The organism is Streptomyces sp. NPDC048420 (genome assembly GCF_040651535.1).
GTDB lineage: Bacteria > Actinomycetota > Actinomycetes > Streptomycetales > Streptomycetaceae > Streptomyces.
The window spans coordinates 283,213-338,809 of sequence record NZ_JBEZKG010000012.1 but is presented as its reverse complement, the minus strand read 5'-3'; the positions used below and the strand labels follow the sequence as shown (position 1 = coordinate 338,809).

57 protein-coding genes and 1 pseudogene (1 of these 58 cut by a window edge) are annotated in these 55,597 nt (G+C 70.1%); 31 read left to right on the top strand and 27 right to left on the bottom strand.

Features of this window, described 5'->3' with window-relative positions:
• From AB0D34_RS24620 to AB0D34_RS24610, 3 genes are all read left to right on the top strand, one after another.
• Window positions 1–697, top strand: partial view of an ABC transporter ATP-binding protein gene (locus tag AB0D34_RS24620; protein ID WP_362664751.1) — the 3' portion only. 173 nt of this gene lie to the left of the window's left edge; only the last 697 of its 870 coding nucleotides appear in the window; its start codon lies beyond the left edge, outside the window; its stop codon occupies window positions 695–697.
• Window positions 694–2,238, top strand: coding sequence for an ABC transporter permease (locus AB0D34_RS24615; RefSeq protein ID WP_362664749.1), 1,545 nt, complete (start codon window positions 694–696; stop codon window positions 2,236–2,238). The genes AB0D34_RS24620 and AB0D34_RS24615 overlap by 4 nt, the downstream gene beginning before the upstream one ends.
• Window positions 2,239–2,455: 217 nt before the next feature.
• Window positions 2,456–3,118, top strand: coding sequence for an ABC transporter (locus AB0D34_RS24610; RefSeq protein ID WP_362664747.1), 663 nt, complete (start codon window positions 2,456–2,458; stop codon window positions 3,116–3,118).
• A gap of 18 nt (window positions 3,119–3,136) precedes the next feature.
• On the opposite strand, the gene AB0D34_RS24605 is transcribed toward AB0D34_RS24610, so the two are convergent.
• Both AB0D34_RS24605 and mshD read right to left on the bottom strand, forming a co-directional pair.
• The gene (locus tag AB0D34_RS24605) at window positions 3,137–4,150 is read right to left on the bottom strand and encodes a carbon-nitrogen hydrolase family protein (RefSeq protein WP_362664745.1); all 1,014 of its coding nucleotides are present in this window, start codon (window positions 4,148–4,150) and stop codon (window positions 3,137–3,139) included.
• Between the two features lie 220 nt (window positions 4,151–4,370).
• Window positions 4,371–5,297, bottom strand: coding sequence for a mycothiol synthase (mshD, locus tag AB0D34_RS24600; RefSeq protein ID WP_362664743.1), 927 nt, complete (start codon window positions 5,295–5,297; stop codon window positions 4,371–4,373).
• Between the two features lie 155 nt (window positions 5,298–5,452).
• Between mshD and AB0D34_RS24595 the strand changes: the two genes are divergently transcribed.
• A complete protein-coding gene (locus AB0D34_RS24595) occupies window positions 5,453–7,249 on the top strand; it encodes a bifunctional metallophosphatase/5'-nucleotidase (RefSeq protein WP_362664741.1) in 1,797 nt (598 codons plus the stop codon).
• Between the two features lie 58 nt (window positions 7,250–7,307).
• Complete coding sequence (locus AB0D34_RS24590) at window positions 7,308–8,426, top strand: DUF2993 domain-containing protein (protein ID WP_362664739.1); 1,119 nt, start codon at window positions 7,308–7,310, stop codon at window positions 8,424–8,426.
• Between the two features lie 72 nt (window positions 8,427–8,498).
• On the opposite strand, the gene AB0D34_RS24585 is transcribed toward AB0D34_RS24590, so the two are convergent.
• The 9 genes from AB0D34_RS24585 to AB0D34_RS24545 form a co-directional block, all read right to left on the bottom strand.
• A complete protein-coding gene (locus tag AB0D34_RS24585; protein ID WP_362664737.1) occupies window positions 8,499–10,259 on the bottom strand; it encodes an immunity 49 family protein in 1,761 nt (586 codons plus the stop codon).
• Window positions 10,260–10,339: 80 nt separating this feature from the next.
• Complete coding sequence (locus tag AB0D34_RS24580; RefSeq protein ID WP_362664735.1) at window positions 10,340–12,376, bottom strand: pectinesterase family protein; 2,037 nt, start codon at window positions 12,374–12,376, stop codon at window positions 10,340–10,342.
• 80 nt (window positions 12,377–12,456) lie between these two features.
• The gene (locus AB0D34_RS24575) at window positions 12,457–13,314 is read right to left on the bottom strand and encodes a hypothetical protein (RefSeq protein WP_362664733.1); all 858 of its coding nucleotides are present in this window, start codon (window positions 13,312–13,314) and stop codon (window positions 12,457–12,459) included.
• A 133-nt stretch (window positions 13,315–13,447) separates the two neighbouring features.
• Window positions 13,448–14,893: a HAMP domain-containing sensor histidine kinase gene (locus AB0D34_RS24570; protein ID WP_362664732.1), complete on the bottom strand. Its 1,446-nt coding sequence runs from the start codon at window positions 14,891–14,893 to the stop codon at window positions 13,448–13,450.
• Window positions 14,890–15,627 carry a response regulator transcription factor gene (locus AB0D34_RS24565; protein WP_362664730.1) on the bottom strand — a complete coding sequence of 246 codons (738 nt, stop codon included), beginning with the start codon at window positions 15,625–15,627 and terminating at the stop codon, window positions 14,890–14,892. The genes AB0D34_RS24570 and AB0D34_RS24565 overlap by 4 nt, the downstream gene beginning before the upstream one ends.
• A 99-nt stretch (window positions 15,628–15,726) precedes the next feature.
• On the bottom strand, window positions 15,727–15,912 hold the full coding sequence (locus tag AB0D34_RS24560; RefSeq protein ID WP_362664728.1) for a hypothetical protein: 186 nt from the start codon (window positions 15,910–15,912) through the stop codon (window positions 15,727–15,729).
• 29 nt (window positions 15,913–15,941) lie between these two features.
• Window positions 15,942–17,084, bottom strand: a complete 1,143-nt coding sequence (locus AB0D34_RS24555; protein WP_362664726.1) for a trypsin-like peptidase domain-containing protein — start codon at window positions 17,082–17,084, stop codon at window positions 15,942–15,944.
• Between the two features lie 143 nt (window positions 17,085–17,227).
• Complete coding sequence (locus tag AB0D34_RS24550) at window positions 17,228–18,250, bottom strand: LacI family DNA-binding transcriptional regulator (RefSeq protein ID WP_362664724.1); 1,023 nt, start codon at window positions 18,248–18,250, stop codon at window positions 17,228–17,230.
• Between the two features lie 117 nt (window positions 18,251–18,367).
• A complete protein-coding gene (locus AB0D34_RS24545) occupies window positions 18,368–19,168 on the bottom strand; it encodes a response regulator transcription factor (protein WP_362664722.1) in 801 nt (266 codons plus the stop codon).
• A 119-nt stretch (window positions 19,169–19,287) separates the two neighbouring features.
• Between AB0D34_RS24545 and AB0D34_RS24540 the strand changes: the two genes are divergently transcribed.
• Genes AB0D34_RS24540 through AB0D34_RS24530 form a run of 3 tightly spaced genes read left to right on the top strand, consistent with a single transcriptional unit; the run spans window position 19,288 to window position 21,563 of the window.
• On the top strand, window positions 19,288–20,148 hold the full coding sequence (locus AB0D34_RS24540; protein WP_362664720.1) for an alpha/beta fold hydrolase: 861 nt from the start codon (window positions 19,288–19,290) through the stop codon (window positions 20,146–20,148).
• Between the two features lie 39 nt (window positions 20,149–20,187).
• Entirely contained in the window at window positions 20,188–20,442 is a 255-nt protein-coding gene (locus AB0D34_RS24535) for a MoaD/ThiS family protein (protein ID WP_123761663.1), read from the top strand.
• A gap of 2 nt (window positions 20,443–20,444) precedes the next feature.
• Window positions 20,445–21,563, top strand: a complete 1,119-nt coding sequence (locus tag AB0D34_RS24530; protein ID WP_362664718.1) for a hypothetical protein — start codon at window positions 20,445–20,447, stop codon at window positions 21,561–21,563.
• A 142-nt stretch (window positions 21,564–21,705) separates the two neighbouring features.
• Here the strand turns inward: AB0D34_RS24530 and AB0D34_RS24525 are convergent, their stop codons facing one another.
• The 6 genes from AB0D34_RS24525 to AB0D34_RS24500 all read right to left on the bottom strand — a co-directional run bounded on the left by AB0D34_RS24525 (window position 21,706) and on the right by AB0D34_RS24500 (window position 24,851).
• Window positions 21,706–21,963, bottom strand: coding sequence for a DUF3099 domain-containing protein (locus AB0D34_RS24525; protein WP_362664716.1), 258 nt, complete (start codon window positions 21,961–21,963; stop codon window positions 21,706–21,708).
• Window positions 21,964–22,040: 77 nt separating this feature from the next.
• The gene (locus AB0D34_RS24520) at window positions 22,041–22,328 is read right to left on the bottom strand and encodes a DUF1416 domain-containing protein (protein WP_007382995.1); all 288 of its coding nucleotides are present in this window, start codon (window positions 22,326–22,328) and stop codon (window positions 22,041–22,043) included.
• Between the two features lie 59 nt (window positions 22,329–22,387).
• Window positions 22,388–23,227: a sulfurtransferase gene (locus AB0D34_RS24515; RefSeq protein ID WP_362664714.1), complete on the bottom strand. Its 840-nt coding sequence runs from the start codon at window positions 23,225–23,227 to the stop codon at window positions 22,388–22,390.
• A 117-nt stretch (window positions 23,228–23,344) separates the two neighbouring features.
• The gene (locus AB0D34_RS24510) at window positions 23,345–23,425 is read right to left on the bottom strand and encodes an Ms5788A family Cys-rich leader peptide (RefSeq protein WP_350751515.1); all 81 of its coding nucleotides are present in this window, start codon (window positions 23,423–23,425) and stop codon (window positions 23,345–23,347) included.
• A gap of 200 nt (window positions 23,426–23,625) precedes the next feature.
• Complete coding sequence (locus AB0D34_RS24505; RefSeq protein ID WP_362664712.1) at window positions 23,626–24,354, bottom strand: DUF2993 domain-containing protein; 729 nt, start codon at window positions 24,352–24,354, stop codon at window positions 23,626–23,628.
• Between the two features lie 134 nt (window positions 24,355–24,488).
• Window positions 24,489–24,851 carry a DsrE family protein gene (locus AB0D34_RS24500; protein WP_055617547.1) on the bottom strand — a complete coding sequence of 121 codons (363 nt, stop codon included), beginning with the start codon at window positions 24,849–24,851 and terminating at the stop codon, window positions 24,489–24,491.
• A gap of 169 nt (window positions 24,852–25,020) precedes the next feature.
• Between AB0D34_RS24500 and AB0D34_RS24495 the strand changes: the two genes are divergently transcribed.
• From AB0D34_RS24495 to AB0D34_RS24465, 7 genes are all read left to right on the top strand, one after another.
• Window positions 25,021–25,770 (top strand): hypothetical protein, encoded by a 750-nt coding sequence (locus AB0D34_RS24495; RefSeq protein ID WP_362664710.1) that lies wholly within the window; start codon window positions 25,021–25,023, stop codon window positions 25,768–25,770.
• The gene (locus tag AB0D34_RS24490) at window positions 25,767–26,612 is read left to right on the top strand and encodes a hypothetical protein (protein ID WP_362664708.1); all 846 of its coding nucleotides are present in this window, start codon (window positions 25,767–25,769) and stop codon (window positions 26,610–26,612) included. The genes AB0D34_RS24495 and AB0D34_RS24490 overlap by 4 nt, the downstream gene beginning before the upstream one ends.
• Before the next feature lie 470 nt (window positions 26,613–27,082).
• On the top strand, window positions 27,083–27,889 hold the full coding sequence (locus AB0D34_RS24485) for a hypothetical protein (protein WP_362664841.1): 807 nt from the start codon (window positions 27,083–27,085) through the stop codon (window positions 27,887–27,889).
• Window positions 27,890–28,113: 224 nt separating this feature from the next.
• Entirely contained in the window at window positions 28,114–28,689 is a 576-nt protein-coding gene (locus AB0D34_RS24480) for an FABP family protein (RefSeq protein ID WP_362664706.1), read from the top strand.
• Between the two features lie 28 nt (window positions 28,690–28,717).
• Complete coding sequence (locus AB0D34_RS24475) at window positions 28,718–29,170, top strand: transcriptional repressor (protein WP_362664704.1); 453 nt, start codon at window positions 28,718–28,720, stop codon at window positions 29,168–29,170.
• Between the two features lie 10 nt (window positions 29,171–29,180).
• Window positions 29,181–30,146, top strand: coding sequence for a folate-binding protein (locus tag AB0D34_RS24470; protein ID WP_362664702.1), 966 nt, complete (start codon window positions 29,181–29,183; stop codon window positions 30,144–30,146).
• A 192-nt stretch (window positions 30,147–30,338) separates the two neighbouring features.
• Entirely contained in the window at window positions 30,339–32,138 is a 1,800-nt protein-coding gene (locus tag AB0D34_RS24465) for a helix-turn-helix transcriptional regulator (RefSeq protein ID WP_362664700.1), read from the top strand.
• Window positions 32,139–32,150: 12 nt separating this feature from the next.
• On the opposite strand, the gene dtd is transcribed toward AB0D34_RS24465, so the two are convergent.
• Window positions 32,151–32,576, bottom strand: a complete 426-nt coding sequence (gene dtd / locus AB0D34_RS24460; protein WP_053846071.1) for a D-aminoacyl-tRNA deacylase — start codon at window positions 32,574–32,576, stop codon at window positions 32,151–32,153.
• 159 nt (window positions 32,577–32,735) lie between these two features.
• Here dtd and AB0D34_RS24455 point away from each other — a divergent pair, with 159 nt between their 5' ends.
• Together AB0D34_RS24455 and AB0D34_RS24450 are read left to right on the top strand one after the other, a co-directional pair.
• Window positions 32,736–33,350 carry an aerial mycelium formation protein gene (locus tag AB0D34_RS24455; protein ID WP_362664698.1) on the top strand — a complete coding sequence of 205 codons (615 nt, stop codon included), beginning with the start codon at window positions 32,736–32,738 and terminating at the stop codon, window positions 33,348–33,350.
• Between the two features lie 436 nt (window positions 33,351–33,786).
• Complete coding sequence (locus tag AB0D34_RS24450; RefSeq protein ID WP_362664696.1) at window positions 33,787–35,040, top strand: GNAT family N-acetyltransferase; 1,254 nt, start codon at window positions 33,787–33,789, stop codon at window positions 35,038–35,040.
• A gap of 208 nt (window positions 35,041–35,248) precedes the next feature.
• Here AB0D34_RS24450 and AB0D34_RS24445 read toward each other — a convergent pair whose 3' ends face one another.
• Window positions 35,249–35,434, bottom strand: coding sequence for a hypothetical protein (locus AB0D34_RS24445; RefSeq protein WP_057608742.1), 186 nt, complete (start codon window positions 35,432–35,434; stop codon window positions 35,249–35,251).
• A 185-nt stretch (window positions 35,435–35,619) separates the two neighbouring features.
• Between AB0D34_RS24445 and AB0D34_RS24440 the strand changes: the two genes are divergently transcribed.
• A complete protein-coding gene (locus tag AB0D34_RS24440; protein ID WP_362664694.1) occupies window positions 35,620–36,537 on the top strand; it encodes a winged helix-turn-helix domain-containing protein in 918 nt (305 codons plus the stop codon).
• Window positions 36,538–36,572: 35 nt separating this feature from the next.
• Here the strand turns inward: AB0D34_RS24440 and AB0D34_RS24435 are convergent, their stop codons facing one another.
• A complete protein-coding gene (locus AB0D34_RS24435) occupies window positions 36,573–36,761 on the bottom strand; it encodes a hypothetical protein (protein WP_053851924.1) in 189 nt (62 codons plus the stop codon).
• Between the two features lie 166 nt (window positions 36,762–36,927).
• On the opposite strand from AB0D34_RS24435, the gene AB0D34_RS24430 reads away from it, so the two are divergent.
• The 7 genes from AB0D34_RS24430 to AB0D34_RS24400 all read left to right on the top strand — a co-directional run bounded on the left by AB0D34_RS24430 (window position 36,928) and on the right by AB0D34_RS24400 (window position 45,713).
• Window positions 36,928–37,809, top strand: a complete 882-nt coding sequence (locus AB0D34_RS24430) for a GntR family transcriptional regulator (RefSeq protein ID WP_362664692.1) — start codon at window positions 36,928–36,930, stop codon at window positions 37,807–37,809.
• Window positions 37,758–38,537 carry an HAD family hydrolase gene (locus AB0D34_RS24425; protein WP_362664690.1) on the top strand — a complete coding sequence of 260 codons (780 nt, stop codon included), beginning with the start codon at window positions 37,758–37,760 and terminating at the stop codon, window positions 38,535–38,537. The genes AB0D34_RS24430 and AB0D34_RS24425 overlap by 52 nt, the downstream gene beginning before the upstream one ends.
• Window positions 38,538–38,745: 208 nt before the next feature.
• Complete coding sequence (locus AB0D34_RS24420; RefSeq protein ID WP_362664689.1) at window positions 38,746–39,642, top strand: GntR family transcriptional regulator; 897 nt, start codon at window positions 38,746–38,748, stop codon at window positions 39,640–39,642.
• A gap of 119 nt (window positions 39,643–39,761) precedes the next feature.
• Window positions 39,762–41,993 (top strand): aminoglycoside phosphotransferase family protein, encoded by a 2,232-nt coding sequence (locus AB0D34_RS24415; protein ID WP_362664687.1) that lies wholly within the window; start codon window positions 39,762–39,764, stop codon window positions 41,991–41,993.
• An 86-nt stretch (window positions 41,994–42,079) separates the two neighbouring features.
• Window positions 42,080–42,967, top strand: coding sequence for a hypothetical protein (locus AB0D34_RS24410; protein WP_362664685.1), 888 nt, complete (start codon window positions 42,080–42,082; stop codon window positions 42,965–42,967).
• Between the two features lie 38 nt (window positions 42,968–43,005).
• Entirely contained in the window at window positions 43,006–43,614 is a 609-nt protein-coding gene (locus AB0D34_RS24405; RefSeq protein ID WP_362664683.1) for a TetR family transcriptional regulator, read from the top strand.
• A gap of 56 nt (window positions 43,615–43,670) precedes the next feature.
• A complete protein-coding gene (locus AB0D34_RS24400; RefSeq protein WP_362664681.1) occupies window positions 43,671–45,713 on the top strand; it encodes an AAA family ATPase in 2,043 nt (680 codons plus the stop codon).
• Between the two features lie 27 nt (window positions 45,714–45,740).
• Here the strand turns inward: AB0D34_RS24400 and AB0D34_RS24395 are convergent, their stop codons facing one another.
• A complete protein-coding gene (locus AB0D34_RS24395; RefSeq protein WP_362664679.1) occupies window positions 45,741–46,586 on the bottom strand; it encodes a nitroreductase/quinone reductase family protein in 846 nt (281 codons plus the stop codon).
• A 157-nt stretch (window positions 46,587–46,743) separates the two neighbouring features.
• Here AB0D34_RS24395 and AB0D34_RS24390 point away from each other — a divergent pair, with 157 nt between their 5' ends.
• From AB0D34_RS24390 to AB0D34_RS24380, 3 genes and pseudogenes are all read left to right on the top strand, one after another.
• Complete coding sequence (locus AB0D34_RS24390) at window positions 46,744–47,367, top strand: RraA family protein (protein WP_362664677.1); 624 nt, start codon at window positions 46,744–46,746, stop codon at window positions 47,365–47,367.
• 16 nt (window positions 47,368–47,383) lie between these two features.
• Complete coding sequence (locus AB0D34_RS24385) at window positions 47,384–47,875, top strand: HAD domain-containing protein (protein WP_362664839.1); 492 nt, start codon at window positions 47,384–47,386, stop codon at window positions 47,873–47,875.
• A gap of 52 nt (window positions 47,876–47,927) precedes the next feature.
• Window positions 47,928–48,647 (top strand): annotated as a pseudogene (locus AB0D34_RS24380) (class I SAM-dependent methyltransferase); the annotation flags it as partial.
• Between the two features lie 125 nt (window positions 48,648–48,772).
• On the opposite strand, the gene AB0D34_RS24375 reads toward AB0D34_RS24380, so the two are convergent.
• The 4 genes from AB0D34_RS24375 to AB0D34_RS24360 form a co-directional block, all read right to left on the bottom strand.
• Window positions 48,773–49,288 carry a lamin tail domain-containing protein gene (locus AB0D34_RS24375; protein ID WP_362664675.1) on the bottom strand — a complete coding sequence of 172 codons (516 nt, stop codon included), beginning with the start codon at window positions 49,286–49,288 and terminating at the stop codon, window positions 48,773–48,775.
• A 439-nt stretch (window positions 49,289–49,727) separates the two neighbouring features.
• On the bottom strand, window positions 49,728–49,820 hold the full coding sequence (locus AB0D34_RS24370; protein ID WP_362664673.1) for a hypothetical protein: 93 nt from the start codon (window positions 49,818–49,820) through the stop codon (window positions 49,728–49,730).
• Between the two features lie 179 nt (window positions 49,821–49,999).
• Complete coding sequence (locus AB0D34_RS24365; protein WP_362664671.1) at window positions 50,000–50,332, bottom strand: hypothetical protein; 333 nt, start codon at window positions 50,330–50,332, stop codon at window positions 50,000–50,002.
• A 14-nt stretch (window positions 50,333–50,346) separates the two neighbouring features.
• Entirely contained in the window at window positions 50,347–50,616 is a 270-nt protein-coding gene (locus AB0D34_RS24360) for a hypothetical protein (RefSeq protein ID WP_362664669.1), read from the bottom strand.
• A 168-nt stretch (window positions 50,617–50,784) separates the two neighbouring features.
• On the opposite strand from AB0D34_RS24360, the gene AB0D34_RS24355 reads away from it, so the two are divergent.
• From AB0D34_RS24355 to AB0D34_RS24345, 3 genes are all read left to right on the top strand, one after another.
• Window positions 50,785–51,318 carry a helix-turn-helix domain-containing protein gene (locus tag AB0D34_RS24355; protein WP_362664667.1) on the top strand — a complete coding sequence of 178 codons (534 nt, stop codon included), beginning with the start codon at window positions 50,785–50,787 and terminating at the stop codon, window positions 51,316–51,318.
• A gap of 92 nt (window positions 51,319–51,410) precedes the next feature.
• Window positions 51,411–52,091 carry a hypothetical protein gene (locus AB0D34_RS24350; RefSeq protein WP_362664665.1) on the top strand — a complete coding sequence of 227 codons (681 nt, stop codon included), beginning with the start codon at window positions 51,411–51,413 and terminating at the stop codon, window positions 52,089–52,091.
• A 144-nt stretch (window positions 52,092–52,235) separates the two neighbouring features.
• Window positions 52,236–52,574, top strand: coding sequence for a DUF2516 family protein (locus AB0D34_RS24345; RefSeq protein ID WP_030318102.1), 339 nt, complete (start codon window positions 52,236–52,238; stop codon window positions 52,572–52,574).
• A gap of 59 nt (window positions 52,575–52,633) precedes the next feature.
• On the opposite strand, the gene AB0D34_RS24340 is transcribed toward AB0D34_RS24345, so the two are convergent.
• Window positions 52,634–53,935, bottom strand: a complete 1,302-nt coding sequence (locus tag AB0D34_RS24340; RefSeq protein WP_362664663.1) for a fused response regulator/phosphatase — start codon at window positions 53,933–53,935, stop codon at window positions 52,634–52,636.
• A 296-nt stretch (window positions 53,936–54,231) separates the two neighbouring features.
• Window positions 54,232–55,311 carry a C40 family peptidase gene (locus AB0D34_RS24335; protein ID WP_362664661.1) on the bottom strand — a complete coding sequence of 360 codons (1,080 nt, stop codon included), beginning with the start codon at window positions 55,309–55,311 and terminating at the stop codon, window positions 54,232–54,234.
• Window positions 55,312–55,597: the final 286 nt, after the last annotated feature.

Here is a 55,597-nt window from a genome sequence, read left to right as displayed (position 1 = left end):
CTCCTTCACCGTCCTCGGCCACGATCCCGGCAGCTCGCGCGGCCGCCAGGAGGTCAGGCGCTCGCTCGGCTATCTGCCCCAGACGCCCGGTCTCCACCCGGACTTCAGCGCCTTCGAGTTCGTCGACTACGTGGCGATCCTCAAGGAGCTCACCGACCGCACCGCACGCCATCGCGAGGTGCGCCGGGTCCTGGACGTGGTCGACCTCGGGGACGTCCGAGGCCGCCGTATCAAGAAGCTGTCCGGCGGGATGCGGCAGCGGGTCGCACTCGCCGCCGCCCTCGTCGGCGACCCCGGCTTCCTCGTCCTCGACGAGCCGACCGTCGGCCTCGACCCCGAACAGCGCATGCGGTTCAGGGAGATGATCGCCCAGGCCGGAGAGGGCCGTACCGTGCTCCTGTCCACCCACCAGACCGAGGACGTGGCGATGCTCTGCCACCGCGTCCTGGTCATGGCCCGCGGCCGCATCCTCTTCGAGGGCACCCCCGCCGAACTCACCGCCCGCGCGGCCGGCCGGGTGTGGAGCAGCACCGAACGCGCCCACGACGCGAAGGCGGGCTGGCGCACCGGCACCGGCTCCTTCCGCAACGTCGGCGACCCGCCCGAGGGCGCCGAGCTCCTCGAACCCACCCTGGAGGACGGCTACTTGCTCACCCTCGACGACACGGGTACGGGCGCGGGGGTGGCGGCGGCATGAGCCTGGCCACGGAGACGGCGGCCGAGTCCGCCGCCGTGCACGACGACGATCCACGGCGCTCGTGGGCCGCCGTGTTCGCGCTCGCCCGCTTCGAGGCACGCGACCTGCTGCGGTACATCCCGGTGCTGGCGACTCTCGTGCTGTACGTCGGGTACACCGCCTGGACGCTGTTCCACACGAAGGACGGCATGGACGCCTTCCCGGCGCTCCAGGACACCGACCGCGGCACCCAGACCGGGCCCCTGCTGTTGGGGATCGCCCTGTTCGTGTGCGTCAACCGGTGTGCGCTGCGGTCCCGTCGGCGCGGTACCGACCGGCAGTTCGACGTGCTGGTCATGGAGCCGTGGCGGCGGACGGTCGCGCATGTGCTGTCGGTCGTGCCGTACGCCGTGCTCACCGCGCTGGTCGTGCTCGGCGAGTTCACCCGGCAGGCGCTCCGGCCGGGCGCGGTGGGCCACGGCTCACCGGCCGAACTGGCCGTCGGCCCGCTGTACGTGCTGCTGTGCGGCGCGTTCGGGGTGCTGCTCGCCCGGCTGGTCCCGACGACGTTCGCGGCGCCGGTCGGCGTGATCGCCCTCGTCGTCCTCAGAGTCTTCATCTCCGTGGGCACGAACGGCGCGGAGTGGTCACGCTGGCTGTCACCGATCGTGGGCGAGGAGGGCGGCGACACGGTGCTCCCGTCGGATCTCATCGGCCGCCCCGCCGCCTGGCACGCGCTGTATCTGACGGGGCTGATCCTGCTGTTGGCGCTCTGCGCGGTGCTGGCGAGCGGCGGCCGGGTGTGGTCACTGAAGGCCGGGGCGGTGGGTGCGCTCGCGCTGACGCTGGCCGGGGCGTTGGGCCAGGCCGGGGGCGTGTCACCGGAGTTGACGGCAGCCCGCGAACAGGCCTCGGTCTCCCCGCAGAAGGACCAGTCCTGTGTGAGGCACGGCGGCTCGACGTACTGCGCCTTCCCCGAGTGGACGGGCCGCGCGGGCACCTGGGCGGGCGTCGTGGACCGCGTCCAGTCCCTGGCCGGAGGCACCGCCGCCAAGCAGCCGCTTCTCGTACGGCAGCGGATCGATGCCCGTTACGGCCTGACCGGCGACGCGGCGATCGACCCGCTCAGCACGCCGAACCAGGTGACCGTGGGCACGCGGTGGGGCGGCAACCGGGTGCCCGAGTTCGCGGTCGGCGTGGCCTATGTGCTGGTCGCCGGTGACGAGTCGAAGGGCAGCGCGCTGTGCGACGGGCGGGTGGTCACCGCGATGTGGCTGGCCCTCGGCGGTGACACCCACCCGCTGGCCGACCTCGCGAACGTCCGCATCGACGACAGCGTCACCGGCGCCGCGTCCGTCCTTTCCCCGACCGACGGGCTGTCCATGACGGCCGGACAGACCGACGTCGTACGGGAGTTGCTGGCACGCCCGCGCGGTGAGGTGACGGCCTCCGTGAAGCGGCACTGGTCCCAGCTGACCGCGTCCGGGGTCTCGACGGTCCAGGTGGCGCGGGTGCTGGGGGCCGAGGTGCCGAAGGGGGCGAAGGACTGTGAGGAGGAGTGACGGGGGTGTTGAGCGGGGGCGGGGCGCTGAGGGGGCTCGGGTGACGCGGCGGGGGTCGGAGGCTTCGGAGGCCGGGGATGAGTTGCCGGGTCGGGAGGGTCGGTCGGAGCGTGGGGGACTTTCGCGGGGTCGGGTGGGTCGGGAGACGTCGGAGTCCTGGGGGCTTCCGCAGGGGCGGTGGGGCTCGGTGGGTGAGAAGGGCCGGCGGGGGCCCGGCGTGAGCAGGGCGCTCGTGGTGGCCGTGGCGCGTACCGTGCCGTGGCGGGCCGTCGGTGCCGGGACCGTCGTAGGGCTGCTGGTCGTAGGGCTGCCACGGCTGCTGGCCGGGCCGCCCGACGCGTGGCTCGGGCTCAACCTCCTCCGGGCCGCGGCTCTTGCCTTCGCCCTGGGCCTGGCCTTCCTCCTGGACGACCCGGCCCGCAGGCTCACCACCCCGGTCGCCACCCGGCGTTGGATACGGACCGGCCTGCGGGTCGCGTTGGTCGCTCCGTTCGCCGCGCTGTGGTGGGCGACCGCGCTGGCTCTGCTGCCGAGTGAGGCACGGCCGCCGTTCGGCGCGATCGCCCTGGAGGCCACGGCGACGGCCGCCCTCGCGCTGGCCGCCGCGGCCCTGGTCGTCCGCTTCAGCGACGAACCCGAGCCCGGCCCCTCGGTGGCGGCGGCCCTGCTGACCCTCGCGGTCCTCGCCCCGACGCTGCTGCCGGCCCGCTGGGACCTCTTCGCGGCGGTGGGGAGCCCGGGCTGGGAGGCGGCCCACAAGCGGTGGGCGATGGTGCTCGGGTGCGCGGCCCTGATCTGGGCGCTGTGCGCTCCGGAGCCGGTACGGCGACGGACCATCAGGCGCAGACCTACGAGCCGCCCGGGAACATCACCCACCTGACGCGCCCGTTGCTCTGCGCTAGAAGGCCGCTGTCCGGTCCTCGCTGCGTGGGTCGCTCACCTGATGCTCCGTGTAGATGCCCGAGCGCGCCTCACGACGCCAGGGACGCCCGTACGTCACCGCGTCCGCGGCGGCCTCGGAGCTGTTGTCGAGGTTCACGACGGCCACCGACGGCGAACCGTCCGCGAGGCACCGCGCCAGCCACTCGCCGTTGGGAGCGACGATCCCGGACGGTGCGGTGGCGCTGTGCTGTGCGGGCACCGACAGGCTGACCCAGTAGCTGTTGACCGTGGCGTGCCCCTGGGCCTGGGCAGCGGTGTTGCCCGGGGTGCCGCTGGTGGAGAACAGGACGCAGTCGACATCCAGCTTCTCGTACTCGGCGAACAGCTCCGGGTAGTGGATCTCCATGCCGAGCAGACAGCCGAAGCGCACCCCGTCGACCTCGAAGGTCACCGGTGAGACGCCCGGCGAGTACATGTACGAGACCTTCGTCTTCGACAGCAGGCGCTCGTCGTAGCGCGTGACCACCTCGCCGCCGTCGGAGATGACGTAGAGGCTGTTGTGTGGACGGTTCGGGCCGGTCAGGCGGTGCACTGACGCGATCACCGTCCACAACCGCAACGCGCGGGCCAGCTCGGCGATCGCGGCCAACTCCGCTTGGAGCACCGGCCACTGGCACCGGTCCCAGTCCGCCGGGCCCACCGCGTCCGGGCCGTCGACGGACATGACGAACTTGCTGGGAAAGCAGATCGCACCTTCCGGGAAGTGCACGACCCTCGCCCCCCGAGCGCCGGCCTCGCGCATCAGGGCACGGACCTCACGCCCGCTTTCGCGCAGTGCCTCGACGTCTCGGGGATCTTCGCGTACGAGGGTCTGCGCCACGGCGAGCCGCACGCTTTTGGGGTTCCTTGCTTCCGACATGACGTCTCCAGAGGGAGTCGGAAGGAAGTGCCGGAGAGCGGAGGTGTAGGACTCACCGGTCTTGGCGGCGCGGGCGCGCACCTGGCGCTTGAAGTTCCTACGGGCTGTCATCGCGGCCTTCCACGCCCTGAGCGACAGCTCCCCAGCAACCTCGCCCGAGGCGATCGGGCTGCGACAACGACCTGAGACGCTGGTCCCTTTGCCTCCGTGGGAGACCGTGCTGGGGACGGTCGCGGGAGGTTCGGCGTAGGCCACGCAGTCGGTCATCATGCCGTCAGCCGCGGACTCCGTCAACGTCCTTGCCCCGCCCCGCCCCGCGCACAGCGCAGCGTCACGTCTCCGTGCGGTACATCAGGTCCGTCTCGTACGTAGTGAAGCCGAGCCGTTCGTACACCGACACCGCCGCCTTGTTGTCGGCGTCGACGTAGAGCATGGCCGTCGGCAGGCCCTGCGCGGCGAGGTGGCGCAGGCCGATCGTGGTGAGGGCCTTGCCGAGGCCGCCGCCCTGGGTGCCGGGGCGGACGCCGAGGACGTAGACCTCGCCGAGCTGTTCCGTCGCGTGGACCTTCGTCCAGTGGAAGCCGACCAACTCGCCCTCCCGGAAGGCCAGGAAGAAGCCCGCCGGGTCGAACCAGGGCTCGGCCTTGCGGTCGTCGAGGTCGCGCTGGGTCAGGGAGCCCTGTTCGGGGTGGTGGGCGAACGCGGCCGCGTTCACCGTGAGCCAGGCAGTGTCGTCCTCGCCGGGGACGAACGTGCGGACCGTGACGTCCGCCGGGAGCACCGGGTCGGGCAGCTCCAGGCCGGGAAGGGGGCGCCGCATCTGCCGTAGCTCACGGAAGAGGGTGAGGCCGAGGACCTGGGCGAGGTGGCGGGCGGCGCTGTGGCCGCCGTGGGCCCACACCCGCAGCCGCTTGCCGGAGGCGGCGAGCAGGGCCGAACCCAGCGCGCGGCCGTGGCCGTGGCCGCGGTGGGCGGGGTGGACGACGAGCTCCGCCGCCGGTGCCTCCACCGGGTCGGTGTCCTCCAGTTGGGCGTAGCCGACCAGTTCGGCACCGACATACAGGAGCAGATGGGACACGCCCTCGCGGGCACCGCCCCGCAGCTGCAACCGGCCCTGTTCGGACACCGCCTGCTGGCCGTCGGCCTGCGCGGCCTCGGCGAGGAGCCCGAGGACCGCCTCGGTCTGGTCCGGGGAGAGCGTCGAAAGGGTCTCGATGGAGCGGGCGATGCCGGGGCGTGCGATGTCGTCGCTGGTCATGGCTACGAGGGTAAGGGGAGGTCCGGGCAAAGCGGCGGCAAAGAAGCAACCAGGATGTAACCACGAAACCTCTGTCGCGCTACGCGCGTTGACCCTAGGCTGCGCCGGAACGGGGCCACTCCCACCACTCTCACATCCGGAACACAGGGGGGCGTATGCCAGCCATGTCCCAGCAGCAGAGGCACAGACGTATGTACCGACTCGTGGCCGCGGCCGCCGGTCTCGCCACCGTCGGAGCCCTGGCCGCCGCGCTGCCCGCCGGCGCGCACGACAGCAAGCACGGCAAGCCGCTGCCGAGCCGCTACCAGGACGTCCAGCTGCTGTCCTTCAACGACCTGCACGGCAACCTGGAGCCGCCGTCCGGTTCCTCCGGCCGCGTCACCGAGCTGCAGGCGGACGGGACGACGAAGACCATCGACGCGGGGGGCGTCGAGTACCTCGCCACCCATCTGCGCGAAGCCCGTAAGGGCAACGCCTACTCCGTGACCGCCGCCGGTGGTGACATGGTCGGCGCGTCTCCGCTCATCTCGGGTCTCTTCCATGACGAGCCCACCATCGAGGCGCTGAACAAGCTCGACCTGGACGTCACGTCCGTCGGCAACCACGAGTTCGACGAGGGGGCCCGCGAGCTCGCCCGGCTGCAGAACGGCGGCTGTCACCCCACCGCCGGCTGCTACACCGACGAGGGGTTCGCGGGCGCCGACTTCCCGTACCTCGCGGCGAACGTCCTGGACGAGAAGACCGGCAAGCCGATCCTCAAGCCGTACTGGGTGTGGAAGAAGAGGGACGTCAAGGTCGGCTTCATCGGCGTCACCCTGGAGGACACCCCCGGTGTCGTCTCCGCCGAGGGCGTCAAGGGCCTGAAGTTCAAGGACGAGGTCGAGACGATCAACAAGTACGCCCGTGTGCTCCAGCAGCAGGGCGTGAAGTCGATCGTGGCCCTCATCCACGAGGGCGGGGCCCCGGCCTCGGGTGCGTACAACTACAACTGCGACTCCCCGGGCGCCGGCGACGGCATCTCCGGCCCGATCGTCGACATCGCCAAGAACATCTCGCCGTCCGTGGACGCGCTGGTCACCGGCCACACGCACGCCGCGTACGTCTGCACCGTCCCCGACCCGTCGGGGAAGCCCCGCATGGTCACCTCGGCCGCCTCCTTCGGCCGCCTCTACACGGACACCACGCTGACGTACGACCGCTTCACCGGCGACATCGCCCGTACGGCCGTGAAGTCCGCGAACCACGTGGTCACCCGGACCGTCCCCAAGGCGCCCGACATGACCGAGCTGATCAGCCGGTGGAACACCCTCGCGGCGCCCATCGGCAACCGTGCGATCGGCTACATCTCCGCCGACGTGCCGAACACCGGCACCGAGTCGCCGATGGGTGACCTGATCGCCGACGCCCAACTCGCGTACGGCAAGGAGCTCGACCCCGAGACCGACCTCGCGCTGATGAACCCCGGCGGGGTCCGGGCGGGCCTGACCTACGCGGCCAAGGGGACCGAGGGCGACGGTGTGGTGACGTACGCCGAGGGCTTCACCGTGCAGCCGTTCTCCAACACCGTGAACCTCCAGGACTTCACCGGGGCGCAGCTGCTCAAGGTGCTCCAGGAACAGGTGAGCGGCAGCAACACGGCCTCGCCGAAGGTCCTGCAGCCGTCGGCGAACCTCACCTACACGCTGGACCTGACGAAGACCGGCGCGGAGCGGATCGTCCTCGACTCGGTGAAGCTGAACGGCACGGCTGTCGACCCGGCGGCCACCTACCGCATCGCGACCAACAGCTTCCTCGCGGGCGGCGGCGACGGCTTCACCACGCTGGGCCAGGGCACGAACGACCTCGTCGGCGGCGACGACCTCGCCGCGCTCGTGGAGTACCTGACGGCCAACTCGTCGGCGGGCAGCCCGATCGCGCCGCCGGTGGCGAACCGGATCACCGTCGTGAGCTGAGTCGCACACCCCGGGTAGAGGTTGCGGATGGGGGGCATACGCATGATCGGATGGATCGATGCGTTCCCCCCACCCCATACCTGCGCATCCCCACCCGTACTACGACGAAGAGCCTGAACAACCGGCCCCGCCGAACCACCGCCGCAGTCGTCGGCGCCCTCGGCGGGGCCGCTTCGCGTTGAAGACGGTCGCCTCCCTGGCCGTACTCGCCGCCTTCCTCACCCTCGCCGACCGCTGGGCCGTCCTCTACGCCGAGCACAAGGCCGCGGACACCCTCAAGCAGCGGCTACGGCTGACCGCGGCGCCCGAGGTGGAGATCGGTGGCTTCCCCTTCCTGCCCCAACTCGTGGACCGGCGTCTGGAGTCGGTGAAGATCACCGTCCCGGACGTGGCCGCCGACCGGGTCACGCTGGCCGCGGTGTCGGCGACGGCCCATGACATACGGCTCGACGGTGACGGCCCGACGTCCGTGCGCGGGGCCCGGGTTCCGGAACTCGACGGTGACGTCCTGCTCTCCTTCGCCGACATGAACCGTGAACTCGGCGCGTCCCAGGTGACGTTCAGGGGAGCCGGCCGGGACCGGGTCGCCGTGCGGGGCACTCTCCCGGTCGCCGGACACGATCTGCGGCTGCGGGCCGATGTGCGGGTGGCGCGGGACGGGGAGCGGGGTGTCGACACCCGGATCGGCGGGATGCGCCTGGACATCGGGGAGTTGGCGACCTACCGGCCCGGCACCCGTGCCTCGGAGGGCCTGCATCTGACCCGGGAGTCCGCCGACGCCCTTTCCCGTGAGACCCGCAAGGCCCGTGCCGTGCTGGCCGTGCCGTCCGTCGTACGCGCGCTGGGTGTGCCCGACTCCAGCGTGCGTGAGGCGCAGCGCTCCGACACCGCGCTGGCCCGGCTGACCGGCCGCCCGGAGTTCGTACGGCAGGCCATGCGCCTCAACCTCCTCGACCTCGCCCTGGCCCACCCCGAGCTCCTGGACCGCCTGGGCCTGGACCCGGCCCTGCTCGACGCCCTCTCCCGGCTGACCCGCCCGGTCCTGGCCGACCGGCTCTCCCTCGGCTTCCAGCTGCCCCGGCCGCCGAGCGGCGACCTGCGCCTGCGGGACGTCCGGGTGGAGAGGGAGGGCATCAGGGTGCGCGTCGAGGGCTCCGGACTGGCGGTCGGTCCGTAGATGCCCGCCCTTACCATCACCGTAGGCAGGGCCGTATGGCTGACCAGCGCAAACAACCCCCAGTTCACCAGGTCAGAACGGCTGTGCCGCCCCCAGAATCCGCGCCGGCAGATAAGGTGACCGCACCCTGATCTCCCACCCCCGTCGCCGTGCATGGCAGACCAGGGCCAGGATGTCGAGGCTGACCGGGGCGTCGGGGTCGGTTGGGCGGTCGGCGATGGCGTAGTGGTCGCGGTGGGTGGTGAGGGCGTCCAGGAGGGCGAGGTTGAAGCTCTCCTCGTCGCCCTCGACCAGTTGGGAGAAGAGGACCGCGGGGGGCGGCAGGACGCCCTGGCCGCGGGCCTTCTCGGCGTCCCGCAGTGCCTGGTCCGTGGCCGGCTCGGGATCCTCGCCGCGCAGGTAGGTGTGCAGCGCCCGCCGGTAGGAGGCCGACAGGGAGCGGTCAGGGCCCACCCGCTCCGGCCCCGCCAGCACCAGCGGAGCCAGATGCTCCCGTCGGCCCGTGACCAGCGCGAGGTTCACCGCCCGGTGCCAGGCCCCCGGCCCGGCGTCCTCGTCCCGGCACGCGGGGTAGGTCACGGTGGTGCCGTCGATCGTCACCGGGACCTCGGTGTCGGGCGCCGCCAGCGTCGTACGGAACAGCGCGGCCCCGAGTTCCGCGGCCATCCGCAGGTTCTCCAGCTGGGCGTCGCCCGCGTCCGGCGTGTGCGAGGCGCGGATCTTGAAGAGGAGCTCCTGGTAGGTGACCGCGTACGCCAGCTCGAAGGTGTCGAGGGACTTGCCGGGCATCGGGGTGATCGCGTCCCGGGTGTACCGCTCGAACTGCTCCTCGCTGTCCGGATCCAGAGGCTGCGGAGCGAGGTTCCGCCCGAACTCCACCATCCCCGCCGCCAGCGCGGCCACCGCGTCCGGGCGCCGGTCCCGGCCGTACGGCCCCACCCTGGGCAGCGCGGCCTTGAACCCGGTGACCAGCGCGTCCGGCAGATAGTCGCTGTCGGCGGCCGGCGGCCAGCCCTCGTGCCGGTACGCCAGCGCCGTCAGCGCGATCGGGAGGAGAGGAAGCAGACTGCCGGGGCGCGCTCCGGGCTCCGGGGTCTCGGACAGCGGCCGCAGCAGTCGTACGACCGCCTCCCCGAACCCCTCCCGGTCGCCCGCCGTGAGCGCGCGCAGCGCCCCCAGCCCGATGCCGTACGGCTGCTCGGCGAGCTGCTCGCCGGTCTCCTTCTCCAGGGCCCGGACCCGCTCCAGCGCCGCGTCGAGGGAGGCGAGCTTCTGCTCGCGGGAGGGCGGGTAGGTGACGTCGTCGTCGGCGGTGTCGCCGATGACGTACGCCATGAAGCCGTTGATCAGTTCGGCGTCGGGGCGTCCGGAGCGGCCCTGCTGGGGTGCCTCGCGGGCGAAGTGGAAGGCCTCGCCGTGCCATTGGGTCTTCTCGACGAGGATCGCCAGGCAGAAGGCGTCCAGCCACTTCGCCGCCGTGACCGGCTCCGGGGTGCCGCCGGGCTCGCGGTCGTAGACCAGGCCCCAGTTCGGGTAGGTGAGGAAGACCTCGAAGTGGTCGCGCGGGAAGTACGCCGCGTAGGCCACCGCACCGGCGGCCGCCTCGGCCGCGTCCTCCAGGACCGCCTTCGCCTCGGGCGAGCGGAGATCGGGCGTCCGCACCGAGAGCGCGCCGAGGTACTCGACGAACTCCTGGGCGATCAGCCACCACTCCCACGCCGTCACCGGGCCGGCCTTCGACAGCGAGTGGACCTGCGAACCGATCCTGTTCGCGAAGTCCTCCCGCACCGCCGAGACGGCTGCCTCACCGACCCGATGCCTCTCGATACGCACCAATGTCCTACTCCCCCGTCAGCCCTTCTTGATCTGCACAACCAGCGTAGATCGGGGCACTGACAGAGGAGAGGAGCACATCAGGACGCGGTCGGCGTCCAGTCGCCCAGCCAGTCCGCGACCTCCTGGCCTGCGGCCTGCGCGTCGGTCAGCTGGGGCCGGTTGGCGGAGGCCGCACCCGATCCGGCGCCGGTGTTCTTGTACTCCGCGAACCGGTCGTCCTTCCAGGAGAAGCCGCTCATGTCGGTCCACGGCGTGGACTTGACCGCGGCGCTCAACGACGTGTTCCGGACGGTCGTCTGCGGGTCGAGGCTCGCGTCACCGCCGGCGTGCCAGGGGCGGCCGAGGTAGAAGCTCGCGGACGAGACGTCCCCGTTCACGGTCGAGTTGGCGATGAGGATGCCCTTGCGGCCCGCGGCGGTGCTGGGCGCGGTGACATACCCGGCCGAGGTGCCGTTCCAGCGCTTCTTCAGCGTGATGACGGACTTGTCGATCACCGCGGTCGCCCGCCCGAAGATGAAGTCGACGTTGCCGACGACGTAGGAGTTCTTCATGTAGACGCGGCCCAGCTTGTCCTTGGACGCCGTGTCCACCAGCAGCGTGTCCTGGTCGCCGCTGACGATGACCCCGTCGAGGAACACCTTGTCGGCGGCGGTCCGCAGGGCGACCGCCTGGCCCGCGATGTCCTGGTGGGCGGCCTCGTCGAAGTCGTTGGAGATCGTCAGGTTGCGGGCCTGGAAGTCGTCGGCCTCGACGGCGACGGTGGCGCTGCCGCCCGTGCCGTACGTCCCCGACCCGTCGGGCTTCGGCGTGCCGGACGCGTTGTTGTAGACGATCACCGTGTCGTTACGGCTGCCGCCGGACCCCTGGATGGTGACGTGCGGCTTGTTGGAGGGCACCTTGACGAGTTCGCGGTACGTCCCCGGCTTGACCGAGATCACCACACGGGAGGGGTTGTTCGCCGGTACGGCGTTCACCGCGGCCTGCACGGTGGAGTACTGCCCGCTGCCGTCCTTGGCGACGGTGAGCGTGGTGGCCGCCGCCGCTTTGGTGGTGGCCGTCGTACCGATGGAACTGCGCGGCCCGGCACCGGACTTGAGGAGGGAGGGCACATTGGCGGTGGCGTCGAGGGTGTACGCGTAGTACGTCTTCGGGTCGAAGGCCGTGCCCCCGCTCTCGTTGCGCCCGCTCGTCCCGACGAACGTGTTGCCCTTCTGGACGACGGTCGCGGTGCTGTCCTTGATGACGGGGTTCTTGACGCCCTGGAACCAGGAGTTCTCCAGGACCATCTTCGTCGCGCCGCGCGAGTAGTTGCCGTAGGACGAGTTGATGTCCGTCCCGGCGACGTCCTCCAGGAAGTTGTTGTACAGGTGCGCGTGGGCGGCGTTGTCCGTCGACGGGTTGCGCTGCTCGGTCTCGCGGATCCAGTTGTGGTGGATGGTGATGTCGGTGACGACGTTCTCCGTCCAGCCGATGCCGAAGGCCTTGTTGTCCTGGCTGAGTTTGTTCCAGGAGACCGTCACGTAGGTGCTGTCCTTGCGGACGTCGATGAGCCCGTCGGCCATGTGGCGGAGGTCGTTGTGGTCGATCCACACGTGATGGGCGCCGTCCATCTGGATGGCGTCGAAGTCGTGGTCCTTGTCGTTCCACACGCCCTGGTACGCGTCCCGGATGGTGAGGTTCCGGATGATCACGTTGTGCACCCCGGCCCCGAGGAAGAAGCCGCCGCCGACGATGTGCCCGGAGGTCCCGGACCCGACGATGGTCTTGTCGCTCTGGACCTTGATCTCCTTCCCGACCGGGTTCATGTTGATGGTGGCCGCGACGACGATGACGTACGGCTCGCTCGCCGTCGCGTACTTCTCCAGTTCGGCGAGCGTCCTCACGGTGACGATCTGGCCGTCCCGGCCGCCGTAAGTCCCGTTCTGCCCGAGGGCGTTGACGGAGGCGAAGCCGTCCGCGGTGGCGGTGGCCCACGCGGGGGCGGCGGTGGTGGCGGCGGAGGCCTTGGGCTGGGAGCCGGGGAGGAAGCCGTAGCCGAGTCCTCCGGCGGCCGTCAGAGCGAGCGGAACACCGAGGGCGAGAGCGGTGGTTCGGCGTCGTCGATGCTGGGCCATGGGGTCATCCGTTCCGTGCGGGGGGTAGGGACCGCAGTGCAGTCGCCGCCCCCGCACGGAAGGTTGCCGCCCGAACCGGCCTACTTCGCGCAGGTCTTCGGGTCGAGGTTCTCCTGCCACTTGTCCTCACGGCCGTCCGGCTGACCGTTCGGCAGGAGCTTGTCGGAGACGCCGTCGATGTAGTAGCCGTACGAGTAGATCGTCTTCCAACTCGCGTCCCGGCCACGCCAGGTGTGCGTGGTGACCTCGCCGTCGCCCTTGTTCCACTGGTAGTCCTCGACGTAGAACACCGGGTTCACGCGGACCACCCGCTGATACGGCGTCCAGGTGGTCGCCACCTGGGTGCACGGCGGTATCGACTTCTCGCTGCGCCGCTCGAAGGACGAGCTCTTCTCCCAGCCCCACTCGTAGCCGGCACTGCCGCCCACGGTGCCGGAGAAGATGCTCTTGGCCAGCGAGAGGCTGATGGTGGCGCCGACGCTCTTCTTGGCGAACGTCTTGGTGCTGTACCCGCTGACGAAGGTCACCTTGTCCTCGGTGGTGCCGTGGTTGCCGGTCCACTCGGAGGTACGGACGGGCTCGCCCTTCACCGACCAGGTCGAGGCCTGCGCGTACCCGCACCAGCCGCGGAACAGCTCCCACGGCCCGGCGGGCACCCACAGCCCGACCACGTCCCGCAGGTACTCGTCCCGGGTCTTGAACTCACCGGTGTCGACGTTGAGCGCGCCGTAGACCCCGGTCAGGCTGCCCTCCTGACCGCACAGCCGGTCCAGCATCACATCGGTGTTCCCGGGATCGACGCCCCGGACGTTCTGCGCCCCGGCCGGGCCGGCGGCCTGCGCGGTGCCCGAGCCGGCCAGCAGGCCGGTGACGGCGAGGGCCACGGACGCGGCGGCGAGGGCGCTCTTCTTCAGAGTCGATGTACGAAACGAACGCATGGGGGGTTCTTCACTCCTGAGTGCTGAGGACAGATGCGTGGGGCACCTGTTCGATGACTCAGGAAGCTGGCAGAGAACCCGTGAGTAGGGTCGAGAACGCGGGAGGGTTGACAGGACATCGACAGCAAGGCGTTCACCGTACGGCGGCGGGAGCCTCCGGCGGCGGAGTCGGCGCCCCCGGCAGTCGTACGGTCGCGATCGTGCCGCCGCCGTCCGCGTGGCCCAGCGTCACCTGGCCGCCGGCCTGTTCGACCGTGCGGGCGACGATGGAGAGGCCGAGGCCGGAGCCGGGGAGGGCGCGGGCGCTGGGGGAGCGCCAGAAGCGGTCGAAGACGTGCGGGAGTTCGTCGGCGGGGATGCCGGGGCCGTGGTCGCGGACGGTCAGGACACCGTCGCTGAGCTGCACCTCGACCGTGCCGGCCGCGGGGCTGAACTTCACCGCGTTGTCGAGGATGTTGACCACCGCGCGCTCCAGCGCGGCCGGTTCGGCTCGCGTGTACCAGGGCTCCAGCGAGGCGTTGATGGTCAGCTCCGGTCCGCGCAGACGGGCCCTGCGCAGGGCCGCCTCGACGGTGTCCTCAAGGGACACCACCTGCACGCGTTCGCCGCGCTGGCCCTCGGACCTCGACAGCTCCTGCAAGTCGCCTATGAGGGCGGCCAGTTCGGTCATCTGCGCCTTCACGGAGGCGAGCAGCGCCTTGCGGTCGGCCTCGGGGATGGGGCGGCCGGTCTCCTCGCTGCGGGTGAGGAGCTCGATGTTGGTGCGCAGGGAGGTGAGAGGGGTACGGAGTTCATGGCCGGCGTCGGCGATCAGCTGCTGCTGGAGCTCGCGGGAGTTGGCGAGGGAGGTCGTCATCGAGTTGAAGGAGCGGGAGAGCCGGGCGACCTCGTCCTCGGCGTCCTCCTCGACGGGGATGCGGATGTTCAGGTCTTCGGTGCGCGCCACCTGCTCGACGGCCTCGGTCAGCTTGTCCACGGGACGGAGACCGGCACGGGCCACGGCGAGACCGGCGGCACCTGCGCCGAGCACCCCGACTCCGGAGACGAGGAGGAGGATGAGGGCGAGTTCGTTGAGGGTGGACTGGGTGCCCTTGAGGGGGACCGCGAGTTGCAGGGCGACCCCCTGCGAGTCGTTCTGGTCCACGCCCAGGTACAGGGTCAGCACGCGTACGGCGTTGCCGTCGGTGTCGGCGCCGGTGCGGAAGTAGATCACGTTGCTCTTCGCGCCGTCGATGACGCCCTTGTCGCTGCTGGTGACCTTGACCGTGCCCGGGGAGTTCGGGTCGACGCAGGGAGCGCCCTCCGTCTTGATCGCCTGGACGTAGTCGTTCCGGCCGAGCCCGTCCTGGGTGTTCTTCTGCGGGGTCTGCGTGCACCTCTGGAGGAGCGCCTGGACCGTACCGGGCCGCCGCGCCATGTCCTTCAGATCGCCGTCGGCCTGGTCGTACAGCTTCCCCTGCACGATGAACCAGCACGTCACCGACACCGCCGCCACCGCGAACGCCACCGCTGCCGCCACCAGCAGCGCCAGCCGCGACCGGATCGGCAGTGACCGGTAACGCCGTAGGACCCTCTTCACTCCGCCCCACCCTGCCGCAGCACATACCCCACACCGCGCACGGTGTGCACGAGCCGAGGCTCGCCGCCCGCCTCCGTCTTGCGGCGCAGATACATCACGTACACGTCCAGCGAGTTGGAGGAGGGTTCGAAGTCGAAGCCCCACACCGCCTTCAGGATCTGCTCGCGGGTGAGGACCTGGCGCGGGTGGGCCATGAACATCTCCAGGAGCGTGAACTCCGTGCGGGTCAGTTCCACCGGCCGCCCCGCCCGGGTCACCTCACGCGTCGCGAGATCCATCCGCAGGTCCGCGAAGGTGAGTGCCTCGTCGTCCTCGACGGCACCCGCCCCGGCCGCCGCCGCGTACGAGCTGCGCCGCAGCAGCGCCCGGACCCGGGCGAACAGCTCGTCCAGCTCGAACGGTTTGACGAGGTAGTCGTCGGCGCCCGCGTCGAGCCCGGTGACCCGGTCGCCGACCGTGTCGCGGGCCGTCAGCATCAGGATCGGCGTGGTGTCGCCCGCGCCGCGGATGCGCCGGGCGGCGGTGAGGCCGTCCATGCGGGGCATCTGGATGTCGAGGACGACCAGGTCGGGCTGGTACGCGGTCGCCTTGTCGAGGGCGTCGGCGCCGTCCACGGCGACCTCGGTGTCGTAGCCCTCGAAGGCGAGGCTGCGCTGGAGTGCTTCGCGCACCGCGGGCTCGTCGTCGACGATCAGGATGCGCTGGGGGTCACGGTCGCCTTCGGCGGGGCTCATGGCTGGGGATTCCTCGGGTGCGGGGGACGACAGGGAGCTGAAGGTAGTGAACGCTTTCAGCCTCGCATGGTTCCCGGTCGGCGCGTCAGGAGCAGGGGTTCAGCCGCGTGCGGCGCTACGGCGGCGGCCGCGGGCCCCCGCGGTCACGCCCCGCCGGGCCACCGCCACGGACGCCACCTCGGGCGCCCGCGTCACCGGCGGGTGCAGTGCGTACGCCACCTCAAGAGCCAGGGCGAACCCGGCCGCGTCGGTGCCGGCCACCGTGTGCGAAACCTGCTTGATCATGACGTACTCCTACGAGGGTCAGGGGGAGGTCAGCTGTCGGCGCCGCCGGCCCGCAGCGTGGCCAGGTCGGACTTGACGGTGTTGATCGGGATGGAGAAGCCGAGGCCCGCGCTGCCGGCCGTCGACGAGTCCGAACTGGCGGAGTACATCGCCGAGTTGATGCCGATGATGTTGCCGTTCATGTCGATCAGCGCGCCGCCGGAGTTGCCCGGGTTGAGCGAGGCGTCGGTCTGGATCGCCTTGTACGTCGTCGTCGAGGAGCCGGTGTCGCCGTTGAACTGCTGGCCGCCGAACTCGAACGGCCACTGGCCCATGCCGCCGCCCTGGTTCTGCCCCTGGCCCTCGTCCGTCGAGACGGTGACGTCACGGTTCAGGGCCGAGACGATGCCGCTGGTGACGGTGCCGGTCAGGCCCTCGGGGGAGCCGATCGCCACGACCTGGTCGCCGACCTGGACGCCGTCGGAGTTGCCGAGCGTGGCCGTCCTCAGGCCGGAGGCGTTCTCCAGCTTGATCAGGGCCAGGTCCTTCTTGCTGTCGGTGCCGACGACCTTCGCGGTGTAGGTCTTGCCGTCGCTGGTGCTCACCTTGATGGTGGAGGCGCCGGAGATGACGTGGTTGTTGGTGATGATCTCGCCGTCGCTGGTGATGATCACGCCGGAACCGGTGGACTCGCCGGCGTTCGAGGTGGCGTTGATCTCGACGATGCTCGGGCTGACCGCGGCGGCCACCCCGGCGACCGTGCCCTTGGCGGAGGACGGCACCACGTTGGTGCTGGTGCTGCTGGAGGCGACCGTGTCGTTGCCGGTCAGCTCCTGGATGCCGTAGGCGGTGCCGCCTCCTATGGCCGCGGCGACGATCGCGACGGCGGCGAGAAGGGCGAGGGGGCCGCGGGTGCGCTTCTTCGGCGCGGGGGCCGCGGGCTCGGCGGGGGGTGCGGTGAGGAGAGCGGTTCCGCCGCCGTTGCCGTCGCCGCCGGAGGTGAAGGCGGCGGGCTGGGGCTGCGGCTGAGCCTGCCGGCCCGGCCACACGGTGGTGGGCTCGACGACCGGCGGCTGCGCCGGCGGGGGCGGCCACTCGGGGTTCACGGGCGACGAAGCGTGCTGCTGCTGGGCGCCCTGGTAGGGGTTCTCGTACTGCTCGTACTCGCCGTCGCGGCGGAAGCTCTCGGTCATGTGAAAGAGCTTGTCGCGCAACCATGAGAGCTCCCTGAGCGCTCCCTGAGAAGCCCGCCAGAACCTCGTATGCCCGATATAAAGCCGCCGCTGGCCTCCGGCCAGGAGCTCTCAGACGCCCTTAAGGGAACCGGTCCGAGAGGTCACTCACACCCGCAGGACCGCCGTACGACCAGCTTCGAGGGGAACACCTTCAGCCGCTCCTTGCGGGACCCCGTCACCCGCACGCCGTCGTCCAGTACGAGATCCACGGCGGCCCGGGCCATCGCCGAGCGGTCCGACGCGATCGTGGTCATCGGCGGGTCCGCCAGCGCCGCTTCCTTGATGTCGTCGAAGCCGACGACACCCAGCTCCCCCGGCACGTCGATGCGCAGCTCACGCGCGGCCCGCAGCACGCCGATCGCCTGGTCGTCGGTGGAGCAGAAGATCGCGGGCGGGCGATCGGGCCCGGAGAGCACCCCGAGCGCCACCTGATACGCGTCGTAGCGGTTGTACGGCGCCTCGAAGAGCCGTCCCTCGGTGGGGAGCCCGGCCTCGTTCATGGCCCGCCGCCAGCCCTCGACGTGGTCGGAGACCGGGTCACCGACGGCGGGGGTGTCGGCGGTGCCGCCCATACAGGCGACGTACGCGTACCCGTGCCCCAGCAGATGGTCCACGGCGGTCTTCGCGCCGGTGAGGTCGTCGAGGACGACGGCGACGTCGTCCATCGCCTCCGGCCGCTCATGCAGCAGTACGACCCGGGCGTCCCACGCCTCGATCTCGGCGGCGGCGTTGTCGTTCAGTGCGTGCGAGACCAGGATCAGCCCGGAGACCCGCATTCCCAGGAACGCCCGCAGATAGTGGACCTCGCGCTCGCCGATGTAGTCGGAGTTCCCGACGAGCACCATCTTCCCGCGCTCGGACGCGGCCTGTTCGACCGCGTGCGCCATCTCCGCGAAGAACGGCTGGCGCGCGTCCGGCACGATCAGGCCTATGAGATCCGTGCGCCGGGACGCCATCGCCTGGGCGACCCGGTCGGGCCGGTACCCCAGCTCCTTGATCGCGGCGAGGACACGCTCGCGCGTGGCCGGGGCGACCGGCCGGGGTCCGTTGTTGATGACATAGCTCACTACGGCGGTGGACGTTCCCGCCAGCCGCGCCACATCATCCCTGGTTACCTTGGCCACGCGCGGAGTCTACGCGGATGGACCCACTCTGGGCAGGGCGTGAAGGAGGCACTGTGCCCCCGCGAACGGCTACCGGGAAGTACGCCGCGCGGGAGCCATGCCCAGGCGGAGAGCCCGCTATGCCTCGGCCGCTACCTCGGAGGCGTCCAGGGCGGCGCTCTCGTCCGCATCCTCCGTGTTTGCCGGGCCGGAAGCGTCGGTCAGGGCGCCCTTGGCCTTGGCGTCCTCGCCCGCAGCGACGCTGCCCTTCTCGGGCGTAACAAATCGATAACCGACGTTCCGGACGGTCCCGATCAGCGACTCGTGCTCGGGTCCGAGCTTCGCGCGCAGCCGTCGTACGTGGACGTCGACCGTCCGGGTGCCGCCGAAGTAGTCGTAGCCCCAGACCTCCTGCAGCAGCTGCGCGCGCGTGAAGACGCGGCCCGGGTGCTGGGCGAGGTACTTCAGCAGCTCGAACTCCTTGAAGGTGAGGTCGAGGACCCGGCCCTTGAGCTTCGCGGAGTAGGTCGCCTCGTCGACCGACAGGTCGCCGTTGCGGATCTCCATGGGGGAGTCGTCGTTGACGATCTGCTGGCGGCCCATGGCGAGACGCAGCCGCGCCTCGACCTCGGCCGGGCCGGCGGTGTCCAGAAGAACGTCGTCGATGCCCCAGTCGGCGGTGACGGCGGCGAGGCCGCCTTCGGTCACGACCAGGATGAGCGGACAGCCGGGGCCGGTGGAGCGCAGCAGCTGGCACAGGCTGCGCACCTGGGGCAGGTCACGGCGGCCGTCGATGAGGATGACGTCGGCACCGGGGGTGTCGACGAGAGCGGGGCCCTCCGCCGGAGCCACACGCACGTTGTGCAGCAGCAGGCCGAGGGCCGGCAGCACCTCCGTCGACGGCTGGAGGGCGTTGGTCAGGAGCAGCAGAGAACTCATATGTCTGGTTCCTCCTCGGTCCCGCGAGGGTCGTAGCTTTCGTATACGGGAGTATCCGAAAGCACAAAAGGACCCGGGGGCTGCGTTGCCCGAGTCCTCTTCCGACGAGAATAGCCCACATGAGCATTGATCCGGCAGGTCGTGTGGCGCGTTCCACGGCTCGTCCGCACTCTGAGACGCGCAGACATGCACCTATACGGACGTTTCTGCACACCGACGACGGCGTGACGATCGATTCCGTATACGATCCGCCCTCCTTCGTATACGACACATCCGCGCCACCCTCCCGTATCCCGGTGTTCGTGATCGCGCACGGATTCACCGGCGATGTGGATCGCCCGCACGTTCGGAGGGTGGCGGAGGCGTTCGCGCGGTACGGCGCCGTGGTCACCTTCTCCTTCCGCGGCCACGGAGCCTCCGGCGGGCGCTCGACGGTCGGCGACCGCGAGGTACTCGATCTGGCCGCGGCGGTGGCGTGGGCGCGCGAACTCGGCCACACGCGCGTGGCGACCGTCGGCTTCTCCATGGGCGGTTCGGTGGTGCTGCGGCACGCGGCCCTGTACCGGCAGGAGCACGCCGGCCGCACCCAGGCGCACTCGGACGCGGTCGTCTCGGTCAGTGCACCGGCCCGTTGGTACTACCGCGGCACCGCCCCCATGCGAAGGGTCCACTGGCTGATCACCCGCCCCGAGGGCCGCCTGGTGGGCCGCTACGGCTTCCGCACCCGCATCCACCACCGTGACTGGGACCCCGTCCCCCTCTCCCCGGTGGAGGCGGTCCCGAAGATCGCCCCCACGCCCCTCCTCATCGTCCACGGCGACCGCGACGGCTACTTCCCCCTCGACCACCCGCGCATGCTCGCGCAGGCCGCCGGCGACCACGCCGACCTGTGGATCGAGCCGATGGGCCACGCCGAACACGCGGCCGACGACGAGCTGCTGGGCCGTATCGGGGACTGGGCTGTCACAGCGGGCGGCTAGCCTGGGCCCCGTACAACCACCGATCGATTGAGGAAGCGGATGCCAAAGGTCACGGTGCGCTACTGGGCCGCCGCGAAGGCCGCGGCCGGTCTCGCCGAGGAGCCGTTCGACGCGGCCACGCTCGCCGAGGCGCTGGACGCCGCACGCGAGCGACACCCCGGTGAACTGGTGCGCGTCCTGCGGCGATGCTCGTTCCTCGTCGACGGTGACCCCGTGGGCACCCGCGGACATGAGACGGTACGGCTGGCCGACGGCGGCACGGTCGAGGTGCTCCCGCCGTTCGCAGGAGGGTGACGATGACGAACCAGCCGTACGAGGGCTACGACCAGTACCCGCAGCAGGGCTGGCCGGCCCACGCCCAGCAGGGCTACGAGGACCCGCAGGCCGCCCAGCAGCACACGCAGCAGTGGCGGGGCCAGACCTGGGAGACCCAGGTCCACGCACCGCTCGCGGACGCCCCGCAGACGGCGTACCTGCCGCAGCAGTCGTACGAGGCGGAGCCCCAGGGATACGGCGCGGCGCAGCCGACCCCCGCTGACCACTCCGCCTACGGCTCCGCGGCCGGGGCCCCCGGCCAGGGTGCCTATGGACCCGCGCCGACGGCTCCCGGTTCCGCCTCCTCCGACTACGGCCGCGCCACCCTCGCCGGCAACGCCCGCGTCACCGACGCCCAGCGGGCCCGTCTCGAAGGCCGGTCCCCGATCATCGAGCCCGGTGTCCAGCCCGCGGCGCTCACCGCGCTGCTCGGGCTGCTGCTCTCCGGAACGGCGGCCGTCGGGTCGTACGCCCTCCTCGTACCCCTGGTCGTCCTGCAGGCCGTCACCGCGGCCGGCTGGTTCCGGCTGAACGGCATGTGGCCCGCCCGTCAGGGCATCGCGCTGGCGTTCCTCGGGGCGCTGGTGTCGGACGCGGCACTGCTGGCGGCGGGCCGGTCCAACGCGCCCGCCGCGATCCTCGGGACCCTCGGCGTCTGGGTCCTGCTCAGCCTGGTGCTCCAGCTCCGCTCGCACGCCGACCCCGACGAGCGGATGTACGGCCTGATGGCCACCGTCGCCTCGGCGGCGCTCGCGATCGTCGCGACCGGCTATCTCGCGGCCGACCCCGACGCGGTCTCCGTCGGCGCGGCCGCGGTGGCCGTCGCCGTCCTGGCCCGCGCGCTGCCGCTGCCGACCCCGGCCTCCGTGGTCGTCTCGCTGCTCGCCGCGGCGGGCGCGGGCATCGCGGTGGGCGGGATCACGGGCCTCGGCGCGAAGGGCGCCCTGCTCGGCGCGGGCGCCGCGGTCTGCGCCCTGATCGGCCACCGTGTCGCGAGCTACGACTACCCCTCCCGCTTCGTCCACTTCACAGCGGGCGTGGCCCTGCCGCTGGCCGCGGCGGCTCCGGCGGTGTATGTGCTGGGGCGGGCGATCGGCTAGCCCGCCGGGGCGGTCTCGGTCCACAGGCAGACGACCGCCCGCGTGGTCTCGGCCGCCAGGAGGGCGAGGCCGTTCAGGCCGATGGGGTCTGGGGCCCAGCCCCAGTTACGGGCACCCCGGCGCCGGGCCGCTTCCCGGAGGGTCAGCGCCGCCTCTTCCCGTCCAGCTCGTCCCACCACTCGTCGGACTTCGGGTCGCCGGAGGGGTCGTCCCACCACCGGTCGTCGGGCCCGCGCCGGTTGGCCACTATCGCGGCGAGCGGCGGGATCACCATCGCCACCACGCACATCCCCACGGCCACCGGCATCGACCAGAGCCGTACGACACCCCAGGCCAGGACGAACAGCCCGACGCAGGTGCCCATCATGGCGAAGTAGACATGACGCCGTCGTGCCAACATACGTCCAGCGTAGGCCGGAGAAGGCCGGAGGGCCGTACCCCAAGGGGTACGGCCCTTCAGTCGGTCGGACAGATGCCTCAGACCGCGATCGCGACCTCGGCGAGCCCGCCCTGCTGCGCGACGACCGTACGGTCGGCGGTGCCGCCCGGAACCAGGGCGCGGACGGTCCAGGTGCCCTCGGCCGCGTAGAAGCGGAACTGGCCCGTCGCGGAGGTCGGGACCTCCGCCGTGAACTCGCCGGTCGAGTCCAGGAGGCGGACGTAGCCCACCACAGGCTCGCCGTCACGCGTCACCTGACCCTGGATGGTCGTCTCACCGGGCTTGATCGTCGAGGCGTCCGGGCCGCCGGCCTTCGCTCCACACATGTCTTTCTCCAAAGAGGGGTCTGACCGGAAGGAAGGCCGGTCGGGTTGGACGGGGTGTCTTACTTGTTGGCGCCGAGCTCGATCGGAACGCCGACGAGGGAGCCGTACTCGGTCCAGGAGCCGTCGTAGTTCTTGACGTTCTCGACACCGAGCAGCTCGTGCAGCACGAACCAGGTCAGGGCCGAGCGCTCACCGATACGGCAGTACGCGATGGTGTCCTTGGCGAGGTCGACCTGCTCCTCGGCGTAGAGCTCCTTGAGCTCCTCGTCCGACTTGAAGGTGCCGTCGTCGTTGGCGTTCTTCGACCACGGGATGTTGCGGGCGCTCGGGACGTGACCCGGACGCTGCGACTGCTCCTGCGGCAGGTGGGCGGGGGCGAGGAGCTTCCCGCTGAACTCGTCGGGGGACCGGACGTCGACGAGGTTCTGCGAACCGATGGCCGCCACGACGTCGTCGCGGAAGGCGCGGATGGACTTGTCCTGCGGCTTGGCCTGGTAGGAGGTCTCGGCGCGCTCGGGCACCTCCTCGACCAGCTCGCGGGCGTCCAGCTCCCACTTCTTGCGGCCGCCGTCCAGAAGCTTGACGTTCTCGTGGCCGTAGAGCTTGAAGTACCAGTAGGCGTAGGACGCGAACCAGTTGTTGTTGCCGCCGTAGAGGACCACCAGCGTGTCGTTGGCGATGCCCTTCGCCGACAGGAGCTTCTCGAAGCCCTCCTGGTCGATGAAGTCACGGCGAACCGGGTCCTGCAGGTCCTTGGTCCAGTCGATCCGAATGGCATTGCGAATGTGGTTCTTCTCGTAGGCGGACGTGTCTTCGTCCACCTCCACGATCGCGATGTCGGCGTTGTCGAGGTTGGCCTCGACCCAGTCGGCGTCGACCAGGACGTCGCTGCGGCTCATGCTCTTTCTCCTCCGGGGCAGTTGCGGCGGGGCGTGCGGAAGGGTGCGCGGGGCGCACGGATGCCCGAGGGTGCCGAGGCACCGGGGCAGGGGGATGCGGAGGTCGATGCCGTCCGCTCAGAAGGGGCGACAGAGCATGGCGGCGACGCGGCACAGGTCTACTGCCCGCCGCTTCGTGAGATCCGCCTGTCGCTTCATGCCGTCGATCGTAGGGACGGACATACCGGCATGTCACCGGTGTGTCGCATGCTGAGATGCGATCGTCCGGAATGTGGGACCAGAGAGCCGCCCGGGCTGGGCTCCCACGGTTCCCGGGCGGATGTAGCCGTCATCACATCTACGGTACGGACGTCGCCGTCTCGCCTGTCGGACGTAGGACGTCCCGCCCGACGCTCGTCCTACCCGGCCAGCTTCACGTTCGAACCCCGCACCGTGATGTCCACACCATCCGCACCCGCCTCGACCTTGTCGAGCTTGATGCCGCCCGGCAGGCCCTCGATCTTCTGGTCGAAGTCCGTGATCGAACGGACGTCGGAGTCGGCGAGGGTGATGGTGCCGAAGCTGGGGATCGAGTCGGCGCGCACCCGGACGGTGTCCCCGTCGACGACGGAGACGGTGCCGAGCACCGTGACGGGCTCCTTGAGGGCGCTCACCTCGATGTCCACCTTGATCTTGCCGTTGCCGCCGTCGGAGAGGCCGACCACCTTGGCGGTGATGCCCAGCGGAAGCTGGGTCTCCTCGGACTTGGCGGCCTTGAGCAGCTGGTCGTAGGTGACGGTGGCCGTACCGGCGGCGGTGTTCGCGGTGGCGGAGCTGTAGTCGCCGGAGAACGCGACGCCCTTCATGTCCGCCTTGAGGTCGTCGATGCGGATGCTGCCGCCGCTGGTGCCGGTGTCCGCGTCGTAGCTGTCCATCCCGACCTCGACGTTGTCGAGCTCGCCGCCGGCGACCTGGGTCAGGAACGGGAAGCCCTTGATGTCCACGCTCGGCGTCGTGGCCAGCCCTTCCTGCGTCTTCAGCCGGTCCGCGACCTCGCCCTCCGCGAAGTGGACCGCCAGGCGGTCGGCGGCGACGAACAGCCCGCCGAGAATCACGGTGATGATCAGAAGTATTCGCAGGGCGCGCATGCGGTGGGTCCCCCAGAGCGGCGGTCGTGTTGACGGACGGGTGGCCGTCGAGCGTGAGAGTAGTCCCGCCGGGTAAGCGGTCCGCGAATTTGTCGATCACCTGTGACAGGCCGTGGGCCCGCCCGGTGGACGATTCAGTAGACCAGCGCCTGCGTCTCGTCGGCGAGCGCCTCCTGTACGAACACCTGTGCCCCCGCGATCCGTACGCCCTCGATGACGTCCTTCTCGGTGATGTCCCGGCGGGCCGCGCACTGTGTGCACAGGGTGAGCCGCCCGCCCGCGAGGATCGAGTCCAGCAGGTCGGGCAGCGGGGCCGCGTGCGGCAGCTCGAACTCGGCGGCCCGCCCCGGCAGCGCGAACCACGCCGACTCCCCGGTCAGCCACAGCGACACATCCACCCCGCTGGCCACGGCCACCGCCGCCACGGTGAACGCCTGGGAACAGCGCTCGGGGGCATCGGCCCCGGCGGTCACCTTGATCACGAGCTTCTTCGCCATACGGGCAGCGTAGGTGCTGCCGCAGGGCTTCACTGATGCCGCCCGGGCCGTGTTCGTTGCGGATGTGGCCGGATCGTGATCAACCTCCAGCGCAACTCTGGGGGTTGAGCAGGAGTCTCCTGTGGAGCGCGCATACGGAATGCGCGCTTCACCTCTTGTGGGGGACGCGTTGGAAGTACCCGAGGTACCCGAAGTACCCGTAGCGAGATCCGGTCGGCGCCGCCGGGGTCGTACGACACTGCTGATCGCCGCCGCGGCCGTACTCGGGGTCGTCGCCGGAAGCTGTACCGGCTATCTGATCCAGGCCGACCGGGAGCCGACGAAGCTGCCCTCGCTCTCCCAGCCGACCCTCGCCCAGGCCAAGGGCCCGGCGCCCGACCCGCTGTCCGCCTCCCAGGACCGCCGGGTGAAGACCGACGGCGACCTGCGCAAGCTGCTGCTGAAGAAGCCGTCCGGGGCCAAGGCGGCCGACTGGGCGAGCGGTGACGGCTGGATGACGCTGGCCGAGATGGCGGAGACGTACGACAAGCCGGCCGGAGCGTTCAGTGACCTCGTCGCCGAGGAGTTCCGCCGCGCGGCTGACACGGGCTGGCAGGTCGGCGGCACCTACAACGTCGAGATCCGCCTCGCCCAGTACCGGCAGGAGGAGGAGCTGCAGGCCTCCGACCTGGCCGACAGTGAGAACTACTACGAGGACTCCGAGTCCGGCACCAAGAGCTGGCCGGTTCCGGGCAGCGACAACGGCATGGTGTACGTCCACACCAAGCCGGACACCAAGCCCGGTTATCTGCCGCAGTACAACGCCACGGCCGTCGCCTGGCGTGGGGACATCGTCATGAAGATCTTCGTCTGGGACACCAGGCCCATCCCGAAGGCGAAGATCATGGACCTGGCCGAGCGGCAGGTGAAGAAGCTGTGAGCGAGATCGAGAACCAGCGGGTGGGAGAGGTCGGTCCCGCCGAGCTCACGGCGTCCACCGAGCCCGTCGAGCCCCTGGCGCCCGCGAAGAAGCCGGTCCCTCGGGGCCGTGTCGCCGCGGTGGTCGGGTCGGTGGTGCTGGCCGTGGCGGTCGTCGCGGGGGTCGGCTACACCGTGGTCACCGTTGACGGCGCCGACCGTGACGCGGGTGCGCCCGTGTGGAAGTTCCCGAAGAACCAGGCCGCCGGGGAGAAGGCGGCCGCCGCGAAGGGGCTGTCGGCGATGCTCGTGCCGTACGGCGCCGACGGGTGGAGCCGGGGGCCCGACATCGGGGAGTACGGGTACGACGCCGAGCTCAGCGGTGCGAAGGCCACCGCTCTGCGCAAGGAGTCGTTGAGCGGGCTGCCCCGTACCCAGCGCAAGGAGTTGGAGAAGCAGATCGACAAGCAGCGGCTCACGGGGATCGCGATGCGCAGCTACCTGAGCACCGACGAGCTCTCCTCCGTCTACACGGACAGGGCCTCCACGGTGACCATCGAGCTGGTGCAGCTGGACAACAAGGCGGCGGCGCGGGGGATCACGGAGTTCCAGAACGAGTTCCTCGACGCGTTCGACGACGTCCTGCGCGACGGGCCCCGGATCGAGGGCCACAAGGACGCCCGCTGCTTCCTGCCGCCGACGGACAAGGACGAGAAGCTGGACTCGATGTTCTGCTCCGCCCTGCAGGGCAACGTCCTGGTCAGCCTCACCGCGGACAGCGCGAAGCCCATGCAGCAGCACGGGATCGCAATGCTCATGCGCGAACAGCTCGACCGCATCGCGGAGCCGGGGGAGTCGGTATGACCGAGCAGACGGAAGACAAGACCGCCCGGCTCGAAGCGGCGAAGCCGGTCGGTGGGGTCGGTCGGGTTGAGACTCCGGAGCTGGTTGGCGAGGCTGAGCGGGCAGAGTCCTCGGATTCGGTCGGTGGGGTCGGTCGGGTTGAGACTCCGGAGCTGGTTGGCGAGGCCGAGCAGGTAGAGACCTCGGAGCCGGTCCGTGGGGCCAGGCAGGCAGAGACTCCGGAGCCGGTTGGCGAGGCCGAGCAGGTAGAGACCTCGGAGCCGGTCCGTGAGGCCGGGCAGGCAGAGAGCCCGGAGCCCGTCGGCGCGGCCGGGCAGGTGGAGGTGGTGGAGTCGGTCGACAGGGCCGAGCGGCGTCACCAGGGCGAGGCGGCGGAGCGGATCGCCGAGACTGAGCGCGTCGGTCGGCCCGAGCCGGGCGAGCCGCAGGACGGCGGGCCGTCACCCCGGAGCGCCGAAGCCCCGTCAGTCATCCCCGAACCCATAGCCACCCCAGAGCCCGCCCTCACTCCCCGAAACCGCCGTGTCCTACGAGCAACCCTCCGCTGGACCGCCGCCGTCCTCACCTTCGCCGCGTTCGGTGCGGGGACCGCGTACGGCATCGCCGGGATGGAGCGGACGGACGTGCCGGGGCTGGCGACGGTGTCGGACGGGCGGTGGGTGTATCCGACGTTGACGAAGGCGCCGTTGCCCTCGGGCAGTCCGGGGCCGCTCGCCGCCGAGAACAAGGCAGGCAGTCACTACGCCGATCTGCGGGCGCTCGTGCTGCCCGCGCCCGAGGGGGCGACCGTCGACAAGGCGCTCAGCGGAACCGACGGCTGGCTGCCGACCAAGGACCTGCTCTCCGAGTACCCCGACAAGGGAGATCGCGAGGAGCTCGGCAAGACGTTCTCCGAGAACGGTCTGCGGCACATCGCGGCCCGCGGCTGGACCACTCCCGACGGCACGCGCACCAGGATCTACCTGCTCCAGTTCGACACCGCGGCCGTCGTGGACGACCTGTTCGGCAAGGACATCGCCCCCTACGGCAGCCCCGGCTACGCACTGCGCGACGCCCCCGACTCCGTCTCCGACGAGGACTTCCCGGACGCGGCCCGGATCACCGACATCACGGCCTCCGTCTACGTCGAGTCCAAGCCGTACGGCAGGGAACAGACCCGCCACGCCTACCTCGGTGCCGGCGACGTACTCGCCCTGGTCGTCCAGTCCCGCAAGGGCACCGCGAACCCCGTCCCCTTCCACCAGACGGTGGCCCTCCAGGAGCAGCTCCTGGGCTGAGCCCCGGTAGGGGACCTCGCACAGTCCCCCGGGCCCCGGCCGCGTAAGCTGGGGCCCGGCCCGTGTACATGCACCGCACCCCGCTCATCCGAGGAGCACCCCGTGGAGATCTTCTTCGAAGCCCTGCTGGTCCTGGTCTGCGTCGGCGTCCTCGCCTTCTCCTACCTGACCGTGAAGAAGCTGTACCAGGGCCAGCGCTGACCCCCGTCTAGGAACCGCCACTCATGATCGAGATCCCGTCCGACCTCCACAAGGACCTCGTCCCGCTCGCCTTCCTGCTCGGCAACTGGGCCGGCGCGGGCGTGCACGACTTCCCGGGCTCGGAGAAGTGCAACTTCGGCCAGGAGGTGACCTTCCGCCACGACGGCCGGGACTTCCTGGAGTACGAGTCCCACACCTGGGTCCTGGACAACGACGGCAACAAGGTCCGCCCGCTGGAGACCGAACACGGCTTCTGGCGCATCGACGCCGACCGCAAGGTCGAGGTGACGATGGTCCGCGACGACGGCGTGGTCGAGATCTGGTACGGCGAGATGGCCGACCAGAAGCCGCAGATCGACCTGGTGACCGACGCCGTCGCGCGTACGGCCGCCTCGGGGCCGTACTCCGGTGGCAAGCGCCTGTACGGCTACGTCAAGAGCGACCTCATGTGGGTCGGCGAGAAGCAGACCCCCGAGGTCGAGCTGCGGCCCTACATGTCGGCCCACCTGAAGAAGGTCGTGACCCCGGAGGAGGTCGAGCGCTGGGCGAAGGCCCTTCCCGACGATATGCCGGACGACGGGATCGCTTTCTTCAAGTAGTTCCGACAAGTAGTTCTAGACTTCCAGTGTGGTGAGCACCGACTGGAAGAGCGACCTCAGGCAGCGCGGGTACCGGCTGACCCCGCAGCGCCAGCTTGTCCTCGAAGCTGTGGACACCCTGGAGCACGCGACCCCCGACGACATCCTCACGGAAGTGAAGAAGACGGCGTCGGGGGTCAACATCTCGACGGTGTACCGGACCCTTGAGCTCCTGGAGGAGCTCGGGCTCGTCAGCCATGCCCATCTGGGGCACGGGGCGCCGACGTACCACCTCGCCGACCGCCATCACCACATCCACCTGGTCTGCCGCGACTGCGAGAACGTCATCGAGGCGGACGTCAAGGTGGCCGCCGACTTCACCGCGAAGCTCCGCCAGGAGTTCGGCTTCGAGACCGACATGAAGCACTTCGCGATCTTCGGCCGTTGCAGGGACTGCTCCCGCACGTCCCTTGAGCTCAAGAATTCAACTACCGAGTCGTAGGCTTGTGCATATGAAGAGCCCCCTGCTGTCCCTGCCCGGCGCCGTCCCAGCCGAGGGCGTGGACGAAGGCGTAGCCGCGCACTACGGCGATCTGTTCCGCGAACAGCGCGCCCTCGCCGACGGCACCGGATTCGTCGACCTCTCCCACCGCGGGGTCGTCTCCGTCACCGGCGACGACCGCCTCAGCTGGCTGCACCTGCTGCTCACCCAGCACGTCAGCGACCTCCCCACGGGCCAGGCCACCGAGGCGCTGATCCTCTCCGCCCACGGACACATCGAACACGCCCTGTACCTGGTCGACGACGGCACCACCGTCTGGGCCCACGTCGAACCCGGCACCCAGGGCGCGCTGATCGCCTACCTGGAGTCGATGAAGTTCTTCTACCGGGTCGAAGTCGCCGACCGCACCGACGAGTTCGCGGTCGTCCACCTCCCCGCCGGCTCCATCGCCGAGGTGCCGGAGGGAGCCGTCGTACGCGAGACGCCGTACGGCCGTGATCTGTTCCTGCCGCGCGCCGACCTGGAGTCGTTCGCCGGGAAGTCCGGTCCCGCGGCCGGTCTGCTCGCCTACGAGGCGCTGCGTGTCGAGCATCACCGCCCGCGTCTCGGCTTCGAGACCGACCACCGCACCATCCCGCACGAACTGGGCTGGATCGGCACCGCCGTGCACCTCCAGAAGGGCTGCTACCGCGGCCAGGAGACCGTCGCCCGCGTCCAGAACCTGGGCAAGCCGCCCCGTCGCCTGGTCTTCCTGCACCTGGACGGCAGCGAGGTGCACCTGCCGCCGGCCGGCACCGACATCCGGCTCGCGGACGAGGGTGCCGACGGCCGCAAGATCGGTTTCGTGACCACGTCCGTACGGCACCACGAACTCGGTCCGGTGGCGCTCGCCCTGGTCAAGCGGAACGTCCCGGTGGACGCGCGGCTCGTCGCCGACACGACGGCCGCGGCCCAGGAGGTCGTCGTAGAGCCGTAGGTCCCGCCTCTCCGGTCGTGAGCGCCCCGCCCCCCGTACGGGGCGCTCCGCATGTACAGAGTGAGCCCGGCCGGGAAACACCGGGTGCGGTATGCCGTTGACAACCCATAATTTGGCAACGGGCAGCGACCGGGCGGACACGGGGAGCAAGTGTCCGGCGAACTGAGTGGCGAGGGGCCCGGGGGAGGCGCCATGACACCGGAAGAGGAATTCGCCGAGGCGCTGCGCATGCGCAGAAAGGCGGCCGGGCTCTCACTCGGCGGCCTGTCACGGCTCGTCAACTACAGCAAGAGCTACCTCAGCCGGGTGGAGAACGGCAGTCGGCTGCCCACTCCCGCGCTGGCCCGGGAGTGCGACACGGCCCTGCACGCGGAGGGCGAGCTGCTGGGGCTGCTGCCCGACCGGCCCGAGGCACCCGAGCGGCCCGAGCGCCGGCGGCGGGGCAGTCCTGCCCGCGAGACGCATGAGACGCATGAGACGCATGAGACACGTGAGACACGGGCCAGGCGGATCGCCTCCGGCGGTGCCGAGTTCGACCAGCTGATCCGCCGCGGCGACACCCGCCACCTGCTCGGCGACATGTACGAGGCGGGGCGGCTCTACCTCGCGGCGTACCGGGCCGCCGAGGGCGACGACCTGGCCCGGGCCCACGCGGTGGTGCGCTGCGCCCGCCGCTGGTCGGACCCCGGCCAGGTCGACCGGGACCTCCTCGCGCGGATCGACGAGTGCCTGAAGTCGCTGGCCGGCCGCGAGGACCTGCCCGCCGTGGAGTTACGGCTGCGCCTGAGCGCGCACCGCGTCAAGAAGCTCACCATGGGCGTCGGCGACGACACCGCGGTCCCCGGCGCCGAACCGGGCACCAGCGTCGACCGCGCCCGGGGCGTCCTGCGGGAGTTGCGCGAGAGGCTCCCCGCCGTCGGCGCCGAGACCCACTGCGAGGTCCTCACCGAATGCCGCTGGGCGCTCTACGACTTCGCCCCCGCCGGTGAACTCCTCGCGCTGTCGGCCGAGTTACGGGACGTGGCCACCCGCTCCCGCTCGATGTACTTCATGGGCGAGGCCCTGGTCGCCCTCGCCATCGACCAGTTGCGGGTGGGCCGGGTGACCGCTGCGGACGCGACCGTACGACGCCATCGCGAGCACGCCGCCCACCGGCACAGCACCCTCGCGCACTGGCAACAGGGCACGCTGGACGCCCTGATGAACCTGTGGCGGGGTGAGTTCGCCGCCGCCGAGGAGTGGATCCTCGGCGAGTCCAGGACGATCGCGGAGACCATGGAGCGGGAGCAATCGGTGCCCGCCGACACCGTCAGCCAGACCTGTCTGGGCCAGGCGTACTGGCTCCGGCACGAACAGGGCCGGATGGCAGACCTGTTCGGCTCCCCGCTGATGTCCGGCGTCCGGCGCCGCGACTACTTCCCGGTGTGGCGGGCGGGACTCGCCCTCGCCCTGTGCGAGACCGGCCGCCACGAGCAGGCAGCCGACCAGGTGCTCGCCTTCGCCGCCGACACCGGAGGGTTCACCAGGTTCCCGCCGAGCGGCTGGGCCCTGCCCACGGCGGCCGTACTCGCCCAGACGTGCGCCGAGTTGGCGGCGAAGGACGTACGCCTTCAGGAACTCCTGCCGTACGTCCCACCCCTGCGCGCCCTCCTCGACGCGCACCCCGGTGAACTGGTCCTCGCCGGCTGGCCGACCGTCCTGCTGGGCCCGGCCGCGCGCTTCAGCGGACTGCTGGCGCAGGTCGCGGGCGAGCCGGAGGCCGCGCTCGGGCACCTGCGGCGCGCGGTGCGCCTTGCACAGCACTCACCGGCGCAGATGGCGCGGCTGCGGCTGGACGAGGCGCGGGCGCGGGCACGTTCGGACTCCCGGGCGGTACGGGCGGATGCCCGTGGCCTCGCCCGCACCGCTCTGGGGACGGCCGAGGAACTCGGCATGGCGGCCGTGGCGCGGGACTGCCGGGAGTTCCTGCTGGGGGCGCCGACGGATGCGTAGATCCGGCGGAGCTCACATCTCCAGCAGGACCGTGAAGGGCCCGTCGTTCGTCAGGGACACCCGCATCCGCGCGCCGAAGCGGCCGGTGGCCACCGTGGCGCCCAGGGCGCGGAGTTGGGCGACGACCTCCTCGACCAGGGGCTCGGCGACCTCCCCGGGGGCGGCGGCGTTCCAGGTGGGGCGGCGGCCCTTGCGGGCGTCGCCGTACAGGGTGAACTGGCTGATCACGAGCAGCGGGGCGTCGATGTCGCTGCACGACTTCTCGTCGTGCAGCATGCGCACCGACCAGAGTTTGCGGGCCAGTTGGGCCGCCTTCTCCTTGGTGTCCTCATGCGTGACACCGACCAGGACGCACAGCCCCTCGCCGCTGATCTCCCCGACCGTCTCGCCGTCCACGACGACGCTCGCGCCGTCCACCCTCTGCACCACCGCTCGCATGCGCCCATCATGCCGGTCCGGTCGGAAGGGGCCGACCGCGGGTTTGTTTTTGCTCCTTAACCCCCCCATCTGGGGCCGTTCGGGGGCACTCGGTCACATAGCGGCCACTTGGGGTGGCACGATGCTTCCACACGCCGGTCGAGGGGACGGTTGAGGCGCATGAGCACACCGAGTACGGGGCAGCATTTCGGGCCCCTCCGCGAGGCGAGCCCGGGGACACCCCGGCCACCCGTGCAGCGGGCGGGCAGCCCGTTGCTGCCCCCGGAACCGCCCGAGCACGATCTCGCCACGCTGAGCCTGCCCGAACTGCGCACCCTGCGCCGGGACGCCCAGCGGGACGAGGCCGACCTCAGTTATGTCCGACGGCTGCTGCAGGGCCGTATCGACATCCTCCGCGCGGAACTGGCACGCCGGTCGCCGACGGGCGCGGTCGTCGAACACCTCGCGGAGGCGTCGGTGATGGAGCGCCTGTCGGAGATCCTCACCGACGCCCCGGCCCGCCACCGCTCCTCGGCCCGCCATGTCACGCTGGGCACCCCGTACGGCGAGGAGTACCGGCTGCTGGCCGCGGAGATGCTCGCCGAGGTCGAACTCTCGGACCTGGCGGCCCGCACCGACCTGGAGCTGAACACGGCGATGGGCCGGCTCGTGCGGTACGAGCAGCAGGTGTCCGGGCGCCGCCAGCGGTTGCAGCGGACGGCGGACGAGTCCAGCGGGGAGATCGCGCGGCGGTACCGGGAGGGGGAGGCGCAGGTGGAGGACCTGTTGACGTAGGGGGCGCCTGGCGGTTCGGTTCGGCGGGGTCCGTGTGTGGGCCTGTGGGCCTGTCGGCTCGGCGTCGCGAGGGCTTGGCGCGCGGCGGTGGTGGTTCGGTTCGGCGTGGCGGGGTCCGGCCCGCGGTGGTTCGGTTCGGTGCCTGCGGGGGTCCGGCCTTCGGTGGTTCGGTTCGGTGCTGCGCAGGTCCGGCGTTCGGTTCGGCGGGGGCCGTTTGTCGGCTCGGCGTCGCGAGGGCTTGGCGCGCGGTGGTGGGTCGGTTCGGCGTGGCGGGGTCCGGCCCGCGGTGGTTCGGTTCGGTGCTGCGGGGATCCGGCGTTCGCTGGCTCGGCTCGGCGCTGCGGAGGCTCGGCGTTCGGTGGCTCGCTCGGTGCCGTCGCGGCCGCGGTACGGAAAACGACGCGACACCCCGTCCCCACCGACCTACCGTGGCCCCATGAGTGCCCCAGCCGACATCGACGTCCGTCCGATCACCGAGGCCGAGTATCCCGAGTGGCTGCGGGCCGTGCATGCCGGGTTCCTGCGGGAGCCGGTCGTGGCGGAGACCGAGTTGGAGGCCCGGAGAAGTCAGTTCGAGCCCGGCCGGTTCGTCGGGGCCTTCGACGGGGACCGGTGCGTGGCGACCTTCCGCTCCTTCGCGCAGGAGGTGACGGCGGTCGGCGGTGAGTTCGTCGCCGCCGACGGGATCACCGGGGTCACCGTCACGGCCACTCACCGCCGACGCGGCCTGCTCACCCGCATGATGAGCCAGGAACTGGCGGCCGCGAAGGAACGCGGCGACGTCGTGGCCTCGCTGATCGCCGCCGAGTACCGGATATACGGCCGGTACGGCTTCGGGCCCGCGACCTCGGCCGCCGAGTGGACGATCGACATCCCGCGCTCCGGCCTCGACCCCCGTGGGCCGGACCTGTCCGACGGCGGCCGTATCGACCTGGTGGACCCCGACGACGTACGCAAGCTCGGCCCCGAGCTGCACGACCGGGTCCGCCGTGCCACGCCGGGTGTCGTCAGCCGCAGCGACTGGCTGTGGCAGGTCGAGACGGGCGCGGTGCGCGTCGACCCGAAGTGGACCGAGCCGTTCTTCGCGGTGTACCGGGCGGGTGACGGCACGGTCGAGGGGCTGCTGGCGTACGAGGTCGACGACAAGTGGGGCGATGCCAAGCAGCCGATGAACACCGCGAGCGTGCGGTCGATGCTGGCCTCGACCCCGGCCGCCGAGCGCGCCCTGTGGCACCACCTCTGCTCGATCGACTGGGTCAACCAGGTCAGGAGCGGTCCGCGCGCCCCCGACGACCTGCTCCCGCACCTCCTGCCGGACCCGCGTGCCGCCCGGATCACCACCCAGGCCGACTGGCTGTGGGTGCGGGTCCTGGATGTCGTACGGGCTCTGGAGGCGCGGACGTACGAAGGTGAGGGCGCGCTGGTGCTGGAGGTCGTGGACGGCGCCGGACTGGCCGGTGGCCGCTACCGGCTGGAGGTCTCGCCCGACGGCGCCTCCTGTAGGGCGACGACCGCGAGCGCCGATCTCACGCTGGACGTACGGGAGTTGGCGGCGCTGTGGCTCGGTGACGAGTCGGTGGCGCGGCTCGTGTCGCTCGGGCGGGTCCGGGAAGAACGAGTGGGCGCCGGCCGGGGGGCCGACGCCCTGCTGCGTACGTCCGGGCGGCCTTGGTGCCCGGACATGTTCTGAGGCTCCTTCCTGGCGACGACGGCTGACTGTTCATCCGTAGCGGTGCTCTTCAGTTGTGGCTGTGCCGGTGGAGCTCTTCGGTTGTCGGTGTTCAGTTGTGGCTGTGCAGACCGACCGGGCTCCCGGCTCCCCTCCAGGAGGGAGCCCGGTCAGCCGGATCCTGGGCCCGGCGGGCGGGCGTCATCCGGACTGGGTCATCCGGACCGGGTCATCCTGACTGGGCGAGCAGCATCACGAGGATGACCGCTCCGATGCCGCCGATCGCGACGTTCTTGGACTTGACGCCGATGGTCAGCGCGACGAACGCGACGATGCCCATCGCACCCCACTTCCACTGGACGAGAGCCTCGAAGCCGACGGCGAGGGCGGCGATGGCGACGGCGATGAACGGCATGACGGTCCCCCTTCGGGACTTGTGGCCCCTGTCGACCGCTGACTTGGCCAACCTTGTGAAGCTTTGACCATGTTTCTCAAGGTTGCTCAAGTTGGCGACCAACTTCACTGTACTTATCTCCGCTTGGATGCGGCTCATAACCACCTTCCAGTGAACTGCCCAAAGATGGCGGGAAGTTGTAGTGTTTGGCCGTGGACCCCCAACACGCCTCCGTCAATGGGCGGAAGAGGTCACAGCGGCCACAGACGTCACATCAAGAGGTGGCCGACGAGCTCCGCGCCCGGATCCGGTCCGGCAGGCTGCGGGCAGGTCAGCGCATGCCCACACAGGCGAGGCTGGCCGACGAGTTCGGGGTGGAGCGCGGGGTCGTACGCCAGGCGCTGCACGTCCTGCAGGCGGAACACCTGCTCACCAACGTGTCCAAGGGAAGCCCGGCGACCGTAGCCCCCGACCTGGGCGCCGGCCTGGCGCTCCACGGCCCCGGAGCCGCGCCCCAGCCCACCACGGTCGCCCTCGGCCCCCGTATCGCCTCCGCGTTCGCGGCCCCGCACGTCGAGATAGACGCCCTGTGCCTGACGTCGGTCTCCCTCAACCTCGCCATCGGCGAGGGGCTGCGACAGATCCACGCCGGACGACTGAATCCGGCCAAGGTCGACGTCCGCGTCCTGCTGCCCGGCCGGGACATCGACCTCGCCTTCCCGGTGCCGGTCGAGGGCCGTGACGGCGACGGCCCGGTCCACGAGCGCTGGCTGGCCCAGCGCAACGCGCAGGGACAGGTCCTCAAGCACAACCTGCTGGCGCTGCGCGCCACGCACGGCATCGACGTACACGTCTCCTTCCGCGCCCTGCCCTTCACGCCACCGGTGAAGCTGTACCTCCTCAACGGCACGGAGGCGCTGTTCGCGTACTACACGCTGACGCGCCGCAAGGCGGAGATCGACCACGAGCACCTGGAGCTGTACGACTCCGAGGGCACCCAGTCGATGCTGTTCGCCTTCGAGCAGGGCGCCGGACTGCGGGACACGACCTTCGTGGAACAGTCCCACCTGTGGTTCAACGCACTGTGGGAGACGATCAGTTCGGAGTTGGAACTCACGAACTGACGTCTCCCACGGAGGTTGGTCAGGACGCTCTCGGGTCACAGGGCCGGTCCCGCGACCAGCAGGGCGAGGACGACGGCCCCCGTCGAACTGATCGCGGGGTTCTTGGCCTTGATACCGATGGTGAGCAGAAGCATCCCGATGATGCCGCTGGCGCCGTACTTCCACTGCAAGGTCTGCTCGACGCCGACTACGAAGACGGCGGAGAGGAGGGCGAGGGCCGGCATGTTGGTTCCCCCTTCGGGCTTCCGGGCGGGCGGGGCGGGCGTGGAGGCAAAACTTCCGCCAACTCAACCAAGTTGGCAACCAACTCTGACTATGTTGTCCCCGCTTGGTGGCGGTTGATAAACAACTTCGCAACAACTCCCCATAGATGGATTGGAGTTGTAACGTTTGGTCGTGACCCAGGAGAACGTGGCAGTGAACGGCAGCAGAAGGCTCTCGCCCCAGGAAATCGCCGACACCCTGCGGGAACGCATCCGCGTGGGCGATCTCAAGGCAGGCGACCGCCTCCCCACCCAGGCCGAACTCGCGGAGGAGTTCGGAGTGGAGCGGGGCGCGGTGCGCCAAGCCCTGCGCGCGCTGCAGGAGGACGGGTTGCTGAGCAATGTGAGCAAGGGCAGCCCCCCGCGGATCGCGGAACGCGTGCCCGCACTGTCGGGCGAACCCCAGCCCACGATGGTCGGCCTGGCCCCCCGCCTCACGGAGGCGTTCTCCAGCCCGCACGTGCGCATCGACGCGGCTTGCCTGACGGCGGAGTCGTTGATGGTGGCGCTGGGTGAACCGCTCCGCCTCATCCACGAAGGCACGCTCCACCCCGACTCGATCGACGTCCGCATTCTCCTGCCGTCCCGGGACATCACCCTGGCCTTCCCGGTCCCGGTGGAGGCCCCCGACGACGACAACCCGGTCCACCAACGCTGGCTGACCCAGCGCAACGCCCAGGGCCACGTCCTGCGCCACAACCTCCAGGCCCTGCGCTCCTCGCACGGCATCGACGTCAACGTCAGGTTCAGGGCGCTGCCGTTCACGCCGCCGGTGAAGCTGTATCTGCTCAACGACGCCGAGGCCTTGATCGCGTATTACATGGTCACGCGCCGGGAGGAACTCTCCGACAGCGGAATGCTCGACATGTACGACGTCCTGGGCACCGAGTCGCTCCTCTTCTCCTTCGAGAAGGGCGCCGCCGAACGCGACGCCGCGTTCGTGGAGCAATCGCAGAAGTGGTTCGACGCCCTCTGGGAAACCATCACGACGGACCTGACACTCTCCTAGTGACTCCTGAGACGACGCACACTGGACCGGTGGCAACAGAGACAGCACGACTGGCATCACTTGTCACCTCCGCCCGGTACGTGCTCTGGGACATGGACGGACCGATCTGCCAGTTCTTCGCGGGGTATCCGGCGCACGAGATAGCCGGACAACTGGTCGGGAAGATCGACGCGTTGGGCATGGGCGCCTTGTTGAGTGCGCAGGAACGATCCAGCGATGACCCCCACGACATCCTGGGGGGAGTGAACGAACGACGCCGGGGGAGCGATCTGATCCTCGAGCTGGAGGAGTGGCTGACCGGGCGGGAACTCGAAGCCGTGCCCAAGGCGATGCCGACCGCCTACGCGGACGGGCTCATCAGGACATGGTGGGCCCTCGGAGCCAGGTTCGCGATCACGACCAACAATTCCGGCCGAGCGGCCGCGGCCTATATCGAGAGCCGCGGGCTTGCGGACTGCTTCCCGTACGTCTACGGCCGCACACAGAACCTCGATCTGATGAAGCCGAACCCGTACTGCCTGGAGGAGGCCATCAAGGCCATGGGCGCCGTTCCCTCGGCCACTCTCATGATCGGCGACACTCCCACGGACCTCCAGGCCGCACGGCAGGCCGGGGTCGCGTTCCTGGGCTACGCGCGTAATGAGCGCAAGGAGCAGATCCTGACGGACGCCGGCGCCGAGGTCATCGTGAACTCGATGGAGCAGGTGTTGGACGTTCTTCGCAGGTAACCGGTCCACCATGCCCTCCACCCCCCGTCCACTTCGATGTAGTTGATCGATTAGCGGTCCAATTGGACTGGTTCTCTTGAAACTGGATGTGCCCTGGACGCTTGATCGACTAACCAACCTTCAAAAATTGGGTAGTTGGTAAGGCGAGATTGACTGCCTGTGGACTGAAAGTGGTTTGCGTGGCCGGTGGGGGAGGTACGGTCGCGGTGTGAGCGACGAACGCGGCAAGGGAGCCACCATCCTGGCGACGCTGCGGTCCAGGATCTCCGATGGCGAGTACCGGCCGGGCTACAACCTGCCTGCTCAGCGCGCGTTGGCCGCTGAATTCGACGTCTCGCGCGACACGATTCAGCGTGTGCTGGAGGAGCTCAAGACCGAAGGCTGGATCGAATCCCGCCAGGGCAGCGGCTCGAAGGTCCGTGCGACGCTCCCCATCCATGTGAGGCCCCAGGCGAAGGTGGCTCCCGGCCGCATAGCGCTGGGGCCTTTCGTCGCCCGCGCCTTCGCCCAGCCGGTTGTGGAGCTCGACGTCTTCACCTTCACCTCGGAGAGCCTCGACACCCACATGCGAGTGCAGGCCGAGGAGATCCGCAGCGGGCTGAGCCGCGCGCCTGAACGCATCGCGCTCCGGATACTGCTGCCCTCCGACGAGATCGAGCTGCCCTATCCGCGGGCCAGGGTGTCGCAGGGCTCGTCAGCCGACGACATCAAGGAATTGGACCGGATCCTTCAGGCCCGTACCCGGGAGATCATCCGACGGCACACCTCGTCCCTGCGCAATGCCCTGCGTAATCTCAAGACGGACGGACTGGTGGACGAAGTAGAGGTGAACGTCCGTGAGGTGCCCTTGGTCCCCACGCACAAGTTGTATCTGCGGCGCGGCGTCGAGGGTCTTCTAGGCCCTTACAAGATCGTGGAGCGCACGATCCTGATGGACGACGACACCGAGATCGACGCCTGGGACGTCCTGGGGCTGGGCTCGACCTTGATACGGCTCGCTCGTGACGAGGGTGATCCCCATGCCGCCGGATCTGTGTTCATGCAGAGCTGGCAGGAGTGGTTCGACTCGTTGTGGCAGCGCTATGAAGTGAAACAAATGAGTTAAGTAGGTATCGACTGGGTAGCCTACTTCGAATCACCCGCCTGACGGGGCTCTCGGGTACTACAGTGTGGTCCCTCTGTTGCTGCGCATGAAAATCGGAGGCGCTGCATAGTTGCTCAGGAGTGCCCGTGGGTGGTCCAACCGGGCCCGCCACCGCGTTTGCGGGGCGGGCGGCCCGCGAGGCGCTTGGTGAGCTGGTGTCTCACGCGAAGAGCGCGGGGCGGCTGACCCGGGGCCACCACAACCTGAACTACATCGTCCCGCTCCCGTCCGGGCTTGGTTCGTCGGCGGACCACAGGTTCGTCATGGTGCGTGAGCGTCAGCGTTCCGCCTTGCCTGTCGTGATCCGTACCTGGCAGGACGAGGCGGAGATCCTCAAGGCGATCGGCGGCACCCTTCCGCATGTACCGCGGTGCCTGCTGAAGTACGGCGATGTCGCGCTCATGAGTTACGTGGACGGCGTGCCGCTGTCGAGCGTCTGTCCCAACGGCAAGCCGGTGGACCAGCATCTGGTCAGAGCCCTCGCTGAACTGCTGGCGGACATGACACAGGTCGGCCGGAAGGAGCTGCCGCCGCTGCCGCAGTCCTGGCCCCGGTCCAGCCGCGACAGCCGGGCCTTTCTGCGCACGTTGGCCCTGGCCACCGAGACACAGGTCCGTCAGCGCAACTGGCACAGGTTCGGTGGGCTGTTCGCCATGCTGGGCATCCCCGAGGACGCCATGGTGCGCTTCGCGGAACGGGTGCCCGCGCTCATCAGCCGCCCTTTCAGCCTCCTCCACACGGACCTGCACCGCGACAATGTCATCGTGTCGTACGAAGCCGGCCCCCCGTTGATCTGCGTGGACTGGGAGCTGGCGACCTACGGCGACCCTTTGCACGATCTCGCGACCCACCTGGTGCGCATGCGCTACCCCGGGGGGCAGTGGGACGAGGCGGTCGACGCGTGGCGTTCGGCAATGATGGTGCGGCGCCCCAAAGCCGTGAACGGCCTGGAGCGCGACCTGCGGCACTATGTCGCCTTCGAACGTGCCCAGTCGGTCTATCCGGACGTGATGCGTGCCGCGACATCGCTGGGCGAATCGTTCGACCAGAGGGATCTGGACGCCGCGACCGAGGCGGTGTACTGGGCGCTGCAATCGGCCGAGGAGCCCCTACGGCTGAAGAACGTCCCGGACGAGAAGGCCATCGAGCGCATTCTCTTCCGCTGGAACGGGTCCCACGGCAAGCGCCACAGCCGCGACCGCGTGGTTTCGTCGATCGTCTGGGAGCGTGATCGTCGGGTCCCCGAGCATCCGAAGTTCCCCGCTTCAGCGGTGCAGGAGGCGCTCTTCGAGGAGGGGGCGGCCTCGGCTGACCGGGTGTTCAAGGGGACAGCGCACCTCAGCACCGCAGTGCGGGTGGCAGACGTGCCATATCCGGTGATGGTACGGCGCAAGCTGGGAGTCGGCATTTCCCGGGAGCGCCGGTTCCTGAACGAACACGTGGTGCTACGGGCTATCGAGGACTCGAATGTGGCGGTCCGCGCCCCGCGTGTACTGGCGTTGGGGACCAGTGGATTCGGAGATCAGTTCACCATCCACTCCTTCGAGGGGCCGGCAGGGGAGATCAAGTCTCCCGATCACCCCGTGGGCGGGCTTCTGCCGCACGAGGCGGACGACCTGGTCAACCAGTTCCATGCCCTCACACAGGTCGACTGCGCAAAGCTGACGGATGACTCGTACACACCGGCCGTGGGGTTTCACGAGCAACTGTGCCGTGAACTGATCCGGATGGTGTCCGACCTGCCGAAGGAGACGCTTCAGCTGGCGGGGCAACTCGGGCTTCCGACAAGCATTTTCCGCCTCGAACAGATCCTCCGTCGGCACATGGTGACCCCTCGCCGTGCCGTACTTCTGCACGGCGACCTCAATCCGTGGAACATGATCCGTCGCGAGGACGGTACGGGGCTGACCCTCATCGACTGGGAAATGGCGATGGTGGGGGACCCCCTGTACGACCTGGTCCGCCACATGCACCTGACGCCGACTCTTCCCGAGATTCGAACGCGCCTGTTCGACCGGTGGGAACAGCTGCTGCCGGAGGACTGCACAAGAGGCTGGCGCCGCGACTGGCGCGTCTACCGCTGGATGGAAATGGTTCGCTCCGCCTACGTGGACCTCGATCGGCTGGTGACCCGGGACAGCCTCGAAGCCCCCAACGTCAGCCGCGCCGTGGACACCTACGCGATGACCCTGACCGCGGCGACCGCGACGCTGGGCCTGAGAACCAAGTCGACGACCAACCCCTACCTCGCGCTCGCGCTGCCGCACGTGGATCGGGAGAGGGCGTCGGCCGGGGCCCAGCACGGGATGTGACGGGGAAGGCGACGCCTGCTTGCTCTCGCGCTGCCGCACGGAGACCATGGTGGGCGGGGCGGTCTCAGACGGGGGAGGGGCTGCGGATGTCCGGTGGCGGGGGCTGGCTGCCCGAAGAGAGTGTGGGCGAGCGGCTGAAGCGTTTCCTGACGCGCTATGAGTCCTTCGCCACGCGGCTGTTGCTGCTCAGCATCTTCGTCACAGGACTGATCGCACAGTTCGTGAAGCCTGTAGGGGAGGCCCTGGAAGGCAAGGCGTTCCTCGGAGGCGCGTTGCTCAGCCTGGTGGGTTACGTGCTCTACGACACCGTGAAGGAACTGGCTGCCTCGCTCCGGGCGCCGACGCGCACACAGGTGAAGTCGCGTGAGCTCGGAAGCTTCGTGACCGAGGCGTTCGATGCCAGGAACGTGGAGATCAGCTTCCTCGGGTATACGGGAGAGACGCTCTACAACGCGCTCTATCACCGGCTGGAGGGCTTCCTCGACGACCCGGGGCCGACAAGGCACGTCTCCATTCGCTTTCTGGTCCCGGACTTTCGACAGCCCATGATCGTCCCGTCCCGAGTGGGCGTGGACGGCGCACCGGTCGACGACGCGGACTTCCGCAAGCGCCTGGATCTGAAATGCCAGGAGTACTACCTGACGCTTTCCGCCATCGCGCAGCGGCTGACCTTGCTCGGGCGCGTGACAGCCGAATGCGAGTACCGCTTCTACCAGGGCATACCGCGCGACAAGGTGTGCATCTTCAACCGGGAGCTGGTGCTGCACGGCCTGTACGACGTCGTCGCCCGCACGATGGGTTTCGGCACCGATCCCGAGTACTACGACCCCAAGGGCTACCGGACCGACCTCAACGTCTGGTCCCGCAAGGACAGCGACGACGCCAAGGTCGCCGTCGCGACATGGAACAAGCACTTCGACGACCTGTGGGGCCTGGCCGACAGGCCGCCCTGGCACCGTAGTGCGGCGGCCTGAAACAGCTGAGGCCGAGCGCCGGTGGATACCCTCGCTGCATGGCTGAGATGGGGCTGCGCGAGCGCAAGAAGCGACAGACGTACGAGTCCGTGTCCGAGATCGCCATCCGCCTCTTCCTGGAGAAGGGCTTCGACGCCGTCTCCGTAGCCGAGGTCGCCGCCGCAGCCGAGATCTCCAAGCCGACCCTCTTCCGGTACTTCCCGGCGAAGGAGGACCTCGTCCTCCACCGGATCGCGGATCATGAGGACGAGGCCGCGCGGGTGGTGGCCGGGTCCGGCGAGCGGCCCGTCGCGGCCCTGCGGCGGCACTTTCTCGAGGGGCTGGAGCGCGAGGATCCCGTCACCGGGCTGAACGACCATCCCCAGGTCCTCGCCTTTCATCGGCTTCTCTACGGCACCCCCGCTCTCGTCGCCCGAGCCCACGGCCACCTGGAGCGCCAGGAGGCCGCGCTGGCCGAGGCGCTCGGGGGCGATCTCGACGCTCGGCTGGCCGCGGGACAGATCATCGCCGTGCGGCGGATCCTCGCGATGGAGAACTGGCGGAGGGTCTCGGCGGGGGAGCGCATCGAGGAGCTGCGGGCGGACGCGGTGGCCGCGGCCGAGCGGGGGTTCGGGATGTTGGCGGACGGGTTGCCGTGGCTCGCGTAAGTGAGAGTAGGTAATAAATTTAACTCGGTTACGTTTTTTCGCGTACGATCGTCCCCATGACGTCTGCCGACCCCGCACCCACCCCGGCCCTGAAAGAGTCCCTCCACCGCGAGCGCGTCCACCACGACCGCTGCCGTGCCGCCCTCGCCGCCATGGTCGACGGCGCCCAGGAACAGGTCGTCATCGGGGAGGACGTCTCCGCGTCCGGGGCCGACGCCGAAGTCCTCGGATACCAGTTGCGCAGCCAGGCCAAGGAGATGCGGGAGCTTCCCGAAGGGCCGTTGTTCTTCGGCAAGTTGGACTTCGACCGGGGGGAGCACGGCGGGCAGAGCTATCACCTCGGGCGGCTGCGGGTCACCGAGCACCCCGCCGCCCCGCCCCTCGTCGTCGACTGGCGTGCGCCCGTCTCCCGCGCCTTCTACCAGGCGAGCGCCCGCGATCCGCAGGGCGTCGCCGTGCGGCGGCGGTTCGGGTGGGCACCGGGGAGCAAGGGGGAGTCCGCCGACCTCACCGGGCTGGAGGACGAGCACCTGAGCAGGGGGGAGTCGGGGCCGAGCACCATCGTCACCCGTGAGATCGAGCGGCCCCGCGTCGGCCCCATGCGGGACATCGCCGCGACCATCCAGCCCGAGCAGGACGATCTCGTACGAGGCGACCTGACGGCGTCCGTCTGCGTGCAGGGCGCTCCCGGGACCGGCAAGACCGCCGTAGGGCTGCACCGGGCCGCCTATCTGCTGTACACCCATCCACAGCGGATGCGACGGGGCGGGCTCCTCGTCCTCGGGCCCAACCGGACCTTCCTCTCCTACATCTCCCAGGTGCTGCCGGCGCTCGGTGAGACCGGTGTGCGGCAGTCGACGCTCCATGACGAGATCGCCCGCCACCCGGTCACCGGCACCGACGCCCACCCCACCGCCGTCCTCAAGCACGACGCCCGGACGGCGGAACTGCTGCGCCGGGCGCTGTACGCGCGCGTGTCCACCGCGCGGGGCAACTCCCTGGAGTTCAAGGACGATTCGTACAGCTGGCGAGTCGGTGCCGGTGAACTCGCGCGGATCGTGGCGGACGTACGGCAGGAGGAACCGCCGTACGCGATCGGGCGGGAGCGGGTGCGCAGCCGGGTGATGCGCAGTGTGCAGTTGCAGGCAGAGCGGCGGTCCGGGCCGCGGAGCGGCGCGTGGGTGCAGCGGGTCTCGCGGTCCCGGGGGATGGGCGCCTTCCTCGACACCGTGTGGCCGAAGGTGCGGCCCGAGGAGATCGTGGCCGAACTCCTCACCGACCACGCCGCGTTGGCGGTCTTCGGCGACGGGCTCTTCGACGCCGACGAGCAGCGCGCCCTGCTGTGGGCCAGGCCGCCGCGGTCGTGGAAGTCGGCGCGGTGGTCGCCCGCCGATCTCGTGCTGCTCGACGAGGTCGCCGGGCTGATCGAACACCCCGAGGGGTACGGCCATCTCGTGGTCGACGAGGCCCAGGACCTGTCCGCGATGGAGTGCCGGGCGATCGCGCGCCGGGCCCGTTTCGGGTCGCTGACCGTGCTCGGGGACCTGGCCCAGGGGACCACGCCCTGGGCGGCCCGCTCCTGGCACACCGTCCTGCGCCATCTCGGCAAGCCGGACGCGGCCGTCGTACCGCTGACCGTCGGATTCCGGGTGCCGCGGGCCGTCGTCCAGCTCGCCAACCGGCTCCTCACCCGGCTGGACGTGGAGGTGCCGGCCGGACGATCCCTGCGTGGGGACGGGGAGTTGAGGATCAGCCCGACCTCCCCGGAGGCTCTGATGGACGCGGTCGTGGACGCCGTAAGGGACTCGCTCGGGTACGAGGGGTCGGTGGGGGTCGTCGCCGCGGACGCCGACGTCGAGCGGGTGCGGCGGGCCCTGGACGCGGCCGGGATCGCCACCGCCGGGCCGGACGAGCTCGGGGCGCGGGTGAGCGTCGTACCGGCCGGTGTGGTCAAGGGACTTGAGTACGACCATGTCGTGGCCGTCGAGCCCGCCGCGATCGCGGAGGCGGAGGAACGCGGGCTGCACCGGCTGTATGTCGTGCTGACCCGGGCGGTCTCGCGGCTGGAGGTGGTGCACGGGCGGCCGTTGCCGTTCTAGCGCGGCGGACGGCCGCCCGCGATCAGGTCAGCCTCCGTCGAGGAGCGGGATCAACTGCTCCTCCTCGTACGTCAGATGAGCCTCCAGCTCGGTCGTCAGACGGTCGACCTCCGCGCGCACGGATGCGGCGTCCTGGTGGTCGGCGAGTGCCTCACGCATCTTCTCCACCAGGGCCGCGATGTGTTCGTGCTCGGCGCGCAGGCGGTCGATGGCCTCGGCCGCCTCCGGGTGGCGGTCGGCGAGGAGCGGGAACATCGCCAGGTCCTCGCCGGTGTGGTGGTTGTGCAGGCCCTGGCAGAACGACAGGCAGTTGACGCGGAGTTGGGCGCCGAGGGTGGAGGCGCCGGTGGCCATCTCCTTGCGGATCAGGGCCAGTTCGCGGCGGAAGGCGTCATGGATGACCTTGATGGCCTCGCCCGGAGTCGAGGCGTTGATGTTCGGCGGGCCCGGGCGGGCGATCTCGTGCAGCGCGACCACGGGGATGAGCCGGTCCGTCTTCTCCTGGTAGGCCGCCCAGCCGCGGTCCGCCTCCACGGCCCGGGCGAAGGCCTGGTCCCGCTCCTCGCCGGTCAGGACGACGGCCTCGGCATCGTAGGTGAACACCCCGCTCTCCACCGTGACTTGGGGATGCGCTGTGAGGTTGCGGTACCAGTCGGGGTGGCGGGTCGAGCCGCCCGCCGAGGCGATCACGAGGATGCGGTCGCCGCCGTCGGGGAGGTAGCCGACGGGAGTGGTGTGCCGGGTGCCGGTTCGGGCGCCGGTGGTGGTGAGGAGGATCAGGCGGCCGCCCTCGAAGGGGCCGCCGACCTGGCCGTGGTGGGCACGGAACTCGTCGATGATCCGCTGGTTGAAGTCGTGGAAGGGGTTGGTCACTCTCTCTGCTCTCTCTGGTCTCCGGTCATGTCCTGGACGACTCGGAGAAAGCGGCGGGCCCCTGGCCCGCCCCGGCCTCACTCAGAGGCCGGGCACCCAACTCGCTCACGGCACAAGGCCGACCCGGCAGTCATGCCCGCACGGTAACGTCCTCGCAGTGATCGAGACCAACGATTTCTCGGACGTTCCCACGACCACCCTGGCCGATCTGCTCGGCCGTGACCACGTCATGGACATCGGGATCCGGCCGCTGTGGGGGCCGGTGCCGAGGGTCGCCGGACCAGCGTTCACCGTACGGTGCCCACCCGGCGACAATCTGATGCTGCACGCCGCGATCCACCGGGCACCGGCCGGATCGGTGATCGTCGTCGAGTCGGGAGACCTCGACTACGCGCTGGCCGGCGGGAACGTGTGCGCGGTCGCGCAGCGCCGTGGAATCGCCGGGTTCGTCGCCGACGGCCTGATCCGTGATCTCGCCGAGGTGCGGGAGGCCGACTTCCCCGTCTTCGCCCGAGGCGTCATCCCGATCCCGGGCACGAAGAAGGCCGTGGCGCCGCTGGGCGAGCAGGTGCGATGCGGAGGGGTGCGGGTCGAGGCCGGTGACGTGGTGGTCGCCGACGAGGAGGGGGTCGTGGCCGTCCCGGCCGCCCGCCGCGCCGACATCCTCACAGCCGCCCACGCCAAGCTGGCCAAGGAGGCCGCCGAGACACTCGACCAGTGGGAGGCGGCGCACCGGGAGCGGATCGACGAGATCCTCACGGCGGGCGGGTTCGAGGACTGAGCGCGCCTTGACCCCGGTGCTTCTCTTCCTCGACATCGACGGAACGCTGCTGCCGTTCGGGGGCGCCGGGCCGTATCCGGTGTACGGTCCGGCTTTCCCGCTCTCCCCGGAGGCCGTCGCCGGCCATCCGCTGCTGACCCGTGTCGACCCCCTGCTCGGCGCGCGCCTGCTGTCGCTCGGCTGCGAGCCGGTGTGGGCCACGACCTGGCTGGACGACGCCAACACCTGTCTGGCGCCCTGGCTCGGGCTGCCCCGGCTCCCGCTGGTGGAGTGGCCGGACGTGGATGACGACGGCGGCCCGCCCGGCCTGCACTGGAAGACCCGCCCCCTCGTCTCCTGGGCGGCCGGTCGGCCCTTCGTGTGGCTCGACGACCAGATCACCGACGCCGACCGGGTCTGGGTGGCCGCACACCACCCCGAACGCGCGCTTCTGTACCGGGTGGAGCACCAAGTGGGGCTCACCGAAGGGGACTTCGCGGCGCTGGAGGCGTGGCTCGCGGAGCGGTAGGGGAGCGATATCGGGTGGTCGGCCCGGCCTCCCTCCCCCTACCGTCGCCCGCATGGCCGACGAAGGGTTCACGCATCCGCGGCTTGCCGCGATCTACGACGCCCTCGATCCCGATCGTGGCGACCTGGACGCGTATCTCCGGATGGTGGAGGAGTTCGGGGCCCGGGAGGTGCTGGACGTCGGGTGCGGGACCGGGGTGTTCCCGCTGTTGCTGGCCGGGCGGGGGACCGGCGTCGTGGGTGTGGATCCCGCGCTCGCCTCTCTCGACGTGGCGCGGGCGAAGCCGGGGAGTGAGCGGGTGCGCTGGATCCATGGTGACGCGACCGAACTCCCGCCGCTGCGCGTCGACTTGGTGACCATGACGGCCAACGTCGCCCAGCACATCGTAGAAGCGGATGCCTGGCGGGAGACACTGCGGGGCGCGTATGCGGCGCTACGGCCCGGTGGGCGGCTGGTGTTCGAGACGCGGGACCCGGCGCGGCGGGCCTGGGAGGAGTGGAACCGGGACGCGTCGTACGCCGTGACGGATGTGCCCGGGGTGGGGGTGGTGGAGAGCTGGGTCGAAGTCACCGGTTTGGACCGGGAGTTGGTGTCGTTCCGGTGGACCTATGTGTTCGCGGCGGACGGTCAGGAGCTGACCTCGGACTCGACACTGCGCTTCCGGGAGCGGGCGGCGGTCGAGGCGGACCTGGCCGCGCAGGGGTTCGCGACGGAGGATGTACGGGATGCGCCGGACCGGCCGGGCAGGGAGCTGGTCTTCGTGGCGCGACGCCGCTGGCGATGTCACGCGCGCGGGCCCGCACCGACGGCACATGGCCCCGACCGGGCGAACCGGTCGGGGTCATGTGCCGCAACTCAGCGGTCAGCGTCACTCCGCGAGGTGGATGCGCGGACGGCTCATGCGCGCCTGTTGTCGTGCTGGCGGCCGTCGCGCTGGTGACCGCCGTGGTGGTGGCGGTCGCCCCAGGACTCGTCGTCGATGAAGCGGCCATGGTCGTTTCGCAGGGTCGCGGTGTCGGAGTAGTCGTCCCACACGTAGTTACGGCGGTCCTGGTACAGGTCGGTGGCGGTGTCGCGGCCCTCGCCGGTGTGGATGCGGACCGTGGCACGGCCCTCCAGGCGGTAGTGGTCGAACGTGTAGGTGCGGCCGTCCTTGTTCCGCAGGGTCCAGCCGTCGAGGTTGACCGTCCGGCGCGTGGTGTTGGTGAGCTCCACCCACTCCTTGTTCAGCGAACGCCGCGAGCGGTCGTCGCGTCCGGGCGAGTCGTACTGCACCGCGCTGATCTCCACCTTCGGACGGTCGGGCCGTCCGTGGTCGGCCGCCGAAGCCGGCAGTGCCACCGCCCCGACGAGCGCGGCGGCCGCGAGAGCCGCGGCGGAGATACGACGGGCGGTCACAGTGGAAGAAGACACAAAGCCCCCTGGTGCGGTATGCGGGTGGCGGCCGGTCGGCCGCGCCTTCACACCATGGCCGTTGTGTGCAGGTTGTGAAAGCAATGCGGGCGCTCCGTTACCGTTCGCCCATTTCGCTGTGATTCTCGCCTGTAACGTCCATTCATGTGACGTAGGCGGCAAGTTGACGCCTCGCCGGATCGACGGCCCTTCTGGGCACTGATCGATGGTCGCCGACCGCCAGGTCGCGCCACCCCGGCCCCGGTCGGGCCGTCACTGGAAAGTGAGTAACAGGATGTGGCTCTGTCTCGCCGGCGACGAGCCGGGCCACCGCGGTCCACCCGTGTGCCCCAGTGTCCAGGAGATGCGCAGGCCGGATGTCGCTGCTGCTCCCCGGTGAGGAATGGCCGGACGTGGGCCGCCAGGGAAGCCATCTGCTCGCCGGCCTCCAGTCAGATGGTCACCGAGGCTGCCAGCCGCCAGTGACCAGTGGCCAGGGCCGCAAGGTCCAGGTCAGCCCAACACGGCCGCCGGAACGGAAGACGGCCGACACTGTCAGGTCTCGGTCGTTGGTCTGTCAGCCCAGTTCGCCGTCCCATCCCCGGTAGTCCGCAGCGCTCGTTGACGCGAGCGGTCAGGCACGGGGCCCGCAGCTGGGCTCGTCGTCCGGGGAGGTCATGGGCGGAACGCCAGGCCGGCGTCGCGTTCGACGTCATCGGGATTCTCCCCATTTCAGGGCTGTGCCTCGCACTCGGCGGCGAACGCGTCGAGGAGCTCGAACAGGACCTTGATCGCGTGCTGCTCGTCCTCAGGCGGAAGGTTCCAGATGTCGTCCCAGCCGTTCGGGAGGGCGATGTGGAGGACCTGGCCGGGCCAGGCGTGGTTGCAGTCGCGTCCGCGACGGGCGACGAGCCAGTCGTGCCAGCCGGTGAGCCCCCGCCCGCCGTGCCGGAGAGCGTGCTGGTCGTAGCCGGTCAGGAACGCGGTCAGCATGTGGAAGGAGGTTTTGCCGACGAACATGCCGGGACGTCGGCCGACGCTGGCGAAGTACTCGCGCTCGGTCATTTCCGAGAGGGATTTCATGAGCCCGCCCCCTCGTGGTCTCCGGAGCCATCGTCCGGGGCTGGACCAAGCCTGCGGCGGGCCGCTTCCAGGCGATCGGCGTAGTCCCCTGCAAAGATCCCCGGTAGCGACTTGTCGAGCGTTCCGGCGATGCGGTGAAGGGGTGCCCAGACCACGGCATCGTCGACGAGACGGCCGAGGTCCGTCATCTGCACTCGCTCCAGCCAGTCCGACAGGACCAGCGCCTCGTCCGGGGTGAGTTTGATGATGATCTCCGGGTTTTCCACCGCTCGAACATAGTCCGTGGACTGTGCGTTGTCTGAGGTGCCTGGCACAGTGCCGCCGTGGAGATCGATTCCCTGTGGCGGCGGCCCCGGCGGGGCGTCGGAGTGGCGTGGCGCACTATTGCAAGCGGGTGCTTGCAATAGTTAGCGGAGGTGGGGCACAGTAGAGGCATGGCATCGCTCAACGTCGGCAATCTCGGTGAGTATCTGCGTGAACAGCGGCGCACCGCGCAGCTGTCGCTCAGGCAGCTCGCTGATGCCGCCGGGGTGTCCAATCCGTATCTGAGCCAGATCGAGCGCGGGCTGCGCAAGCCGAGCGCGGAGGTGTTGCAGCAGGTCGCAAAGGCCCTGCGGATCTCCGCCGAGACGCTGTACGTGCGGGCCGGCATCCTCGACGCCGAGCGGGACCGGGACGACGTGGAGACACGTGCGGTCATCCTCGCCGATCCCACGCTCAACGAGCGGCAGAAGCAGGTGCTGCTCCAGATCTACGAGTCCTTCCGCAAGGAGAACGGCTTCGAGATAGCCCCGCTCGACGCGGCTCCCGCGCAGAGCGAAGGTGCGGTGGATCCTCAGGGCGACGTCCAGGACGGCGACGAGGCCGGACCGGACGGTGACACCGCCGTACGAGACACCCTTAAGCCGCGCAGGACCCGCAAGAAGACCGACGGCAGCGACGCCGACCCGCAGCAGACGGCCAGTTGAGTTGAGGCACTGCTCGACCTCAGTCCGACCACGAGCCGACCGCGGGACCCCCAAAAAACCCTCAAAAGAAAGCGACCGGGAGGTCCATCACCATGGCCATCACCGACGACATCCGCAAGGCCGTCACCGACCCGACCCCGCTCTACTTCCTCGCCGGCGCCGGTGACCTGGCCCTCCAGGAGGCCAAGAAGGTGCCCGGACTGGTGGAGCAGCTGCGCGCCGAGGCGCCGGCCCGTATCGACGCGGTGCGCAGTACCGACCCGAAGGCGGTCCAGGAGAAGGCCCAGGCCCGTGCCAAGGAGGCCGGTGCCAGGGTCAAGGAGACGCAGGCGACTCTCCAGACCAAGGTCGGCGAGTTCATCACCAACCTGGACGGGGACGTCAAGAAGCTCGGCTCCACCATCGACGCGGACCTGAAGAAGCTCGGCGAGTCCGCCCAGGACCTCGCCCTGCGCGGTGTCGGCGTCGCCGCCGAGTACGCCGTCAAGGCCCGTGAGACCTACGAGAAGGTCGCCGAGCACGGCGAGCAGGCCGTGAAGACCTGGCGCGGCGAGGCGGCCGAGGAGATCGAGGAACTGGCGATCGCGGTCGAGCCGAACGCCGAGCCGGGCGACATCAAGGTCGAGACCCCGGCCCCGGCCGCGACCCCCGCCGCGAAGCCCGCCGAGGCCAAGGCCGCCGCCCCCGCCCCGGCCAAGAAGACGGCCCCCGCCGCCAAGAAGACCACGCCGCGCAAGCCCACGGCGAAGAAGACGACCCCGCCCGCCAAGTAAGGCATCGCGGGACGCTTCAGGACTCAGGGCCGGGCACTTACCGAGTGCCCGGCCCGTTCTGCGGGTAGCGGACTTGCGGGAACGGGTACGGTGACCGCGTAATCGCGAAATGACGAGCCGAGTCTGGTGGTGGACGTAGTGCTGATGCAGGGGTTCGCAGGCTTCATGTGGCTGCTGAGCATGGCCCTGATCGTTTTCAGCGGCTTCGCGCTCTTCGACGCCGCCATCCGTCGCGAGGACGCCTACCGCGCGGCCGACAAGAAGACCAAGCCCTTCTGGCTGATCATCCTCGGGCTCGCCTTCGTGGTGAACCTGATCTTCAACATCCTGTCGTTCCTGCCGATCATCGGCCTCATCGCGACGATCGTCTACATGGTCGACGTTCGCCCGGCGATCCGTGCGCTGCCGGGGGGCGGCCGCAGCGGGCGGGGCAGGGGTTCGAGCAGCGACGGTCCGTACGGGCCGTACAACGGCGGTCGCTAGAGGGGGCGCTCAGAGAGCGGCCCCCGAGACCTGAGCCCCGAACCCCGACTCCCCGACCGTCACCCTTCCCGGTCGAGCAACAGCACCGCCACGTCGTCCGCCAACTCGCCCCCGTTGAGCGACCGCACCTCGTTCACCGCGGCCCGCAGCAACGCCTCTCCGCGCAGCCCCTCCGCCAGCTGCCGCCGGATCAGGGACACCATCCCGTCCTGCCCCAGCCGCTCCCGCCCGCCACCGACATGCCCCTCGATCAGCCCGTCGGTGTAGAGCATCAGACTCCACTCGGCGCCCAGCTCCACCTGCATCCGGGGCCACCGGGCCCCCGGCAGCAGTCCCAGCGCTGGGCCGTTGTTGTCGTACGGCAGCAGCCGCGCGGGCCGACCCGGCCGGGCCACCAGCGGTGACGGATGCCCGGCGAGACACAGCCCCGCCCGACGCCCGTCCGGCGCTATGTCCACCGTGCACAGCGTCGCGAAGATCTCCTCGTCGGAGCGCTCGTGCTCCAGCACCTCCTGCAGCGTGCCGAGCAGCTCGTCCCCGCACAGCCCCGCCAGGGTCAGCGCCCGCCAGGCGATCCGCAGCTCCACGCCGAGCGCCGCCTCGTCGGGCCCGTGCCCGCAGACGTCGCCGATCATCGCGTGCACGGTCCCGTCGGGGGTCCGTACGACGTCGTAGAAGTCCCCGCCGAGCAGTGCCCGCGACCGGCCCGGCCGGTACCGCGCGGCGAACCGCAGCGACGAGCCCTCCAGCAGCGGGGTGGGCAGCAGCCCGCGCTCCAGGCGCCGGTTCTCCTGCGCCCGCACCCGTCCCTCGGCGAGCCTGCGCTCCGCCGTGTCGGAACGTTTCCGCTCCACCGCGTACCGGATCGCCCGGCTCAGCAGCCGCCCGTCCAGCTCGTCCCGGAACAGGTAGTCCTGGGCGCCCACCCGCACCGCCTCCGCCCCGCGCTCGGCGTCACCGGACGCGGTCAGCGCGAGGACGGCGTGCCGGGGCGCGAGCTCCAGGACGTGCCGGAGTACGGCGAGCTCGTCGTCGTCGGCGGTGCGGCCCGACCCGGGCAGCGCGAGGTCGAGCAGGATGCAGTGCACGTCGTCCGTGAGCAGCCGCTCCGCCTCGGTGAGGTTGCGGGCGGTGCGGACGCGCATCGGCTTGCCGGTCGGGTCCAGGAGTTCGGGGACGACCGTGGAGCCGCCGGGATCGTCCTCGATCACCAGCAGGGTCAGTGGGGTGGCGGCGTTGTTGTCGACCGTGGCTTCCTTGCGCGGGGTGACTTCCTTGGAGGGGCCGTCCTGGGGTGCGGCCTGCGCCTGACCACTCTCCACGGCCGGGATCGCTCGCTGCCGCGGTATGGGTACGGGCATGGTCTCGGATTCCTTCCCTCCCCCCGAGGGCACGGTGGACCGAGGGGTCTCGATCCACCGACGGGGACCATAGCGGGTGGTGGGGCGGGAAAGGAATGGTGTGCGACACGCCGCTTGGCCGGTCGCCAGTGTCATATGCCGCGTTCCGTACCGCAGTTGGACAGGTGACAGGTGTCGCGGGGATGACGAACGTCACGTTCGCGAAAGGTTTGCGGGGCAGTCAGGGGTGCCCCGGGTCACATGACCCAGGTCTCACACCGCTCCTCGACCTTCCTTGTACGGCAGTTCGCAAACCCTCACGCATCAGGCCGAACCACCCCGAGTATCGGCATCGATCCCGCACCCGCGAGCGTCACCGTCCGCCCCGGGCGCGGGGCGTGCACGATCGCGCCCTCGCCGACGTACATCGCGACATGGCTGGCGTCGTCGAAGTAGATGATCAGGTCCCCGGGCCGCATGTCCTTGATGTCGACGTGCTTGAGCTGCTTCCACTGCTCCTGCGAGGTGCGCGGGATGGGCTTGCCGGCGGCCGCCCAGGCCTGCGAGGTGAGTCCGGAGCAGTCGTAGGAGTCCGGGCCCTCGGCGCCCCATACATACGGCTTGCCGATCTGGGTCGTGGCGTAGTCCGCGGCGGTCTTCCCGGCCTCGCTCGCCTTGGCGTTGATCTCGGCGAGGATGCCGGAGTCCAGCCAGGCCGACTGCGCCTTGTGGGCTGCCTGTTCCTCCAGCTCGGCGAGCCGCTCGCGCTCCTTCTTCTCCAGTTGGGACTCGAGCTTCTCGGCCGCCGCGATCTGCTGCTCGACCTTCTTCTTGGCTGCCGCCTTCGCCTTGCGGCCCGCCTCCAACTTGCTCCACTGGGCGGAGGCGTCGGCGGCGTACTGCTTCAAATCCTGCTGGGTCCGGGTCAGTTCCGCGATCAGCGCCTTGGTGGCGCGCTGGCCCTGCAGGACGCGGCCGGTGCCGTCCAGGAACGCCTGTGGATCGTCGCTCAGCATCAGCCGGGCCTCGTCCGGCAGTCCGTTGGCGCGGTACTGGGCGGCGGCCGCGGCACCCGCGCGGGCCTTCAGCTTCGCCAGCTTCTCCTGACCCTTGACGATCTTCTTGGCCAGCGCGACGATCTGCGCCGACTGCTCCTCGGCCTTCTCCTCGGCGGCGTTGTAGGCGTCCGTGGCGACGGCCGCGTCGTGATAGAGCGCGTCGAGCTGTTGGCGTACGGCCTCGATGTCCTTGTTGGTCACGGTGCTCGGCGAGGCCGTGGGGGTCGGCGTCGGTGGCGGACTCGGAGCGGCGAACGCGGTGCCCGGTGCCGACAGCACGGCCACCGCGCCGATCACGGTCACGGCCGTGGCGATCAGACCGCGCTTGCCCGTCCCCATACCCTTGCCCCCAAAGCTGATTTACCGTCAGTAACTTACGGTGCTCGGGGGATCGTGCCATGTCACGGCCGAAAGCGACAGAGGCAGGCCTTCCCGGCGTATCCCCGCGCGTCCCGACGCTTGTTGGTGCTTCCCCCGCTCCCCGGCCCCCGAAGACGATCTCCCCGCCTCTGTGACGAACGACTCACGCAGATCGTTCCCCGCGGGCGGGACCCCTGGAGCGGTTCACCCGCGCGCCACACCGCAGTTCACACGCCAAGACCGCCCGTGGCGCTTACGCTCGCGC

Bases quoted from the DNA above. Each gene is read 5' to 3' on its own strand.
- AB0D34_RS24445 (WP_057608742.1), bottom strand. From the start codon at position 35,434: ATGCCGTTCATCGCCGTCGCCATCGCCGCCCTCGCCGTCGGCTTCGAG.
- AB0D34_RS24345 (WP_030318102.1), top strand. From the start codon at position 52,236: ATGCAGGGGTTCGCAGGCTTCATGTGGCTGCTGAGCATGGCCCTGATC.
- AB0D34_RS24590 (WP_362664739.1), top strand. From the start codon at position 7,308: ATGCGTTCCCCCCACCCCATACCTGCGCATCCCCACCCGTACTACGAC.
- AB0D34_RS24470 (WP_362664702.1), top strand. From the start codon at position 29,181: ATGAAGAGCCCCCTGCTGTCCCTGCCCGGCGCCGTCCCAGCCGAGGGC.
- AB0D34_RS24455 (WP_362664698.1), top strand. From the start codon at position 32,736: ATGAGCACACCGAGTACGGGGCAGCATTTCGGGCCCCTCCGCGAGGCG.
- AB0D34_RS24605 (WP_362664745.1), bottom strand. From the start codon at position 4,150: ATGACAGCCCGTAGGAACTTCAAGCGCCAGGTGCGCGCCCGCGCCGCC.
- AB0D34_RS24355 (WP_362664667.1), top strand. From the start codon at position 50,785: ATGGCATCGCTCAACGTCGGCAATCTCGGTGAGTATCTGCGTGAACAG.
- mshD (WP_362664743.1), bottom strand. From the start codon at position 5,297: ATGACCAGCGACGACATCGCACGCCCCGGCATCGCCCGCTCCATCGAG.
- AB0D34_RS24615 (WP_362664749.1), top strand. From the start codon at position 694: ATGAGCCTGGCCACGGAGACGGCGGCCGAGTCCGCCGCCGTGCACGAC.
- AB0D34_RS24515 (WP_362664714.1), bottom strand. From the start codon at position 23,227: ATGAGCCGCAGCGACGTCCTGGTCGACGCCGACTGGGTCGAGGCCAAC.
- AB0D34_RS24530 (WP_362664718.1), top strand. From the start codon at position 20,445: ATGACGAACCAGCCGTACGAGGGCTACGACCAGTACCCGCAGCAGGGC.
- dtd (WP_053846071.1), bottom strand. From the start codon at position 32,576: ATGCGAGCGGTGGTGCAGAGGGTGGACGGCGCGAGCGTCGTCGTGGAC.
- AB0D34_RS24410 (WP_362664685.1), top strand. From the start codon at position 42,080: ATGTCCGGTGGCGGGGGCTGGCTGCCCGAAGAGAGTGTGGGCGAGCGG.
- AB0D34_RS24580 (WP_362664735.1), bottom strand. From the start codon at position 12,376: ATGGCCCAGCATCGACGACGCCGAACCACCGCTCTCGCCCTCGGTGTT.
- AB0D34_RS24500 (WP_055617547.1), bottom strand. From the start codon at position 24,851: ATGGCGAAGAAGCTCGTGATCAAGGTGACCGCCGGGGCCGATGCCCCC.
- AB0D34_RS24450 (WP_362664696.1), top strand. From the start codon at position 33,787: ATGAGTGCCCCAGCCGACATCGACGTCCGTCCGATCACCGAGGCCGAG.
- AB0D34_RS24435 (WP_053851924.1), bottom strand. From the start codon at position 36,761: ATGCCGGCCCTCGCCCTCCTCTCCGCCGTCTTCGTAGTCGGCGTCGAG.
- AB0D34_RS24480 (WP_362664706.1), top strand. From the start codon at position 28,114: ATGATCGAGATCCCGTCCGACCTCCACAAGGACCTCGTCCCGCTCGCC.
- AB0D34_RS24540 (WP_362664720.1), top strand. From the start codon at position 19,288: ATGAGCATTGATCCGGCAGGTCGTGTGGCGCGTTCCACGGCTCGTCCG.
- AB0D34_RS24335 (WP_362664661.1), bottom strand. From the start codon at position 55,311: ATGGGGACGGGCAAGCGCGGTCTGATCGCCACGGCCGTGACCGTGATC.
- AB0D34_RS24465 (WP_362664700.1), top strand. From the start codon at position 30,339: ATGACACCGGAAGAGGAATTCGCCGAGGCGCTGCGCATGCGCAGAAAG.
- AB0D34_RS24340 (WP_362664663.1), bottom strand. From the start codon at position 53,935: ATGCCCGTACCCATACCGCGGCAGCGAGCGATCCCGGCCGTGGAGAGT.
- AB0D34_RS24565 (WP_362664730.1), bottom strand. From the start codon at position 15,627: ATGAGCCCCGCCGAAGGCGACCGTGACCCCCAGCGCATCCTGATCGTC.
- AB0D34_RS24520 (WP_007382995.1), bottom strand. From the start codon at position 22,328: ATGTGTGGAGCGAAGGCCGGCGGCCCGGACGCCTCGACGATCAAGCCC.
- AB0D34_RS24545 (WP_362664722.1), bottom strand. From the start codon at position 19,168: ATGAGTTCTCTGCTGCTCCTGACCAACGCCCTCCAGCCGTCGACGGAG.
- AB0D34_RS24405 (WP_362664683.1), top strand. From the start codon at position 43,006: ATGGCTGAGATGGGGCTGCGCGAGCGCAAGAAGCGACAGACGTACGAG.
- AB0D34_RS24350 (WP_362664665.1), top strand. From the start codon at position 51,411: ATGGCCATCACCGACGACATCCGCAAGGCCGTCACCGACCCGACCCCG.
- AB0D34_RS24595 (WP_362664741.1), top strand. From the start codon at position 5,453: ATGCCAGCCATGTCCCAGCAGCAGAGGCACAGACGTATGTACCGACTC.
- AB0D34_RS24510 (WP_350751515.1), bottom strand. From the start codon at position 23,425: ATGAAGCGACAGGCGGATCTCACGAAGCGGCGGGCAGTAGACCTGTGC.
- AB0D34_RS24505 (WP_362664712.1), bottom strand. From the start codon at position 24,354: ATGCGCGCCCTGCGAATACTTCTGATCATCACCGTGATTCTCGGCGGG.
- AB0D34_RS24555 (WP_362664726.1), bottom strand. From the start codon at position 17,084: ATGACCGAGAGCTTCCGCCGCGACGGCGAGTACGAGCAGTACGAGAAC.
- AB0D34_RS24535 (WP_123761663.1), top strand. From the start codon at position 20,188: ATGCCAAAGGTCACGGTGCGCTACTGGGCCGCCGCGAAGGCCGCGGCC.
- AB0D34_RS24560 (WP_362664728.1), bottom strand. From the start codon at position 15,912: ATGATCAAGCAGGTTTCGCACACGGTGGCCGGCACCGACGCGGCCGGG.
- AB0D34_RS24525 (WP_362664716.1), bottom strand. From the start codon at position 21,963: ATGTTGGCACGACGGCGTCATGTCTACTTCGCCATGATGGGCACCTGC.
- AB0D34_RS24365 (WP_362664671.1), bottom strand. From the start codon at position 50,332: ATGACCGAGCGCGAGTACTTCGCCAGCGTCGGCCGACGTCCCGGCATG.
- AB0D34_RS24400 (WP_362664681.1), top strand. From the start codon at position 43,671: ATGACGTCTGCCGACCCCGCACCCACCCCGGCCCTGAAAGAGTCCCTC.
- AB0D34_RS24575 (WP_362664733.1), bottom strand. From the start codon at position 13,314: ATGCGTTCGTTTCGTACATCGACTCTGAAGAAGAGCGCCCTCGCCGCC.